This window comes from Ruegeria sp. BHSA162 (assembly GCF_059613385.1).
This window is the reverse complement of the sequence record NZ_JBXWSK010000022.1, coordinates 1-46,597: the sequence shown is the minus strand read 5'-3', so window position 1 is coordinate 46,597 and position 46,597 is coordinate 1. Positions and strand designations below refer to the sequence as shown.

Annotated in this window: 38 protein-coding genes; 29 read left to right on the top strand and 9 right to left on the bottom strand. The window is 61.0% G+C overall.

Annotated features, from left to right (window positions below; all coding sequences use genetic code 11):
- Window positions 1–271 precede the first annotated feature (271 nt).
- Window positions 272–655, top strand: coding sequence for a VOC family protein (locus tag AC2FM5_RS08885; protein ID WP_170357603.1), 384 nt, complete (start codon window positions 272–274; stop codon window positions 653–655).
- A gap of 50 nt (window positions 656–705) precedes the next feature.
- On the opposite strand, the gene AC2FM5_RS08880 is transcribed toward AC2FM5_RS08885, so the two are convergent.
- Both AC2FM5_RS08880 and pyrH read right to left on the bottom strand, forming a co-directional pair.
- Complete coding sequence (locus AC2FM5_RS08880) at window positions 706–2,292, bottom strand: BCCT family transporter (RefSeq protein ID WP_496735100.1); 1,587 nt, start codon at window positions 2,290–2,292, stop codon at window positions 706–708.
- A gap of 206 nt (window positions 2,293–2,498) precedes the next feature.
- Window positions 2,499–3,251: a UMP kinase gene (gene pyrH / locus AC2FM5_RS08875; RefSeq protein ID WP_170338945.1), complete on the bottom strand. Its 753-nt coding sequence runs from the start codon at window positions 3,249–3,251 to the stop codon at window positions 2,499–2,501.
- A 98-nt stretch (window positions 3,252–3,349) separates the two neighbouring features.
- Here pyrH and miaA point away from each other — a divergent pair, with 98 nt between their 5' ends.
- The 5 genes from miaA to AC2FM5_RS08850 all read left to right on the top strand — a co-directional run bounded on the left by miaA (window position 3,350) and on the right by AC2FM5_RS08850 (window position 11,100).
- Complete coding sequence (gene miaA / locus AC2FM5_RS08870) at window positions 3,350–4,246, top strand: tRNA (adenosine(37)-N6)-dimethylallyltransferase MiaA (RefSeq protein ID WP_496735097.1); 897 nt, start codon at window positions 3,350–3,352, stop codon at window positions 4,244–4,246.
- A 340-nt stretch (window positions 4,247–4,586) separates the two neighbouring features.
- Window positions 4,587–6,257 carry an ABC transporter substrate-binding protein gene (locus tag AC2FM5_RS08865; RefSeq protein WP_170419167.1) on the top strand — a complete coding sequence of 557 codons (1,671 nt, stop codon included), beginning with the start codon at window positions 4,587–4,589 and terminating at the stop codon, window positions 6,255–6,257.
- A 137-nt stretch (window positions 6,258–6,394) separates the two neighbouring features.
- Window positions 6,395–7,441: an ABC transporter permease gene (locus tag AC2FM5_RS08860; RefSeq protein ID WP_170339518.1), complete on the top strand. Its 1,047-nt coding sequence runs from the start codon at window positions 6,395–6,397 to the stop codon at window positions 7,439–7,441.
- Window positions 7,442–7,454: 13 nt separating this feature from the next.
- A complete protein-coding gene (locus tag AC2FM5_RS08855; RefSeq protein WP_170366979.1) occupies window positions 7,455–8,918 on the top strand; it encodes an ABC transporter permease in 1,464 nt (487 codons plus the stop codon).
- A gap of 94 nt (window positions 8,919–9,012) precedes the next feature.
- Window positions 9,013–11,100 (top strand): dipeptide ABC transporter ATP-binding protein, encoded by a 2,088-nt coding sequence (locus tag AC2FM5_RS08850; protein WP_496735094.1) that lies wholly within the window; start codon window positions 9,013–9,015, stop codon window positions 11,098–11,100.
- A 52-nt stretch (window positions 11,101–11,152) separates the two neighbouring features.
- On the opposite strand, the gene AC2FM5_RS08845 is transcribed toward AC2FM5_RS08850, so the two are convergent.
- Complete coding sequence (locus AC2FM5_RS08845) at window positions 11,153–11,731, bottom strand: lytic transglycosylase domain-containing protein (protein WP_093961864.1); 579 nt, start codon at window positions 11,729–11,731, stop codon at window positions 11,153–11,155.
- Window positions 11,732–11,935: 204 nt separating this feature from the next.
- On the opposite strand from AC2FM5_RS08845, the gene ssb reads away from it, so the two are divergent.
- Window positions 11,936–12,433 carry a single-stranded DNA-binding protein gene (ssb, locus tag AC2FM5_RS08840; RefSeq protein ID WP_170338954.1) on the top strand — a complete coding sequence of 166 codons (498 nt, stop codon included), beginning with the start codon at window positions 11,936–11,938 and terminating at the stop codon, window positions 12,431–12,433.
- A gap of 18 nt (window positions 12,434–12,451) precedes the next feature.
- Entirely contained in the window at window positions 12,452–13,522 is a 1,071-nt protein-coding gene (locus tag AC2FM5_RS08835) for a site-2 protease family protein (RefSeq protein WP_170433020.1), read from the top strand.
- Window positions 13,523–13,531: 9 nt separating this feature from the next.
- Here the strand turns inward: AC2FM5_RS08835 and aroB are convergent, their stop codons facing one another.
- Entirely contained in the window at window positions 13,532–14,644 is a 1,113-nt protein-coding gene (gene aroB, locus AC2FM5_RS08830; RefSeq protein WP_170461956.1) for a 3-dehydroquinate synthase, read from the bottom strand.
- The gene (locus tag AC2FM5_RS08825) at window positions 14,645–15,232 is read right to left on the bottom strand and encodes a shikimate kinase (protein ID WP_496735090.1); all 588 of its coding nucleotides are present in this window, start codon (window positions 15,230–15,232) and stop codon (window positions 14,645–14,647) included.
- Between the two features lie 79 nt (window positions 15,233–15,311).
- Between AC2FM5_RS08825 and AC2FM5_RS08820 the strand changes: the two genes are divergently transcribed.
- The 9 genes from AC2FM5_RS08820 to AC2FM5_RS08780 all read left to right on the top strand — a co-directional run bounded on the left by AC2FM5_RS08820 (window position 15,312) and on the right by AC2FM5_RS08780 (window position 26,847).
- Entirely contained in the window at window positions 15,312–15,461 is a 150-nt protein-coding gene (locus AC2FM5_RS08820; RefSeq protein WP_170338962.1) for a hypothetical protein, read from the top strand.
- A complete protein-coding gene (locus AC2FM5_RS08815; RefSeq protein WP_496735087.1) occupies window positions 15,451–16,977 on the top strand; it encodes a hypothetical protein in 1,527 nt (508 codons plus the stop codon). The genes AC2FM5_RS08820 and AC2FM5_RS08815 overlap by 11 nt, the downstream gene beginning before the upstream one ends.
- 2 nt (window positions 16,978–16,979) lie before the next feature.
- Window positions 16,980–17,930, top strand: a complete 951-nt coding sequence (locus AC2FM5_RS08810) for a site-specific tyrosine recombinase XerD (RefSeq protein WP_170442514.1) — start codon at window positions 16,980–16,982, stop codon at window positions 17,928–17,930.
- Between the two features lie 69 nt (window positions 17,931–17,999).
- Window positions 18,000–19,307, top strand: a complete 1,308-nt coding sequence (locus tag AC2FM5_RS08805; RefSeq protein WP_170339536.1) for an HlyC/CorC family transporter — start codon at window positions 18,000–18,002, stop codon at window positions 19,305–19,307.
- A 94-nt stretch (window positions 19,308–19,401) separates the two neighbouring features.
- A complete protein-coding gene (locus tag AC2FM5_RS08800; protein ID WP_496735084.1) occupies window positions 19,402–21,819 on the top strand; it encodes a GcvT family protein in 2,418 nt (805 codons plus the stop codon).
- Window positions 21,820–21,851: 32 nt separating this feature from the next.
- Window positions 21,852–22,457 (top strand): nucleotidyltransferase family protein, encoded by a 606-nt coding sequence (locus tag AC2FM5_RS08795; protein ID WP_170339538.1) that lies wholly within the window; start codon window positions 21,852–21,854, stop codon window positions 22,455–22,457.
- A gap of 744 nt (window positions 22,458–23,201) precedes the next feature.
- Window positions 23,202–24,638 carry a DegQ family serine endoprotease gene (locus AC2FM5_RS08790; protein WP_496735081.1) on the top strand — a complete coding sequence of 479 codons (1,437 nt, stop codon included), beginning with the start codon at window positions 23,202–23,204 and terminating at the stop codon, window positions 24,636–24,638.
- Window positions 24,639–24,803: 165 nt separating this feature from the next.
- A complete protein-coding gene (locus AC2FM5_RS08785) occupies window positions 24,804–25,484 on the top strand; it encodes a response regulator transcription factor (protein WP_496735079.1) in 681 nt (226 codons plus the stop codon).
- Window positions 25,477–26,847, top strand: coding sequence for a sensor histidine kinase (locus tag AC2FM5_RS08780; protein WP_170338977.1), 1,371 nt, complete (start codon window positions 25,477–25,479; stop codon window positions 26,845–26,847). Before AC2FM5_RS08785 ends, AC2FM5_RS08780 begins: the two co-directional genes overlap by 8 nt.
- Before the next feature lie 24 nt (window positions 26,848–26,871).
- Here the strand turns inward: AC2FM5_RS08780 and AC2FM5_RS08775 are convergent, their stop codons facing one another.
- The gene (locus AC2FM5_RS08775; protein WP_170442861.1) at window positions 26,872–28,050 is read right to left on the bottom strand and encodes a cytochrome P450; all 1,179 of its coding nucleotides are present in this window, start codon (window positions 28,048–28,050) and stop codon (window positions 26,872–26,874) included.
- A gap of 142 nt (window positions 28,051–28,192) precedes the next feature.
- Between AC2FM5_RS08775 and AC2FM5_RS08770 the strand changes: the two genes are divergently transcribed.
- Window positions 28,193–28,540: a TfoX/Sxy family protein gene (locus AC2FM5_RS08770; RefSeq protein WP_496735077.1), complete on the top strand. Its 348-nt coding sequence runs from the start codon at window positions 28,193–28,195 to the stop codon at window positions 28,538–28,540.
- A gap of 62 nt (window positions 28,541–28,602) precedes the next feature.
- Here the strand turns inward: AC2FM5_RS08770 and ndk are convergent, their stop codons facing one another.
- Entirely contained in the window at window positions 28,603–29,025 is a 423-nt protein-coding gene (gene ndk / locus AC2FM5_RS08765) for a nucleoside-diphosphate kinase (protein WP_027237357.1), read from the bottom strand.
- 119 nt (window positions 29,026–29,144) lie between these two features.
- Complete coding sequence (locus AC2FM5_RS08760) at window positions 29,145–30,347, bottom strand: multidrug effflux MFS transporter (RefSeq protein ID WP_496735072.1); 1,203 nt, start codon at window positions 30,345–30,347, stop codon at window positions 29,145–29,147.
- A 106-nt stretch (window positions 30,348–30,453) separates the two neighbouring features.
- On the opposite strand from AC2FM5_RS08760, the gene AC2FM5_RS08755 reads away from it, so the two are divergent.
- The 10 genes from AC2FM5_RS08755 to AC2FM5_RS08710 all read left to right on the top strand — a co-directional run bounded on the left by AC2FM5_RS08755 (window position 30,454) and on the right by AC2FM5_RS08710 (window position 43,744).
- Entirely contained in the window at window positions 30,454–32,307 is a 1,854-nt protein-coding gene (locus AC2FM5_RS08755) for an ABC-F family ATP-binding cassette domain-containing protein (protein ID WP_170461937.1), read from the top strand.
- Window positions 32,304–32,924, top strand: coding sequence for a MarC family protein (locus AC2FM5_RS08750; protein WP_093961850.1), 621 nt, complete (start codon window positions 32,304–32,306; stop codon window positions 32,922–32,924). The genes AC2FM5_RS08755 and AC2FM5_RS08750 overlap by 4 nt, the downstream gene beginning before the upstream one ends.
- Window positions 32,925–32,966: 42 nt before the next feature.
- Complete coding sequence (locus AC2FM5_RS08745; RefSeq protein ID WP_170338984.1) at window positions 32,967–33,548, top strand: retropepsin-like aspartic protease family protein; 582 nt, start codon at window positions 32,967–32,969, stop codon at window positions 33,546–33,548.
- A 51-nt stretch (window positions 33,549–33,599) separates the two neighbouring features.
- Entirely contained in the window at window positions 33,600–34,220 is a 621-nt protein-coding gene (locus AC2FM5_RS08740; protein ID WP_170338986.1) for an ImuA family protein, read from the top strand.
- Window positions 34,221–34,286: 66 nt separating this feature from the next.
- Window positions 34,287–35,501 (top strand): MFS transporter, encoded by a 1,215-nt coding sequence (locus AC2FM5_RS08735; protein WP_170339548.1) that lies wholly within the window; start codon window positions 34,287–34,289, stop codon window positions 35,499–35,501.
- Window positions 35,498–36,097 carry a YceI family protein gene (locus AC2FM5_RS08730; RefSeq protein WP_496735067.1) on the top strand — a complete coding sequence of 200 codons (600 nt, stop codon included), beginning with the start codon at window positions 35,498–35,500 and terminating at the stop codon, window positions 36,095–36,097. Before AC2FM5_RS08735 ends, AC2FM5_RS08730 begins: the two co-directional genes overlap by 4 nt.
- Before the next feature lie 76 nt (window positions 36,098–36,173).
- Window positions 36,174–37,397: an MFS transporter gene (locus AC2FM5_RS08725; protein WP_170363635.1), complete on the top strand. Its 1,224-nt coding sequence runs from the start codon at window positions 36,174–36,176 to the stop codon at window positions 37,395–37,397.
- 69 nt (window positions 37,398–37,466) lie between these two features.
- Complete coding sequence (gene metG, locus AC2FM5_RS08720) at window positions 37,467–39,185, top strand: methionine--tRNA ligase (RefSeq protein WP_496735065.1); 1,719 nt, start codon at window positions 37,467–37,469, stop codon at window positions 39,183–39,185.
- A 239-nt stretch (window positions 39,186–39,424) separates the two neighbouring features.
- A complete protein-coding gene (locus tag AC2FM5_RS08715) occupies window positions 39,425–40,603 on the top strand; it encodes an efflux RND transporter periplasmic adaptor subunit (RefSeq protein ID WP_170339557.1) in 1,179 nt (392 codons plus the stop codon).
- Window positions 40,604–40,606: 3 nt separating this feature from the next.
- Entirely contained in the window at window positions 40,607–43,744 is a 3,138-nt protein-coding gene (locus AC2FM5_RS08710; protein WP_170357584.1) for an efflux RND transporter permease subunit, read from the top strand.
- Between the two features lie 73 nt (window positions 43,745–43,817).
- On the opposite strand, the gene glpD is transcribed toward AC2FM5_RS08710, so the two are convergent.
- Entirely contained in the window at window positions 43,818–45,395 is a 1,578-nt protein-coding gene (gene glpD / locus AC2FM5_RS08705; RefSeq protein WP_496735062.1) for a glycerol-3-phosphate dehydrogenase, read from the bottom strand.
- A 218-nt stretch (window positions 45,396–45,613) separates the two neighbouring features.
- On the opposite strand from glpD, the gene AC2FM5_RS08700 reads away from it, so the two are divergent.
- Complete coding sequence (locus AC2FM5_RS08700; protein ID WP_170437266.1) at window positions 45,614–46,375, top strand: DeoR/GlpR family DNA-binding transcription regulator; 762 nt, start codon at window positions 45,614–45,616, stop codon at window positions 46,373–46,375.
- Window positions 46,376–46,597: the final 222 nt, after the last annotated feature.

Here is a 46,597-nt window from a genome sequence, read left to right as displayed (position 1 = left end):
TCCAGAGTGCCCATCGCACAATCCTTCTGTTGTCATGCCCAATGTTCCGAAGTTCCGCCCGCGCATGACACCGGACAACTCCGATACATGGCAGGTCTTCCAGCCAGCCACGGGTATCGCCGCGGCAGTTCGGCAGCCCGCACGAGGATGACGGGACCAAACGCCGTCAGTTAGCCCGGCCGACCCCGCGCGGTCAAGCCGGGCGTCTGATGCCAGCTTCTGTCATCAGCACATGCCAAACTCACGGCACTCAAGACAAGAGAGGTTTCAGATGAGTTATCTTCCAAAGGATTTTCTGGTGTGGGGCGAACTGCCCGTTTCCGACTTGGACAAGGCGGTAGAATTCTATGTCCACGCCACAGGGGCAGAACTTGCGGTCGACACATCCGGCCCGAACCCCATGGCCATGTTCCGCCCCGCTGACCCGGCAACGGGCGTTGCCTTGCATCTGTATCCGGGAAAGCCAGCAAAAGATGGTACCGGCCCGACCCTTCATCTGGCCGCAAAGGGCACGGCTGAAGAGATCATGGCCAGGGTCAAGGTTGCCGGAGGTCAGGTTGTCTCGGATCCGATCCAAATCCCGGCCGGTCGGTTCTTCTATGCGGTCGATCCCGATGGCAATTCGGTCGGCTTCTTCGAAGGCAGTCCGAAATAAATGAAAGGCCCCGGTGATGTAACCGGGGCCCTCTGTCAGTGGCGGTACGCTCAGTTGCGTCGGCGTTCGTTCACCAGACCGATGAAGATGGACACGCACATCAAGACCAGCACGATCGCAAAGGGAAAGCCGGTGGCAATGGCCGCGGCCTGCAATGCGCCGAGCCCACCGCCCAGCAGCAGTACGACCGCGATGGCCCCTTCCAGCACGCACCAAAATACGCGCTGAGCCGTCGGAGCATCGGTCTTGCCGCCTGCCGTGATGGTGTCGATCACCAGCGAACCCGAATCCGAGCTTGTGACGAAGAACACAACCACCAGAACGATACCGACGAACGACAGCAGTCCAGCCATCGGGAAAGCCTCGAACATCTTGAACATCTTCAGTTCCAGCGCCGCATCGGACAGAGCCTGCCCATTGCCGGACATGACCTGATCCAGAGCAGCTCCGCCGAAAACGCTCATCCATAGGGCGCCGACAAGCGTCGGGATAAGGATGACACAGGTCACGAACTCGCGGATCGTTCGGCCGCGCGAGATACGTGCGATGAACATGCCGACGAACGGTGACCAGGAGATCCACCAAGCCCAGTAGAAGGTGGTCCAGCCCTGCATGAAGTTCGTGTCTTCGCGACCGATCCAATTGGACAGGCCCGGCAGCGCAACGACATATTCGATCATGCTTTCGAAGAAACCGGTCAGGATCACCATGGTCGGCCCCACGATCAGGACCAGCAACAAAAGCAGCGCCGCCAGCACCATGTTGGCCTCGGACAGGCGTTTGACCCCCTTGTCCAGTCCGGCGATCACCGAAATCAGGGCGAAGACCGTGATCAAGCCGATCAGCAGCACTTTCATCCCGTCCGTCACCGGAACATCAAACAGATAATTCAAACCCGCCAGCGCCTGTGTCGCCCCCAGGCCGAGCGAGGTCGCCAGACCGAAGATGGTCGCAAAGACCGCAAGCACATCGATGACATGCCCCAGCGGACCCCAAGTGGCCTCGCCGAACAGCGGGTAAAAGACCGAGCGCATCGTCAGGGGCAGCCCGCGATTGAAGCTGAAAAATGCCAAGGCCAGCGCAACGACCGCATAGATCGCCCAAGGGTGCATGCCCCAATGAAAGATCGTGGCTGCCATCGCCAGCTTCCGCGATGCGTCGGGATCCTCCAGCCCGGCGCCCAACGGTGCCCAGTCGGTGCGCAGGCCGTCCTCTCCCACGGCGACACCGCCAAGTGATGCGCCATAGTGCGAGATCGGCTCGGCCACGCCCCAGAAAACAAGCCCGATCCCCATGCCAGCGGCGAACAGCATCGAGAACCAACCCGCATAGCTGTAGTCCGGTTTCGCATCGTCGCCGCCCAACCTGATCTTGCCCAGCGGCGTCACGATCAACAGCAACGAAAACACGACGAAGATATTGGCCGAAAGCATGAATACCCAGTCGAACTGGTTGGTCAGCGCGGGGCGCAACCAGCCGAAGAAGTCGGCAGCCTGCTCGCGGAAAACCAACGAAAAGAAGACGAAGGCGATGATGGTCAGGCCAGACACGGCAAATACCGGGTTATGAATATCCAGCCCCATGATCTGGATATTGTCCTGGCCGACCTCGTAGTCGGCATCTGAATTGTCGGACATTCTCTCTCCTCTCATTTTAATGCGCTTTTGATCGGGGAAAGATCGTTTTTTCGGTCAGCCGCCAGAGACTTTCCGGCGGGCAAAAGCGACACGCATACCGGTCACACCGAGCATTTTCAGCAGACCGGACGGCGTTGGGTTACCTAACGTCCGAACCGAGTCGGGCGCCAGGCAAACTGATGTGGGCTGTTGAGTCGGGTCTTTGGCTAGCCTTGAACCTTGGTATAGGTTCCCTCGCCTGCCAGGATTCCGCGGAACCCGCCGGGCTCGTCCAGTCCGAATACGATCAGCGGCAGATTGTTGTCGCGCGCCAGAGCGATAGCCGAAGCATCCATGACCTTCAAACGCTTGGCGAGAACGTCGTCATAGGTCACCGAGTCATAGCGGACAGCGTCCGAATGTGCCTTGGGGTCCTTGTCGTAGACGCCGTCGACCCCGTTCTTGCCCATGAAGATGGCCTCGCAGGTCATTTCGTTGGCACGCAACGTCGCTGCGGTATCTGTGGTGAAGTACGGGTTGCCGGTTCCAGCCGCAAAGATGCAAACCCGTTTCTTTTCCAAGTGGCGCACAGCGCGGCGGCGAATATAGGGCTCGCACACCTCGTCCATGCGGATGGCCGAGATCACCCGGGTGAAGACACCCAGGCCCTCAAGCGCGGATTGCATGGCCAGCGCGTTCATCACGGTCGCCAACATGCCCATGTAGTCGGCCGTGGTCCGTTCCATCCCTTGGGCCGAACCGGACAGGCCGCGAAAGATATTCCCTCCGCCGATGACCATGCAGATCTCGACCCCGAGATCATGCACCGACTTCACCTCCTGCGCGATGCGCTGGACAGTCGGCGGATGCAGCCCGAATCCCTGATCCCCCATCAGCGCCTCACCCGAGATTTTCAACATGACGCGTTTGTATGTCGTTTTTGGGGTTTCGGCGGTTGTGTTGGTGGAAGAAAGGCTCATGTTGCGCTCCGGGCTGGCACGGGTTTGTTTTCCGGCGCAAAATGAAGCAAAACCACCGCGGGTTCAATGCGGATGGTCAAGGAACAGGGCAAACACTCATGGCTGAAAACACAGCGCGCAATTTGCTGAACAGTCTGCCGCCCATTCCCGACGATCTGCCGGTCCTTATCATGGGGCCGACCGCATCGGGCAAATCAGCCCTTGCGCTGGAGATTGCCGAACACGCGGGCGGGATCATCGTCAATGCCGATGCCAGCCAGGTTTATGACTGCTGGCGCATCATTTCTGCCCGACCCTCGATCGACGAAGAAGCTCGGGCTCCACACGCTCTCTATGGCCATGTCGCTTTTGATCAAGACTATTCGGCCGGCCACTGGCTGCGCGAGGTGCGGGCTATTTTGTCAGGGCCGCCGCGTCCGATCATCGTGGGCGGAACAGGTCTCTACTTTTCGACGCTGACGGAAGGTATGGCAGACATCCCGGCAACGCCGCCCGAGTTGCGCAAGACTGCGGACGCGATCCCCCTGCCCGAGCTTCTGGCCGGGATTGATCCAAGGACACGGGACCGGATCGACACGCGCAACCGCGCCCGTTTGCAACGGGCCTGGGAGGTCGAGCAAGCCACGGGTCGGACCCTGGCGGATTGGCAGGACGACACGCCGCCACCGCTGCTGCCCCTGGATCAAGCGTTTCCGATCGTCGTGACGCCCGAGCGAGACTGGCTGATCACGCGCATCAATTCGCGCTTTGACCAGATGTTGCAGGCGGGTGCCCTGGACGAAGTTGCGGCGATGCGCGACAGATACGACCCGAACCTGCCCTCGTGCAAGGCCATCGGAGTACCTGAATTGATGGCCCATATCGAGGGGCGAATGACCTTGGCGGACGCCCGCGAAAGAGCAACGATTGCGACACGCCAGTACGCCAAACGCCAGCGCACGTGGTGCCGTGCCCGGATGAAGCAATGGCACAACGTCGATCCGAGCCAAGGCTGAGTGAATCACTGACATCGCACCAAAACTTCGTCCGAAGTCATTTATTTTCAGTCACATAAGGGGTTTTAAGCCAAAACCCGTCGGAAAAGGGAATCACAAGTTCCAGAATCAGACTTGCCGATAGCAGCCCCGGCGACCGCGGCTCAGGTTTCTCTGCAAATGTCGTTTTTGTGCACTTGATGACGATTTCGAACATTGACCTAAATTGGAATCTGGTGCCGAATGAACCCATGGGGATGCACAGAATTCAAAAAACTACATCCAAAATGACCTTGCTCGGCGCTGTCTGGCTTCGACGGGGACCAACAAATACCCATAATAATCTCACAGGGAGACATCCATGAAAACCAAGACATTGACCGGAGCCCCGATGCACTGGGCCGCCGAAATGCACGCCCAGGAATATCGGGACGGCAAGCTGAGCCGCCGCGAGTTTCTGACGCGCACGACCAGCCTTGGTGTCACTGCCGCGGCCGCATACGGCATGGTCGGCCTGACCGCACCCGCCAAGGCCGCGGGCGAAGACGCCAAGAAAGAAGGTGGCACCCTGCGCGTTCAGCAGGAAGTTCGCGCGCTGAAGGATCCGCGCACCTATGACTGGTCGCAGATCGCCAACGTCACTCGAGGCACGCTGGAATACCTGGTCGAGTACAACTCGGACGGCACATTCCGCGGCATGCTGCTGGAGGGCTGGGAAGTCAACGACGATGCGACCGTCTACACGCTGAAGGTGCGTCAGGGCGTCAAGTGGAACAACGGTGACGATTTCACCGCCGAAGACGTGGCACGCAACATCGCGCGCTGGTGCGACAAGAGCTCGGAAACGAACTCGATGGCAGGCCGTTTTGCCACGCTGGTCGACGCAGATACCGGCCAGGCAATAGAAGGCGCGATCGAGGTTGTGGACTCGCACACCGTCAAGCTGAACCTGCCGAACTCGGACATCTCGTTGATCCCGGGCATGGCAGACTATCCGGCCGCGATCATCCACAGCTCGTTCAGCGAAACGGACCTGACAAACAACGTGGGCACCGGCCCCTACCTGATCGAAGAGCTGGAAGTGGGTGTGAAAGCCGCGCTTGTACGCAACGAAAACCACACCTGGTGGGGCGAAGCCGTATTCGGTCGTCCGGCCCTGGATCGCATTGAGTACATCGACTACGGCACCGATCCGTCGGCATGGCTGGCGGCTCTGGAATCGGACGAAGTCGACATGCTGTATGAATCGGTTGGTGAATTCATCGACGTGATGGACAGCTTGGGCTACGTGAAGTCCGAGGTTGTCACGATGAACACCATCGTGATCCGCCCGAACCAGCTTGCGGAAGTGGACGGCAAGAAGGTCTATGCCGACAAACGTGTGCGTCAGGCGCTGCAGATGGCCGTGGACAACTCGGTCTGCCTCGAGCTTGGCTACGGTGGTCGCGGCTCGCCTGCGGAAAACCACCACGTCGGTCCGATCCACCCGGATTACTACGAACTGCCGCCGCAGAAAGTTGACCCGGAAGGCGCGCGCAAGCTGATGGAAGAGGCCGGTATGGCCGATTTCGAGCACGAGTTGATCTCGATCGACGACGACTGGCGCCGCAACACCACCGATGCCGTGGCAGCCCAGCTGCGCGACGCCGGCATCAAGGTCAAGCGGACTGTTCTGCCCGGCAACACCTTCTGGAACGACTGGGCGAAATACCCGTTCAGCTCGACCAACTGGAACCACCGTCCGCTTGGCGTTCAGATCTGGGCACTGGCCTACCGCACCGGCGAGGCCTGGAACGAGTTCGGCTGGTCCAATGCCGAGTTTGATGCCCTGCTGACCGAAGCTCTGGCCATTGCCGATGCCGACAAGCGCCGCGAAATCGTGGCCAAGGGCGAAGCAATGATCCAGGAAGAAGGCGTAACCATCCAACCCTATTGGCGGTCGCTGTACCGTCACATGAAGGACGGTCTGGTCGGAACCGACATGCATGTGTCGTTCGAACACCATCACTACAAATGGGGTTGGGCGGCCTGATCCCGACCTGAACCTTTCAAGGGGCGCCCGAATGCGGGCGCCCCTTTCCAGCCGCAGACACACCGACGCGGGGTCGGACGTCCGAGGCCAGAAAATGGTCCACTGATCTGCGGAGAACCCGAACAACAGGGGCCAACATGGGACTCTTCATCCTTCGACGATTGGGCGTGATGCTGTTGACGGCACTCTGCCTGACCTTCGTGGTCTTCTTCCTGACCAACCTCTATCCAAACCTGGAAAAACTGGCCAAGACGCAGGGCAACCAGCGTATGTCCGATGAGCAGGTCGTCACCTGGCTTGAGAACCGCGGATACATGCAGCCCACGCTGGTCAAATACGGTCAATGGCTGGGGGTGGTGCCCGGTTTCACCAACACGCTACCGGATGGTCAGTTCGTGGGAAGTTGCACTCGTCCCGGCTCTACTCCGGAAACGACACCGCGCTATTGCGGCATTCTTCAGGGCGACTGGGGCTATTCCACCGTCTTCAAGGACGAGGTCGGAACGATCGTCAGCAAGCGGCTGGGCAACACCGGCTACCTGATGTTCTGGGTGCTGGTGCTGATGATCCCGACCGCCCTATTGGTTGGCGTGCTGGCCGGCATGCGCGAGGGGTCTGCGTTGGACCGGTCCCTGTCCACGTTTTCGATCATCACGACGGCCACGCCGGAATACGTGTCGGGCGTGATCTTCATCGCTATCTTCACCTCGTCAACCGTGGGTCTGAAATGGTTCAAGGGCACGGCCACACAGGCCATGGAAAACCCGACTTTCGAGAATTTCTTCCTGCCGGTCCTGACAATTGCCCTTTACGGCATGGGCTACATTGCGCGGATGACCCGAGCCTCGATGACCGAGGTGATGACCGCGCAATACATTCGGACCGCGCGCCTGAAAGGTGTGTCCTTCGGGAATATCGTTCTGAAGCACGCCCTGCGCAACGCGCTGATCGCGCCCTTCACGGTCATCATGCTGCAGTTCCCTTGGTTGCTGAACGGCGTCGTGATCGTCGAGACCCTGTTCAACTACAAAGGTTTTGGCTGGGCGCTGGTGCAGGCCGCGGGGAACAACGACATCCAGCTTCTGCTGGCGATCTCGGTCGTGTCGGTCTTCGTGGTGCTCGTGACGCAGCTGATCTCGGATATCGGCTATGTCTACCTCAACCCGCGCATCCGAATTTCATAAGGGAGGATAGACCATGGAACCTCTGAGCTGGACTGGCTCTATCGCCTTTCTGAACCCGATCATGATGATCGCCCTGGCTGCGCTGGTCGTATCCGTCGTTGTCTGGATCCTGGCAAGCATTCTGCTGCCCGAGACGCAAGTCAGCGTGAATGCGGATGGCACCGTCAGTTCGGGCGGCGGCCTCAGGAACCTGACGCAATCCGCGCTGTGGTATTCTTTCCTGGCCAGCATCGCGACGGTGGTCGCCTACCTGCTGCTGGGAATATTCCTGGGCACTGGGGCCGGGATTATCGGCGCGATCTCGCAGCAATTTCTGCCGGTCTGGCTGTCGCTGATCATTCTTTTCGCGATGTCGGTTGCCTTCAAACGGCGCCTTGGCCTGTACGGCAAGCTTTTCGACAGCCCGATCGGCATGATCGGTTTTGGACTGGTCATGTTCTGGGTTTTCACCGGCATCTTCGGGGCTTTGGACCTTATCGTGACACATGATCCTTTGGTCCAGGTTTCCGGCATGAAGAACAAGGTGCCTGGCACCCCCCTGCCCAATGCCGAGGACGGTGAGTTCGCCTGGTATCTGCTGGGCGGCGACAACCTTGCCCGCGACGTATTCAGCCGCATGGTCAAGGGGGCGTGGATCGTCGTACAGATTGCTCCGCTGGCCACGATGTTTGCCTTCATGGTCGGGATCACGCTGGGCTTGCCCGCCGGGTATTATGGCGGGCGGCTGGACACGTTTCTGTCGTTCCTCGCCAATCTGATCCTGGCGTTCCCGGTCATCCTGCTGTTCTACCTGCTGGTCACACCGGAAATCGTCGCGACCGGCGTGCCGAACTATATGGCCGCAGTCCTGTTCGTGTTCCCGATCCTCTTCATCGGTGTCCTTCTGAATTCGCGCTACTACACCCGGCCGAAATTCCGTACGCCGCTGCTGATCGGCGTCTTGGGTATCGCGATCTGGCTGTACCTGTCGCTGATCTCGACCGGGGGATACGTCATCCGCACGGACGACTACAGCATCTGGGGTCTGCCGACCTATCTGGATCTGTTCGACATTCCTGGTGGCATCCTGGTCGTGTTCGTTTCGGTTGTCTTCGTCAACTCGCCCACGGTGTTCCGCATCGTGCGCGGCTTGGCCATGGACATCAAGACACGCGATTACGTGGCCGCGGCGCAGACGCGCGGCGAAGGCCCCTGGTACATCATGCTTTGGGAAATCCTGCCCAACGCCCGCGGGCCGCTGATCGTCGATTTCTGCCTGCGCATCGGCTACACGACCATCCTCTTGGGGACCTTGGGGTTCTTTGGACTGGGCCTGCCGCCGGAAAGCCCGGATTGGGGGTCCACGATCAACGAAGGACGCAAGCTGCTGTCGATCTACCTGCACCCTGCACTGCCGCCGGCACTGGCGCTGTTGTCACTGGTTCTGGGATTGAACCTGCTGGCGGATGGCCTGCGAGAAGAAAGCCTGAAGGACTGATGTGAAAGCGGCCGGGGGACTGCCCCCGGCCCCCACCAGGATATTTTTAGCCAGATGAAGGGGATCCCCCGAGTGCTGGCGAGGAGCAAGCAAGATGAACAAACTGGCGGATTACGACGGGCCGATCCTCGAAATCGACAAGCTCTCGATTTCGTTCTTTACCCGCTTGCGGGAAATACCGGCCGTGATGGATTTTTCGGTCAGTGTGCAGCCCGGCGAGGCTGTCGGGCTGGTCGGTGAATCCGGCTGCGGCAAGTCGACGGTCGCCTTGGGTGTCATGCAGGACCTTGGCAAGAATGGTCGGATCGTTGGCGGCTCGATCAAATTCAAGGGCCGTGACCTTAGCGAGATGAACAAGGAAGAACTTCGGGACATTCGCGGCAATGAGATCGCGATGATCTATCAAGAGCCGATGGCTTCTTTGAACCCCGCGATGAAGATCGGCAAACAGCTGATGGAAGTGCCGATGATCCACGAAGGGGTCAGCAAAGAAGAGGCCTATGCCCGCGCTCTGGAAGTGGTGACGGATGTGCGCCTGCCGGACCCCGAGCGGATGCTGAACAGCTTTCCGCATCAGCTGTCCGGTGGCCAGCAGCAGCGCATCGTGATCGCGATGGCCCTGATGTCCAAGCCGTCCCTTCTGATCCTGGACGAACCGACAACCGCGCTGGACGTGACGGTCGAGGCCGCCGTGGTGGAACTGGTCAAGGATCTGGGCAAGAAATACGGCACCTCGATGCTGTTCATTTCGCACAATCTGGGCCTGGTTCTAGAGACCTGTGACCGCTTGTGCGTGATGTATTCCGGCGAGGCGGTCGAACGTGGCTCGATCCACGATGTCTTTGATGAGATGCAGCATCCCTACACTCAGGCGCTGTTCCGCTCGATCCCCCTGCCCGGCGCGGACAAGAATTCGCGCCCGCTGGTTGCAATCCCCGGCAACTTCCCGTTGCCGCACGAACGCCCACCCGGCTGCAATTTCGGCCCGCGATGTGACTATTTCGAGGAAGGGCGCTGTGACGCGCAGGACATTCAGATGTTCCCGGTCCCCGGCAATGACCGCCACCATACGCGTTGCTTGAAGTTCCAGGAAATCGACTGGAATGCGCCCATCACGGTTGCAGAGCAAAAAGAAAAAGCGCCGATCGGCAAGACCGTTCTGAAGATGGATAACCTCAAGAAATACTACGAGGTGGCCGCAAACGCTCTGTTCGGTGGGGGCGAGAAGAAGGTGGTCAAGGCCAACGAAACCCTCAGCTTCGACGCACATGAATCGGAAACGCTGGCCATCGTTGGCGAGTCCGGCTGCGGCAAATCCACGTTTGCCAAGGTTCTCATGGGGTTGGAGACGGCGACCGACGGGCAGATCCTGCTGGACAACCGCAATATCGAGCATTTGCCGATCGAAGAACGGGATGCCAAGACCGTCGGCGAAGTTCAGATGGTCTTTCAAAATCCGTTCGATACGCTGAACCCGTCGATGACGGTCGGACGTCAGATCATCCGCGCGCTGGAAATCTTCGGCGTCGGAAACTCGGAGGCCGAACGCAAGCAACGGATGCTCGAGTTGCTGGACCTTGTGAAGCTGCCGCGCGCGTTTGCCGACCGTATGCCGCGCCAACTGTCAGGCGGCCAGAAACAGCGCGTCGGGATAGCCCGTGCCTTTGCAGGGGACGCCCGGATCGTCGTCGCGGACGAGCCGGTCTCGGCATTGGATGTGTCGGTGCAGGCAGCCGTGACCGATCTGTTGATGGAGATCCAGCGCGAACACAAGACGACACTGCTGTTCATCAGCCACGACCTGTCGATCGTGCGCTACCTCAGCGACCGCGTCATGGTGATGTATCTGGGCCACGTGGTCGAACTGGGCACGACCGATCAAGTCTTCTCGCCGCCCTATCACCCCTATACCGAGGCGCTGCTGAGCGCGGTTCCCATCGCCGATACCTCGGTCGAAAAGAAACACATCGTCCTTGAGGGCGACATTCCTTCGGCGATGAACCCGCCGCCCGGATGTCCGTTCCAAACCCGGTGCCGGTGGAAGTCCGAGGTTGCGGGCGGATTGTGCGAAAAAGAGGTTCCGCCGGTCCAGACGCTGGCTGACGGACACCAGGTCAAGTGTCATCTGTCCACCGAAACACTGGCGAAGATGGAGCCGGTTATCAAAATAGCGGCTGAGTGATCGCCCAAAGAAAAACCGGCCTTGGGCCGGTTTTTTTTGAGCAGCTATTGTATCAGCCGCCCCAGATGACTTTGACGTAATTCTGCGTCTCGGCATAGGGCGGCACGCCCCCATGCTTTTCCACCGCTTGCGGGCCGGCGTTGTAAGCTGCCAGCGCGAGGCGCCAGGACTTGAATTTGCGGTATTGCCACGAAAGATACCGCGCACCGCCTTCAAGGTTTTGCTTCGGGTCATGCGGGTTCACGTTCAGCAGCCTGGCGGTTTGGGGCATCAGCTGCGCGAGGCCCAAAGCGCCCTTGTGCGACTTGGCGTGAGGGTTCCAACCGCTTTCCTGTTGAACCAGACGCAGGAACAGTTCTTCCGGGACGTTGTGCTTGCGCGCTGCCTGGCGCGCCATGGCAAGGTATTCACCACGGTACTTGCCGGAATAGCGCTTTTTGAAACTGCCGTCCGGCGTTTTCGGTTTCAGCCGTTCAGAGTCGCGATACTGGCTGGCGGCCCGCGTGTCCAGAATCTTGGCCTGCTTCAAAAAGATATCTTTGCGATTCTTGGTCGACAGCACATCTGCGCTCAGCGGCGTCGACGCCAGAACGAGGCATGCAATTGAAAAACCACTTAACAGACAACGCATTCAAGCAATCCCGCTCGTTCAGCAATCATTCGGATTATAGGTATTTCAGGCAGAAATGAAAGCTTGGTTAAGGAAACACTGATTTTCCGGGTGGCATTCCGGGCATCAACCGTGTTCCAACCCGGGCGCAGGACGTATAGGGTTTCAGGTGAACTCAGCGTCAGATTCGGGCGCCATCAAGCTAGTCAAAAAACGGGGAAATCCATGGCAGGTTCAGTCAACAAAGTCATTCTGGTCGGCAATCTCGGGCGCGATCCCGAAGTGCGGTCGTTTCAGAACGGTGGCAAGGTCTGCAACCTACGGATCGCGACCTCGGAGAACTGGAAAGACCGCAATACCGGTGAACGCCGCGAACGGACCGAGTGGCACACAGTCGCTATTTTTTCCGAACCGCTCGTCCGCATCGCCGAGCAGTATTTGCGCAAAGGGTCAAAGGTCTACATCGAAGGCCAACTGGAAACGCGCAAGTGGCAGGATCAGTCCGGACAGGATCGCTATTCCACCGAAGTCGTTCTGCGCCCTTACCGCGGTGAACTGACCCTGTTGGACAGTCGCAATGAGGGCGGCGGATACGGTGGCGGCCAAAGCAGCGGTTACGGAGGAGGCCAGGACAGCGGCGGATACTCCGAGCCCTACGCCGCACAGTCCAGCGCACCGGCACCGGCATCAGGCGGCATCGACGACGACGAAATCCCGTTCTAATCTCCAGCGAGGCACGTCATGACATGGTCCTTCGCCGTCGGCCGATTGCTCGGATCGGAACTGAGGGTCCATGTCACCTTCTTCCTGCTGCTGGCCTGGGTCGGCTTTGCCGCCTACTCTGACGGTGGGTGGCCAGCAGCCATCGACAACATCGTTTTTGTTCTGGCGTTGTTTGCCTGCGTGGTTGCCCATGAGTTCGGTCATGCGCTGATGGCCCGCAGGTATGGCATTCGCACTCCTGACATCACTCTGCTGCCCATCGGCGGCTTGGCCCGCCTCGAGAGGATGCCGGAAAAGCCGATGCAAGAAGTTGCCGTCGCATTGGCTGGCCCAGCGGTCAACGTCGTCATCTGGGGCATACTTGTCCTTCTGGGTGCGGGAATGCAGGTTGAAACGCTGGCGCAAATCGACTCGACCCGCGTCGACCTGCTGAGCCGGCTGGCCTACGTCAATCTGTTCCTCGCGGTGTTCAACCTGATCCCCGCGTTTCCGATGGACGGCGGCCGCGTGTTCCGCGCCCTGCTCTGCCTGAAGATGGACAGGGTCAGGGCCACACGGGCCGCCGCCTTTGCTGGCCAGGCCGTGGCCGTCGGGTTCGGGTTTCTGGGGCTCAGCACCGGTAACCCGATCCTGGTTCTGATCGCGGTTTTCGTCTTCATCGCAGCAAATGCAGAAAGTCAGGATGTAGCAATACGCTCGGTGGCGCGCCGCGTGCTGGCTCGCGACGCGATGATTACCGAATTCCACGCGCTGACCCCCCAAGACACGTTGGCAACGGCGGCCCAGGCCGTGATCCAAACAACTCAGCACGAGTTCCCGGTTTTGGGCGCAGACGGGCAGCTGTTGGGCTTTGTGACCCGCAATCGGCTGTTTGCCGCGCTAGCCGGCGATCACCCCCGGTCGGAACCCGCGACCTCGGTCATGGAAGAGCAAATCCCCCGGGTGGCCCTGACCAGTGGGCTCGAAGCCGTTCTGGATGGTCTCCATGGTGGCGCACCGGCCGTGGCGGTCTGCACCAAGACCGGTCAGATGGTCGGATACATCACCCGCGAAAACATTGGCGAATTGATGGTGATACGGGGCCGCTGACTCCGCTTATCAGCACGTTGCCAATGCATCCTGCAGAACGGACAGAACGGCATCGCGTGGCACGTCCGACGTGACGAAGGCCTGCCCGATCCCACGCGCCAGGATGAAACGCAGCTGGCCGTCAACGACCTTCTTGTCCTGAGCCATAAGCTCGACCAGATCTTCGGCGCTCGGCAGATCACCCGGAATATCAGACAGATCGGTCTTCATGCCCATCGCCTTCAGGTGAGCGCGGACGCGGCTTGGGTCTTCCTGGGAACACAGACCCATGCGGGCCGACAGTTCGAACGCCAGGGCACAGCCAATGGCAACACCCTCGCCATGCAGCAGCCGGTCGGAATAGCCCGTCGCCGCCTCAAGCGCGTGGCAGAACGTATGCCCGAGGTTCAACAGCGCCCGGTCGCCTTGTTCGGTCTCGTCACGGGCCACGATGTCGGCCTTCATCTGAACCGAACGGGTGACGGCCTGAACCCGGGTCGCCATGTCCCCGGCCGACAGCGCGGGGCCGTTGCGCTCCAACCATTCGAAGAAATCAGCATCCCCCAAAAGGCCATATTTTACGACTTCACCGTATCCCGCCAGAAAATCACGCGCCGTCAGCGTGCCAAGCACTGAGGTGTCAGCCAGAACCAACGAAGGTTGATGAAACGCACCGATCAAGTTTTTGCCTTGCGGAGCATTAATACCGGTTTTTCCCCCCACGGAACTGTCGACCTGCGCCAGAAGCGAGGTTGGGATCTGCACAAAGCGCACACCGCGACGCAGCACTGCGGCGGCAAAGCCCCCCAGATCTCCGATCACTCCACCGCCGAAGGCTACGACGATATCGCGCCGTTCGATCTTTTCGGCCAGCAGCCATTCGACGGCGCGCTCGAAATGCGGCCAGCTTTTGGTCGCCTCACCTGCGGGCAGAGCCAATGCGGTCATTTCCACCCCGGCGGACGCCAGGCCGCTGCGCAAAGCATCCAAATGCAAACCGGCCACGGTTTCATCGGTCAGAACCGCTACACGCGGACGGTGCAGCATGGGTTTGATCCGCGCACCGGCCTGAGCCAACAGGTCCGGCCCGATTTCCACGTCATAGGACCGCTCGGCCAGATCAACGTTAACTGTCTGATGCATCTATTTGACTTCCAATACATCCGGGCGCGTCATCAGCTTTTCCAGAACCCGGTCAACCATATCCTCGATCGCGGTGTCGCCGTCCGAATTCACCACCAGATCAGCCTGTGCGTACAACGGCACGCGGGCCTCGTACAGGTCACGCAGCGTTGCATACGGATCAGGCGTACGCAGCAAGGGTCGCGTGTCTTTGTGGCGCACCCGGTTCCACAACACATCCAGATCCGCGCACAGCCATACGGAAACCCCACGGTCCGAGATCATCGTCCGGTTTTCTTCGCTCAGAAAAGCGCCACCGCCGGTCGACAGGATACCCTTTTTCTCGTCCAGCAGACGGCCGATTATCTGGCTTTCTTTGGCGCGAAAGAACGGCTCGCCGTCCCGTTCAAAGATCTCGGGGATGGTCATGTTGGCAGCCGATTCGATCTCGCTGTCACTGTCGAGGAATGGAACACCAAGGCGCGCGGCCAGAGCGCGCCCCACGGCCGTCTTGCCAGCGCCCATCATGCCGACCAAAACCACCGTTTTGTGCAGGTCAAAGACCTGCCGTTGTCCGGCCGGCGCCACGTTATGCTTAATTTCGCTCATTTCCCTGTGAATGACGTGATCTTGGGAAAAATGCCAGTTATAACTTGGCCAAAATCGAAAATTGAGGCAGCGTTGAGCCATGGGCCGTCTGATCAAATTCCTGTTGTACCTAATTTGCCTGCTTTTCATCGGCTTGGTGGCCTATGCGTATCTTGGCCCATTCTTCGGCGCCGACTTCTCGGCCCCGCAAAGCGAAATCAGCGAACCGGTAATTCTGGATGTCAACTAGGGCCGTTTTGCTGGCGCTTGCACTGACCGGCCAAGCCGCCGCACAAACCGAACAGCCGCTATCCGCGATCGACTGGCTGGAGACGGCCCCTGACCTGTTGCCGGGGACCGTATTGCTCGAGCCGCCGGTTACCGATACGGGCCTGCAGCCCGACATCCAGGTGTCTCCGCTCGAGGCGCTGTCGCCGCCGTTGGGATTGGTGGATGGGTCCGCGACCGGGCTGCCGGTTGATCTGTGGCTGCCCAGCGATCCGGCCCGGCTGGCCGAACTCATCGCGCGCGTGCCGGTCAAATCGAACCCGGCCATGCAGCGGCTGTTGTTCACACTTTTGCTGACCGAGGCCCGCGCGCCGGCAAATTCCAATGAGCCAGACGAGCTCCTTCTGGCGCGACTGGATCGCCTGATGCAGCTGGGTGCCGCCGATCCGACGCAATCCTTGGTGCAGCTAGCCGGCCCCACCGATACGCCTGAGCGGTTCAAACGATGGTTTGACGCAACTCTATTGACCGGCGACGAAGACCGCAGCTGCACTGCGCTGATCGCGCAACCGCATTTGTCGCGGGATTATTCCGCGCAGGTCTTCTGCAAGGCTCGCAGAGGTGACTGGGCTTCGGCCGCACTGACACTCGAAGCGGCGCATGCGCTCGAATTACTGCCGCCCGAGCAACTCGATCTGCTGGATCGCTTCCTAAGCCCAGAGATGTTCGAAGGCGCCGCCTATTTGCCGCAGCCCGAAGACCCTGACCCGCTGACGTTTCGCCTGTTCGAAGCGATCGGCGAGCGACTTCCGACCGCCTCGTTGCCGCGATCCTTTGCCAATGCCGACCTGCGCGATGTTGCCGGTTGGAAGGCCCAGATCGAAGCGGCCGAGCGTCTGACCCGCATCGGCGCGCTTACGCCGAACCATCTGCTGGGCCTCTATACCGAGCGCGCGCCTGCGGCTTCGGGCGCGGTCTGGGATCGCGTCTCGGCTGTTCAGCGTTTCGAAACGGCGCTGGAGACCGGAAGCCCCGAGGCAATATCCAAGACCCTGCCGAAAGTTTGGGCAGAAATGGGTTCGGTCGGGCTCGAAGTGCCCTTTGCCGAACTGTTCGCCGAGCGCCTGATGCCGATCAAGTTGCCCGACCCGACCACCGAGAATCTGCGCTGGCGCATCCTGCTGTTGTCCGAGTTGTACGAGGATGCCGCACGATCTGTCCCCGACGGACCCGAGGCCAATGCCTTTCTGGCTGCTTTGGCATCGGGCCAACCCGAGCGTTCGAACTCGCCCTCACCGATGGCTGACGCCATTGCCGAAGGGTTTGCATGGTCGGCACCGATCCCGTCCGATATCCGCGCGATGTTGGAAGCAAACCGTCTGGGTGAGGCAATTCTTGAGGCCATGCAGATGTTCGCGCATGGCGCGCGCGGCAATCTGGTTGACCTGACTGCGGCCATCGCGGTGTTCCGGCATGTCGGCCTGGAAGACACGGCGCGCCGTGCCGCCTTGCAGTTGCTTGTTCTGAAGGGGGCCTGACAGTGTCCGCTCCGGCGACACAAGACTTGTGGATTTCCGCGTTTCTCGAGGCGCAGGCCGCAGAACTTGGGGCGGCAACCAACACTTTGCTGGCCTATGGGCGAGACTTGAAGGACTTTGCCGCGTGGCTCGGTCGGCGAAATGCCGAGTTCGAAGCCGCCGACCAGGATATGATCGAGGCCTACCTGATTGACTGTGACGCACAAGGCCTTTCGCGCGCGACCCGCGCCCGCCGCCTCTCTGCCATCAAGCAATTGTACCGTTTCGCGTTTGAAGAAGGCTGGCGCTCGACCAATCCGGCCATCCAGATCAAAGGCCCGGGACGCCAGAAAAGACTGCCCAAGACGCTGGACGTGGCCGAAGTCGACCGCCTGCTTGAGGCCGCCAGGCAAACAGGGCGCAGTACGGCAGACAAGCTGCGCAACACCTGCCTGATGGAAATTCTGTATGCGACCGGGATGCGTGTGACCGAACTTGTTTCCCTGCCGGTATCATCCGCCCGGGGCGACCCACGCATGCTGCTGGTTCTCGGCAAAGGCGGAAAAGAGCGCATGGTGCCCTTGTCACCGCCTGCGCGCGATGCTTTGGCGGCATGGCTGACGATCCGGGACGAAGCCGAAGATGCAGCCGCCGCCAACGGAGGCCAGCGGTCCCGGTTCCTGTTTCCTTCGCGCGGAAAATCAGGGCACCTGACCCGACACCGGTTCTTTGCACTGATAAAGGAACTGGCCGTGCAAGGTGGTGTATCTCCTGACAAAGTCACGCCACACACGCTGCGCCATGCCTTTGCGACGCATCTTTTGGCCAATGGGGCCGATTTGCGTTCGATCCAGACCCTGCTTGGTCACGCCGACGTCGCGACGACAGAAATCTATACGCATGTCCTGGACGAGCGCCTGTCGGAACTGGTGTTGCAGCATCACCCGCTTGCCAAGGATGACGGTCGAGACTAGGGCCAAACCCTTGATCGCGCGCATCTGCGCCCCCATAACCATTGCATCAACAATACCTGAAACGGACCGATGGACTCTGACCCTTCTCTTCTCGATGGCGCCTTCTGGCTGACTACGGCCTCAATTCTGCTTCTGCTGGTACTCTCCGGCTTCTTCTCGGGGTCTGAAACAGCGCTGACGGCGTCTTCGCGGGGTAAACTGCGGGCGCAAGCCGACAAAGGATCGCGCGGCGCGCAAAAGGCGCTGGAGATCACTGATGACAACGAACGTCTGATCGGCTCGGTCCTGCTGGGGAACAACCTCGTCAACATCCTTGCAGCCTCGCTGGCCACGGCGTTGTTCACCCGACTTTTCGGAGAAAGCGGCGTGGCACTGGCCACCTTGGTCATGACCCTGCTTGTTCTGGTCTTTGCTGAGGTACTGCCCAAAACCTACGCGATTACCAATGCCGAAAAGGCCGCCGCGGCGGTCGCCCCGGTGATCGGTGTCGTCGTTACGGTGTTTTCGCCGGTGGTGGCTGCCGTTCGCCTGCTGGTGCGCGGTGTACTGCGCCTGTTCGGGGTTCAGATCGACCCCGACAGCAACATCCTTGCCGTACGCGAGGAGATCGCCGGTGCTCTGCAACTGGGCCATTCCGAGGGGGTCGTCGAAAAAGAGGACCGCGACCGCATCCTGGGCGCGCTTGACCTCGGCGACCGCACGGTAGAGGAAATCATGCTGCACCGCTCGAATATCGAGATGATCGACGCGGACGCAGACCCTGAATCGATCCTGAAACAATGCCTCGAAAGCCGTCACACGCGCCTGCCGGTGTTCCGTGGCCAGCCCGAAAACATCGTGGGCGTCGTGCACGCCAAGGATCTGTTCCGTGCCATGTACGCAAAGGCAGGCGGTAGCGATGGCGGGGCGGAAAGACTGAAGTCATTTGACATCCTCAAGGTAGCAAATGACCCCTATTTCGTACCGGAGACCACCACGCTGGACGATCAGATGCGGGAATTTCTGCGCATGCACAGCCATTTTGCGCTGGTGGTAGATGAATACGGCTCGCTGCGCGGGTTGATCACGCTCGAGGACATCCTCGAAGAAATCGTCGGCGAGATTGCCGACGAATTCGACGTGGACGAAGATGTGACGGTTACGCGAACCGAAGACGGTCAGTATCTGGTCGAAGGCTCGATGACCATCCGCGACCTGAACCGTGCGATGGACTGGTCCCTGCCCGATGACGAAGCCAACACCATTGCCGGGCTGGTCATCCACGAAGCGCAGATGATTCCGACCGTCGGTCAGGTGTTCTCGTTCCACGGATTCCGGTTCGAGGTCGTCGAACGCGAGGGCAACCGGATTACCTGGTTGAAGGTGCGGCCGCTCTGACGGACGGCCGGCGGAAACGACAAACTCGGTCGTTTTCGTGACAGATACCGGCGCGGCACCCCTGCACCTTCGGGCCAGACGCAAGGAGGTGCGGATGAAAACCACGTGTCAGGTTGCCGTGATCGGCGGTGGAGTTGTCGGGTGTTCGGTGCTGTATCACCTGACCAAGCTGGGCTGGTCGGATGTGATGCTGCTGGAACGGTCGGAACTGACCAGCGGATCGACCTGGCACGCGGCGGGCGGGTTCCACACGCTGAACGGCGACACCAACATGGCCGCGCTGCAGGGCTATACCATCAGGCTGTACAAGGAACTGGAAGAGATCACCGGCATGTCCTGTGGGCTGCACCATGTGGGCGGCATCACGCTGGCCGACAACCAGGACCGGTTCGACATGCTGCTGGCCGAACGCGCCAAGCATCGCTTCATGGGGTTGGAAACCGAAATCGTGGGCCCCGACGAGATCAAGAAGATCGCCCCCATCACCAACACCGACGGCATCATCGGCGCGCTCTATGATCCGCTGGACGGGCACCTTGATCCCTCGGGCACGACCCACGCCTATGCCAAGGCCGCACGGATGGGCGGGGCCACGATCGAGACCCACTGCATGGTGCGCGAGACCAACCAGCGCCCCGACGGCACTTGGGACGTGGTCACCGACAAGGGCACCATCCACGCCGAGCATATCGTCAACGCCGGCGGCCTCTGGGCGCGCGAGGTGGGCGCGATGGCGGGCATCTACTTCCCGCTGCACCCGATGGAGCATCAATACCTCGTCACCGACAACATCCCCGAAATCGAGGCGATCATCGACGCGGGCGGCGAGCATCCGCACGTCATGGACCCGGCCGGGGAAAGCTATCTGCGGCAAGAGGGGCGCGGGTTGTGCATCGGCTTCTACGAACAGCCTTGCAAGCCCTGGGCCGTGGATGGCACCCCGTGGGAGTTCGGGCACGAGCTGCTGCCCGACGATTTCGACAAGATCACCGACAGTATCGAATTTGCCTATCGTCGCTTCCCGGTTCTGGCCGAGGCCGGTGTGAAATCAGTGATCCACGGCCCTTTCACCTTTGCGCCCGACGGCAACCCGCTGGTCGGGCCGGTGCCGGGCGTGCGCAACTACTGGTCGGCCTGCGGCGTGATGGCCGGGTTCAGCCAGGGCGGCGGCGTCGGTCTGACGCTGGCGCAATGGATGATCGAGGGCGAGCCCGAGCGCGACGTCTTTGCCATGGACGTGGCCCGGTTCGGCGATTGGATCACCCCCGGCTATACCCGCCCCAAGGTGATCGAGAACTATCAGAAGCGTTTCTCAGTCGCCTACCCCAACGAGGAACTGCCCGCCGCGCGGCCCAACCGCACCACGCCGATGTATGACATCTTCAGCGATCTGGGTGCGGTCTGGGGCCAGCAATACGGGCTGGAAGTGCCGAACTATTTCGCGCAAGAGGGCGAGCCGGGTTATGAAACCCCGTCCTTCCGCCGCTCGGACGCCTTCGAGGCAACGGGCCGCGAGGTGCGCGCCGTGCGCGAGGGCGTCGGCATCAACGAGGTGCACAATTTCGGCAAATACCTTGCCACCGGTCCGCGCGCCCGCGACTGGCTGGACCGGATCATGGCCGGGCGCATCCCCAAGCCGGGCCGCCTGTCGCTGACCCCGATGCTGTCGCCCAAGGGCAAGCTGATCGGGGATTTCACCGTGTCCTGCCTGGGCGAGGAGGAGTTCCAGCTCACCGCCTCCTACGGCGCACAAAACTTCCACATGCGCTGGTTCCTGCAGCATCAACAAGACGGCGTAACCGTCGAGAATATCAGCGACAAACGCAACGGTTTCCAGATTGCAGGCCCCAAGGCCCGCGAGGTTCTGGCCGCCTGCACCCGCACCGATATCAGCGACATGCGCTTCATGGACGTACGCCGCATGGTCGTGGGCATGACCGACTGCATCGTGCAGCGGGTCAGCTATACCGGCGATCTGGGGTTCGAGATCTACTGCGATCCGATGGCGCAGCGCCAGCTGTGGTGGACCCTGTGGCAGGCCGGGCAACCGCACGGCATGGTGCCGTTCGGCATGCGCGCGATGATGAGCCTGCGGCTCGACAAGTTCTTCGGCTCGTGGATGCGCGAGTTCTCGCCCGACTACACAGCCGCTGAAACCGGGCTGAACCGCTTCATCTCGTTCTCCAAGAACGTCGATTTCATCGGGCGCGCCGTCGCCGAGGCCGAGCGGGCTGAAGGAACAGCCCGCAAGCTTGTGGCTTTTGAGGTCGAAGCCGAGGACGCGGATGTGAACGCCTACGAACCCATCTGGCATGACGGCGCAGTGGTTGGGTTTTGTACATCCGGCGGGTATTCGCATTTCGCGCAGAAATCAGTTGCCATGGGCTTCCTCCCAACGGGACTGGCGGCCGACAGCTTGGCGGTCGAAATTGAAATCCTGGGCCAGATGCGCAAAGCCCGTGTGCTGACCAGTCCACTATTTGACCCCGACGGTGCGCGTATGCGGGGGTGACAGCCGTTCCGGTTGGCGGCAAGGTGGCCGCCATGAAGGATATCCCTGTCATCTTGCTGGCCGCCGGAAGTTCTCGCCGTATGGGCGGAGTGGACAAACTGATGCAAATTGTCGACGGTCAACCGCTGATCCGACGCTCGGCTGAAACCGCACGAGCTGTCGGGCCGGTCATCGTCGCCCTGCCGCCGGCGCCTCACCCGCGATACACCGCCCTGAGCGGGATGGACTTGGAGGTCGTTTCAGTTCCCGATGCGGATGAAGGCATGAATGCCAGTTTGCGCAGGGCCGTCGCGCAGCTGCCGGTATCAGCCCGGGCAGCGATGATCCTGCTGACCGATCTGCCAGAGCTGACATCAGACGATCTGCGCGCGGTCCTCCGGTCGGTCACCGAACATCCTGACAAGCTGATCTGGCGCGGAGCGTCTTCGGACGGCGTACCAGGCCATCCTGTGATCTTCGACCGAAGTCTCCTTGCTGATCTGGCGCATTTGACCGGAGATGGCGGCGCACAAGCCATCGTACGCGCGCATCTGGACCAGGTGCACCTACAGCCTTTGCCGGGTCAGAACGCTATTCTGGATCTGGATACGCCCCAAGCGTGGGCCGAATGGCGCAAAAAGCAAAGATCCCAAAAGTAACGCGGCCCGGTCGAGAACGACCGGGCCGGTTGCCCAAAACAGGACTACCACTTTCACCAATCCCGAAAACGCGGCCCGGATGTCGTCAAGACATCGGACCAATGTGCTGCCGAACCGAAACAAGACCCCCTCGTTAACATGCCGCTCAGCGCTTCCGGTGACTGAGATCTGCCTTCAAGCACCCCCTTGATGCTGTCAGGCCCCCCTTTCACTTGGGCACGTTCATCGTCACCGATAAGTTCAGTGCAAACAACGTAAAATTGGTTGAATCGGTTAATTTTACCGGATTCGTAATGGTATTTCCGCAACAACGCGCGTCACGGAAATCTACCCAAGGTTGTACGTTCGCTTTGCCATTGCTGACCCACGACAAGAAATTTTTAGCGCTAAACGATCAATATGACATTTTTGCAAAGACCTATTAGACAAATACCGCCTTCTGAAAGGGCGGTGGCGCAACCTGTGAGTGTCCGTGAAAATTCGGTCAAAAACCGCCGCTGGACTGTTAACAAATTTGATTCAATTCAATGCTTTTGCGAATTTGACCCTCATTTCGGCAACAATCCACCGATTCGACCGGCAACTCCCACGGCCGATTCCCGGGATTGCGAGCGCTACCAGACGCCTGCAATGTGGCAAAATTAAGATTTATTAATTGATCAGTCAGAAAACGCAAAGACTGGCGGCTCATGTTCCCTGCAAAGCGCACATCAACAAGCGCCGAACCAAGGAGACCTAGTCAACATGAGCATCCGCAAATCCCCCCTTATTCTTCCTCGCACCTCAGGGCTGTTTGGCGCCACCGCGCTGAGCGCGGCGTTGCTGGCCGCGACCGCCATTCCGTCGCAGGCCGACGTAGCCCTGGCGGATCTGGTCGAAACCGTTTCACCGTCCGTGGTAACCGTCATTGCCTCGATCGACGCGGCCCCGTCGCCAGCGAGCGGCCAGGAGTTTGATTTCGAAGGCCAGCCTTTTGGTGAGTTCTTCAAGCGTTTCGGGATTCCCGAAGGCTTTGACGCCCCGCGCCGTGGTCCCAGTCAGGGCCTTGGGTCCGGGTTCGTACTGGATGAAGATGGCTATATCATCACAAACCACCACGTCGTCGACAAAGCCAGCAAGATCACCGTGCGCCTGAACGATGATCGCTCGTACGAGGCTGAAGTCGTGGGGACCGATCCCCTGACCGATATCGCGCTGCTCAAGATCGAGGCGGATGAGGCGCTTCAGCCGGTCCCGCTGGGGGATAGCGACGACATCCGCGTGGGCGAAGACGTGGTCGCCATCGGCAACCCCTTCGGCCTGAGCTCGACCGTCACGACCGGCATCGTTTCCGCCAAGGGACGCAATATCTCGGAAGGCCCCTACGCTGAATTCATTCAGACCGATGCGGCCATCAACAAAGGCAACTCGGGCGGTCCCCTGTTCAACATGGACGGCGAAGTCGTTGGGGTGAACTCGGCCATCTATTCGCCCAGTGGAGGTTCGGTCGGACTGGGCTTTGCCGTGACTTCGAACATCGTCGAGCACATCGCTGCGGACCTGCGTGACGATGGCCAAGTCAGCCGCGGGTGGCTGGGTGTCTCGATCCAGAACATCAGCCCCGAGCTGGCCGCAGCGATGGGTGTCGATGGCACTGTCGGCGCACTGGTGTCCGAGGTTCTGCCGGACAGCCCCGCTCAGGGCGTGCTGCAACAGGGCGACGTGATCATCGCCTTCAATGGCGAACAGGTCGACTCGAGCAGTGAACTGCCGGTGCTCGTTGGCACCACGGCCGTCGGAACCGACAGCAAGGTTACCGTCCTGCGCAATGGCAAGGAAGAGACCCTGAACGTCACGATCGGGCAGCATTCGGCCCAGATGGCGGCAAACGCGGAACCGACCGATGACGCGGTGGCGGGCAAGACGCTGGGTGTCACCGTAGCACCGCTGTCCGAAGCGACTCGTGCGCAGATCGGAGTTCCCGAGAACGTGCACGGCGTGGTCGTCACTTCGCTCAAGCCGGACAGCCCGGCGGCCAAGGCCGGTCTGCGGCAGGGCGACGTGATCGTGAAGCTGGGCAACCAGGATGTGGAAACACCCGAGGCGCTCAAATCCGCGCTCGAAGATCAGAAGACCGATCCGGCGCTGATGCTGATCAACCGCGGCGGCAATCAGATCTTCGTCGCCGTCGAGATCGCCTGACCTGCGTCCCGCGCGCACCGCATGATGGGGATATCCGGTGCGCGCATCTCCTGGCGGACACGATTTGTCCACGTGCTGTCGGGATTGCCGGGTGCGGATTTCGCACCCGGCAGTTTTTTTACCTGTCCATACGTGATTATATCCTGAGTGAAAGGAAATCCGACCATGAGCAGACGTCTGTTGATCGTTGAGGATGATGAAGACACGCGGGACTTCATCGCCAAGGGATTTGGCGAGGAAGGTTATGTCGTCGAATGCGCCGAGGACGGCCGCGAAGGTTTGTACCACGCGACCGACGGTGGATTTGACGCGGTCGTTCTGGACAGGATGCTGCCCGGGCTGGATGGTCTGGCCCTGATCAAGTCGATGCGCGCCGCCGGGGTCAAGACGCCGGTTCTGATGCTGACAGCCATGAGCGCCGTGGACGAGCGGGTGAAAGGGCTGCATGCAGGTGCCGACGACTATCTGGTCAAGCCCTTCTCATTTCAGGAACTTCATGCCCGGATCGAAGCCCTGTTGCGCCGACCTCAGGAATCCGAGGAAACCCCGACCCTCAAATGCCGCGACCTTGAAATGGATCTGCTGACCCGAAAGGTCATACGCAACGGTCGCGAGATCACTCTGACGCCCAGAGAGTTCCAGATTCTGGAATTCTTCCTTCGGCGGAAAAACCGGGTGGTGTCGAGGACGATGCTTCTCGAAGGTGTCTGGGACTATCATTTCGACCCGAACACAAACGTCGTCGACGTTCACATCTCCAAACTGCGTCGGCAATTGGATGAAGGTGGTAAACCACCACTGATCGAAACCGTGCGCGGGGCCGGTTACATGGTTTCTGATGGTTAAGTCGCCCTTGTCGTTCAAGGACTCCAGGACACGGTTGGTGCTGGCCAGCATGGTGCTCAGCACATTGCTGACCGCGGCCGTATTGTTGCTGGTCTATATCACCGCCAACCGCACGATCGAAGGCGAAACCCGATCTGTCGTATCCGCCGAACTGACCGGGCTGGCGGACGAGTACGAACGCCTGGGGCTAGTCGGCCTGATGGTGGCCATCGAACGCCGGCTTCCGACCGCGTCCGAGCGTGATGCGCTTTATCTGTTGGCTGACCGCTCGGGAAAAACCTTGGCCGGCAACCTCAAGCGATGGCCCGAAGGCATCGCCGCTGGCAGTGGGTGGGTGGATCTGGAACTGCGCAGAACCGAGACGGATCAGCTGGTCCCGATCTCCGCTGCATCGATCTTGCTGCCCGGCGGCGAACGGCTGTTGGTGGGCCGCGACGCCCTCGCCCGTCAGCAGTTCGACCGGGTGCTGTTTCATTCGGTGGCGCTGGCCCTGGGCGCGGCCCTTGCGCTGAGCATTCTGACCGGTTGGCTTTTGACCCGTCTGGTGTTTTCGCGGCTGAAGGATATCGCCGACACCGCAGAAACCATCGTGTCCGGCGACCTGTCCCAACGAATGCCACAGCGTGGCACCGGCGACGAGTTCGACCAGATGGCAGGCACATTGAACAACATGCTGGACCGGATCGAAGAGTTGGTCAGCAACTTGCGCACCACGTCAAATTCGATCGCGCATGATCTGCGGTCACCTCTGTCCCGGTTGAAGCAGCGGGTGGTCGCCTTGGCCGAGCCAGGCAAAAGCGACCTGGATCGTGAGGTCGACATCGCCCGGGCAACGGCCGAAATCGATCACGTGTTGCGGGTTCTCGGACAGCTGACCGAGATCTCACGCGCCGAGGCGGGGTTGGGGCGGGAGCAGTTTGAACCTGTGGACCTTGAGCGCTTGGTCAACGATGCCGTGGAGTTGTACGAACCGGTCGCGGCCGACAAGGATGTGCGCCTCGAGGTCACGGGTCGGGCGGCTCCGATCATGGGGCACCGCCCTTTGCTGTCGCAGGCCCTGTCGAACCTTCTGGAAAACGCCATGCGCTATGCCCCTCAAGGAACTGCAATTTCCATCGAACTGCGCGAAGACGGCCCGTTTGCCCTGCTGAGTGTCCGCGACCGCGGCCCGGGCGTGCCGGCCGAGATGCTGTCGCAGCTTCAACTGCCCTTCGTCACGCTCGATCCCGCGCGATCGGACCGAAACTCAGGCCTCGGACTGGCTTTGGTGGCGGCCATCACCCGCATGCATGGCGGGGGCTTCAGTGCCCAGAATGCGGATCCCGGGCTGAAGGCAGTTCTGAAGCTGGCGCAAAAACCCTAGGTTAACGCCCCACGTTTTTGCCGATCAAAGGTTCGCAGGCAAGGAAGCGTATCCGCGGAACCGCATACGCCCACCTCTGACACGTTCATCGGACAGTTGGAAATCTGGGAACCGTGTCACGAACCGCGACAGGGCGACCCGCCCTTCAAGGCGCGCAAGTGTAAGACCTGCGCAAACGTGCGGCCCACCGGCAAAGGCAAGGTGACGGTTCGGTTTGCGCGAAATGTCGAACCGGCCCGGGTCTGGGAACACAACCGGGTCCCTGTTTGCAGCGGCGATACACAGATGAAGGTTGGTGCCCTTGGCAATCGAACGCCCGTCAATCACGACGTCAGCCGTCGTTTCCCGGTTGCCGAACTGGTTGGGTGAACGGAACCGCAAAACCTCTTCGACCGCCGTATTGATCAGGCTTGGATCATCCATAAGCCGCTGACGCTGCTCCGGGTGGCCATGCAGCAGGGCCAACCCGTTTCCGATCAGGTTCGTCGTGGTTTCATGACCCGCATTCAGAATGAAGATGCAATTCTGAAGCAACTCGATTTCACTCAACTTTTCGTCGGCCCCTTCACCGCGGATCAACCGCGTCAGGACGTCGGTTTCGGGGTCGCCGGGCGCGGCCCTGCGCCGTGCCACCAGATCGGCCAGATACTCCTTGAAGTCCCGAACGGCCGCATGGCCGTCCTCGAGTTGCTTGGCGCTCAGTGCCGGTTCGAGCGCCCCAAGAATGGCCAGGGACCAGTCGCGCAGCGGTTCGCGCTCGTCCACCGGTACGTCCAGAAGGTTTCCGATGATCTGGATCGGGATTGTGGCGGCATAGTCTTCGATCAGATCCACTTGCCGCTTGTCTTCCAGGCGATCCAGCAAACGATCGACGGTCTGGATCAAACCGGGCTCCATCCGGGCGATGGCGCGCGGGGTCAGGGCCGAAGTCATGATTTTGCGAACCCGCGTGTGCAATGGCGGATCCGAGAACACCAGCGAGGTGGTGTGATGCTCGAACAATGGTGATCCCGGACCAAATTTTGGTCCGAACACGGCCTTTTTGTCGGACGAGTACAGGGTCGTGTCCCGATAGATCCGGTCCAGATCAGCGTGCCGCGACAATAGAACCGAGCCATCGGGCTGCGCCAGAACCGGCGCCGAAGACAGCAGCGCATCATAAAACGGGAAGGGATTGTCGATGAAGCCCTCGGGCGGGTTCATCAGGTCCAGATTGCTGATGTCGCTTGTCAATTCCTTCCCCCTCCTGCACGGACCCGTCGCTCAATGCCTAGCGCAACAGAATTCGTCGCACAACGTTCCGGCGGGCAGTGACAGCACGCCCTGGCAAAGCTAAGAAAGAAACATGCCCGAACCTGTGTCTTCCATCCGCAATCTTGGACCTGCTTTCGAGCAGGCCTGTGCCCGTGCGGGCATCCACTCGGCCGAAGAGCTAAGCGAACTTGGTGCCGATGCGGCTTATGCCCGGCTGATACAGGCCGGAACCCGGCCTCATTTCATCGGCTATTACGTGTTGGTCATGGGCTTGCAGGGCCGCCCCTGGAACGATTGCAAGGGCGAAGAAAAGAAAGCCCTGCGCGCAAGGTTCGATGCTTTGAAATCGTCAACGAACCAGGCTCCGGCGTCCCGGATCGTCGCGGATCTGGATGCCATCGGTGTACGTGTCGGCCCTGACGATCTGAAATCCGTCTGACCAACAAAAAAAACCGCGCCCGAAATCGGACGCGGCAATCTCGACAGGTATCGTGGTGCGGCTTAGCCGACCAGTTCGATGCCCGAGAAGAAATATGCGATCTCAACCGCTGCGGTTTCCGGCGCGTCCGAGCCGTGAACCGAGTTCTCACCGACGGACTCGGCGAATTCGGCGCGGATGGTGCCCGGTGCCGCATCGGCGGGGTTGGTTGCACCCATGACTTCACGGTTCTTGGCAATGGCATTTTCGCCTTCCAGAACCTGAACGACAACCGGTGCCGACGACATGAACTCGCACAGTTCGTCATAGAACGGACGCTCGGCATGAACTTCGTAGAACTTGCCGGCTTGTTCCTTGGTCATGTGGATGCGCTTCTGCGCGACGATGCGCAGGCCGGCTTCCTCGAACTTGGCGTTGATCTTGCCGGTCAGGTTGCGGCGGGTTGCATCGGGCTTGATGATCGAAAAAGTGCGTTCCAGTGCCATATCGGGCCTCTCCTTGGTCTGACGGCGCGGGCTGGGCCGCGCGAAATTCATCGCGCGCCGCCTAACACGGTATTTCGCCCGTGAAAAGTGGAATGATGGCGCGATCGCGCCTTTGGGCGTCAGATTGCGTCGGGAAGCGGGTCCCGTGCATCCACCCAACGGACATACAGAACGGCCAAAAGGCCCAGAAAGCTGCTGCCTGCCATCATCGACAGCACCAGATACGGGCCGTTTTCGGGGCTGACCGCAGCTCCGGTGATCGAAGTGATGACCGCACCGAGCGCGACGATCAGAGCGCCCGACAGGCCCGCTGCGCTGCCGGCCAGTTGCGGTCGAACCGACATGACGCCCGCAGACGCGTTGGCGTTCGTCAAACCGTTTCCAAAACCAACAAAGATCGCTGATCCAAAAAACACCCAGACCGACCCCATCCCCCCTAAAAACAGCAACAGCCCGCAGAACGGCCCGACCGAGGCGATGATGCGCCCGGCCAGAATCATCGTCGTCAGCCGAGTACGCGCGGCGATCCGACCGGTCACGAAATTGCCGACCATGAAACCGCCGGTGATGATGCCGATCCCCAGGCCCAGTGTCGCGGGGCTCAGATCGAACCAGGCGGCGGCCACCAGGGGCGCTCCGGTGATGAAACTGTAGAACCCCCCGATCGAGAATGCCGCGCACAACGCGTAGCCCCAGAACCGCCGGGCACGGAACAGGTGCGGGTATTCGCGCATCTGCGCGGCAAAAGTGTCGGACCGGTTGTGGTTGGTCTCGCCCATATCCGCCCAGAGCAGCGTCAGCAGCGCCGCCCCTGCAACCGTGTAAAAGACGAACCCGGCCCGCCACCCGAACAGCATGTCCAAAGTGCCACCCAGCATCGGGCCCAGCATCGGCGCCAAAGCCATTGCCATGGCGACATACCCCAGCTTGCTTGCGGCCTCGTTGGGCGGAAACTGGTCGCGGATCGACGCGGCAGACAGCACCGAGCCCCCGACCACGGCGGCCTGCATCAGACGGAACCCCAGAAAGGTCCAGATCGACTCCGCCAGAACACAGCCAAGTGACGCCGCCACAAAGACCGCCATGCAGGTCAAAAGAACCGGCCTGCGCCCGAACCGGTCGGACATTGGCCCAAGGATCAGTTGCAGTACGGCGGACACGGCCAGATAGGCTGCGATCGACAGGTTCACCAGCGCATAATCCGCCCGAAAATCGACCGCCATGTTCGCAAGGGACGGAAGGAACATGTTCAACGACAGCACGGACAGACCGGTCGCAAGGACAAGGGTCACCAAAGAGGGTGGAGTTTGTGCGGCCCGCATCTCAACATCCGAATTTCGTTCATCTGCAAAAGCGCTAGCACAGCGCATGTGGTTTGCACATGGCTTGCGTCTGGCGGTGCCAGTATCGCTCTGCTAAGAGCGGCCCATGCTACGGATCGAGAACATCACCTATTCGGTCGAAGGCCGCCCTCTGTTCGAGGGCGCCAGCGCCACCATTCCCGAAGGCCACAAGGTGGGTCTGGTCGGCCGCAACGGTACCGGCAAGACCACTCTGTTCCGCCTGATCCGGGGCGAGCTGGCACTGGAATCGGGCAGCATCACCCTGCCCCGACGCGCGCGGATCGGCGGTGTGTCACAAGAGGTGCCCTCGTCAAACGTGTCGCTGATCGACACGGTCCTGGCCGCCGACACCGAGCGCAGCGCCCTGATGGCCGAGGCGCAGCAGGCCACAGACCCCGACCGGATTGCCGAGATTCAGACCCGGCTGGCCGATATCGACGCCTGGTCGGCCGAAGCCCGAGCGGCTACGATCCTCAAGGGGCTGGGCTTTGACGATGCCGATCAGCAGCGGCCCTGCTCCGATTTCTCGGGCGGCTGGCGGATGCGGGTCGCTCTGGCGGCGGTTCTTTTCTCGCAGCCCGACCTGCTGCTTCTGGACGAACCGACCAACTATCTGGACCTTGAAGGCGCGCTGTGGCTGGAAAGCTATCTGGCGAAATATCCGCATACGGTCATCGTCATCAGCCACGACCGGGGCCTGCTGAACCGGGCGGTCGGCTCGATCCTGCATCTGGAAGACCGCCAGCTGACCTATTACGCGGTGCCCTACGACAAGTTCGCCGAACGCCGCGCCGAACGTCTGGCTCAGGCCGAGGCCGAAAACGCCAAGGCCAAGGCCCGCATCGCCCATCTGCAAAGCTTCGTTGACCGGTTCCGCTACAAGGCGTCCAAGGCCGTTCAGGCACAATCGCGGCTGAAGATGATCGAACGCATCCAGTTGATCTCGACCCCGCAGGAGGCCGCCTTGCGCGCCTTCTCGTTCCCCGAGCCCGAGGAACTGTCGCCCCCGATCATTCAGATTGAGGGCGGCGTCACCGGCTATGGCGACACCGAGGTGCTGCGCCGGCTGAACCTGCGCATTGATCAGGACGACCGGATCGCGCTGTTGGGGAAGAACGGTCAGGGAAAATCGACACTTTCCAAGCTGCTGTCGGACCGGTTGCCCCTGATGGCTGGCAAGATGACCCGCAGCAGCAAGCTGCGCATCGGGTATTTCGCCCAGCATCAAGTGGACGAGCTGTATGTGGACGAAACACCGCTGGATCACCTGCGGCGCCTGCGCCCGACCGAGACCCCGGCCCAGCTGCGCGCGCGTCTGGCCGGTTTCGGGTTGGGCGCGGATCAGGCCGAAACCGAGGTGGGCCGGCTTTCAGGCGGCCAGAAAGCGCGCCTGTCGCTGCTGATCGCGACGATCGACGCGCCGCACATGCTGATCCTCGACGAGCCGACCAATCATCTGGACATCGAAAGCCGCGAGGCCCTGGTCGAGGCGCTGACTGCCTATTCCGGTGCTGTGGTTCTGGTCAGCCACGACATGCACCTGCTGGGGCTGGTGGCCGATCGGCTGTGGTTGGTCTCGGACGGCACGGTCAAAACCTTTGACGGCGACCTGGAAGCCTATCGCCAGATGCTGCTGGCGCGCGACAAACCACCGGCCCGGGAAAAACCGGCCGCCAAACCCAAACGCGCCTCTCGCGATACCATTCTCGCGCTACGGGCCGACCTGCGGAAATGCGAGGAACGGCTGGAGAAATTGACGGACATGCACGAAAAGCTCTCGGCCAAATTGTCCGACCCGGCCTTGTACGAAGATGACCGGATCGCTGATCTGGAAACCTGGAACCGAAAATTCGCCGAGGTGGTCGAGGCCATGTCCCGCGCCGAGGCGCTGTGGGTCGCCGCCGCCGAGCGGCTGGAAAGCGCAGAGGCCGCCGCATGATCGAAATGGCATTCTTCATAACCGCGTTCACAACCCTGTTCGTTGTGATCGATCCCTTTGGCACCGCACCGATCTTCGTCGCGCTGACACAAGGAATGGACCCGGCCACCCGTCGCCGCGTCGCCTACCGCACGTGCCTGACCGCTTCGGGCATCCTTATCGCCTTCGCCGCTTTCGGAGAGGCGGTTCTCGGCTTTGTCGGCATCTCGATGGAGGCTTTCAAGGTCGCTGGCGGCGCATTGCTGTTTCTGACCGCGCTCGACATGCTGTTCGAGCGGCGCAACAAGCGGCGCGAGGACCGAGCGGAAGAAGAAGAGCACCCTGACCCCTCGGTCTTTCCGCTGGCCATTCCGCTGGTGGCCGGGCCCGGATCGATCGCAACGATCATCCTTCTGGCCGGTGAGCACCCCGGCATTCAGGGCATCGCTGCCGCTGTCGGCGTGATGCTTGCCGTGATGGCGGTTGTATTGCTGTTCTTCTTGTCCAGCGGCCTGATCGCGCGCATTCTGGGCAAGACCGGCCTGACCGTGCTGACCCGCCTTCTGGGCATGTTGCTGGCCGCGCTGTCGGTTCAGTTCATTCTTGACGGGCTCAAGGCCTTTGGGTTCGCGTCCTGAAACCCCATATTGACCTTATGAAAGAAGGTTTCGGGCGCCCGCATGGATGGTAACGATTTTGGACGGTTGGCCTATCTGGTTCTGCTGGGAGCCGCACTGCTGATGTGGTTCTTCACTCACAATCGGCAGTCGTTGGGGAAGACCCTGCAGATGGCTATGGCCTGGGTCTTCATCTTCATCGGGATCATTGCCGTTGTCGGCCTTTGGGGCGACATCCGCTCGACCGTTGGCGTATCTCCGCAGATGTCCGTGACCGGAGATGTGATCGAAGTACCCCGCTCGTTCGACGGGCACTACTACTTGCCGATGCTGGTGAATGGCAAACCGGTGACATTCCTGGTGGATACCGGGGCCAGCCAGATCGTGCTGAGCCCGCAGGACGCGGAGCGCGTCGGATTCGATACCGGTCAGCTGACCTTTCACGGGCGTGCCTCGACCGCAAATGGGGTGGTCCAGACTGCGCCTGTGCGCCTCGACAGCCTGGCGTTGGGGCCCATCACGGACCGAAATGTTGCGGCATGGATCAACGGAGGAGATCTGGACCAGTCCCTGCTGGGCATGGATTACCTGCACCGTTTTTCCAACATCCAGTTTTCTGACGGCCGGATGATCCTGTCGCGCTGAATGGCGGCTTTCGGGATTGAGAACAAAGTGCGAACATGCTAGCATTCGGCCATGTCCACGCATCTTCTTGGCCGCAAACCGGCGCGCGCGGCGCCGGGGCTGACCCTGCATGATGAGATTTCGCTGCAACTGGCCCGCGTGCACGAGGCCTGCGGCCCCGCGCGGCGCAGCTTTGCCATGTGGCTGGCCGGTCAGGCGCAGGGGCCGGTTCTGTGGATCTCGCCCGCGTGGGAGGCCGATCAGCTGAACCCCGACGGCATGATGCCCTTTGCCGATCCCGCCCGTTTCCTGTTCGTCCGCCCCACCCGGGCCGAGGACCTGCTGTGGTGCATCGAAGAGGCGCTGCGCAGCGGGGCGGTGCCGCTGGTGGTCGGCGATCTGCCGGGGGCACCGGGTCTGACGCCGGTGCGCCGGATGCATCTGGCCGCCGAACAGGGGGGCACGATGGGTCAGGCCCCGCTGGGGCTGCTGCTGACCCCGGGCGACGGCGGCGCGCAGGGCATCGAGACGCGCTGGCACATGGCCCCGGCGCACACGGGCCAGACCCGCCGCTGGACCCTGACCCGCCGCCGCGCCCGCGCCCTGCCCCCGGTCAGCTGGCACGCCACCCAGACCGCGCCGCGCACCGGGCTGCACCTGCAACGGATCGGCGTCGAGGAAACCTGCGCCTGACCGACCGGCCCCGGATCACGCAAGTTGTGACTGGTCAAACTGCATCCCGCCCCCTAGCGTGCCGAAATGACCCATCCGATCCACGACAGCCGCTATTCCTGGCTTCGCCTTCTGGTCACGCTGGCCATTGCGGCGGTGGCCAATGTGGGCATGTGGGCGGTGATCGTGGTGATGCCCGCGATCGAGACCCAGTTCGGCGCCAGCCGGGCCGAGGCCTCGATGCCCTACACGCTGGCCATGATCGGATTTGCGCTTGGCAACATGTGGCTGGGTCAGGTGGTGGACCGGCTGGGCGTGACCAAGGCGCTGATCGGTGCCGCAGGCCTCAGCGCGCTCAGCTATCTGCTGGCGACATGGGCGCCGACGATCACGATGCTGTCGGTGGCGCATCTGCTGCTGGGCCTGGGCACCGCCGTCGGGTTCGGCCCGCTGATCGCCGACATCTCGCACTGGTTCCTGCGCCGACGCGGGATCGCCGTGGCGCTGGTGGCCAGCGGAAACTATCTGTCCGGCGCGATCTGGCCCACGCTCCTGTCCGGTATCCTCGCCCGCGACGGGTGGCAGCAGGTCTATCTGACATTGGCGGTCATCACCCTGATCGTTGTCATCCCGCTGTCGCTGCTGCTGCGCCGGCAGGTCCCGGCCGAGGCGCATGGCACCGCCGCAGCCGCCGCGCAGATCAACGCGCGCAGCGTCGGCCTGTCGCCGCGGACCCTGCAATATGTTCTGGGCCTCGCCGGAATTGGCTGCTGCGTCGCAATGTCGATGCCGCAGGTCCACATCGTCTCGTACTGCGTGGGGCTGGGTTATGGCCCGGCGGTCGGGGCCGAGATGCTGTCGCTCATGCTGATGGGCGGTGTCGTCAGCCGGATCATCTCGGGGCTGGTGGCAGACAAGTTGGGCGGCGTTCACACGTTGCTGATCGGGTCGATCCTGCAATGCATCGCCCTGTTCCTGTTCCTGCCTTATGACGGGATGGTGTCGCTCTATGTCATCAGCCTGTTGTTCGGACTGGCGCAGGGCGGCATCGTGCCCAGCTATGCGCTGGTCGTCCGCGAATACATGCCCCCGCAAGAAGCCGGGGCACGGGTCGGTTTCGTGATGATGATGACGATCATGGGCATGGCGCTGGGTGGCTGGATGTCCGGCTGGATCTATGACGTGACCGGGCAGTATGAACTGGCCTTCGTGAACGGGATCCTGTGGAATGGGCTGAACATCGCCATTATTGCGACACTGCTGATGCGCTCGCGGCCGCGCCAGGGGCGGGTTCCGGCATGAGCCGCCTGACCCGCCGAACTCTGGTACTGGCGGGGCTGGCATCGCTGCCCTTGGTGCGGCACGCCGTGGCCGCCCCGGTTCCGTATATACTTGAAACACAAGGGACATTGATCGAATTCACATTCGGTCTGGCTGGCTCGGCCCAGACCGGCACCATGCCGATCCAGACCGCTGATGTTCTAGTGGACACGAAAAACCTGCGCAACAGCATGGTCGACGTCGTCCTGAACGTCGCCGAGGCACGCACGAAACTGCCGTTTGCACGCGGCCCGATGCTAAGCCGATCCGTGTTGGATGCCGCGCGGTTTCCATCTATCCACTTCGTCTCGACGGCCGTCAGCCTTGGCCCCGGCGGACGCATTTCCGACGGAGCGACCGTCACCGGCGATTTGACGGTGCGCGACGTGACTCGTCCGATCACTCTCGATGCCGCGCTTTATCGCCCGCCGGGTTCCGCAAAGGACGATCTGGACCGGCTGTTCATCCATTTGACCGGCGCGTTGAACCGGAACGATTTCGACGCCACCGGCTATGCGGACCTGGTCGACGAAACTGTGGGATTGAACATACGAACCGAAATTCGCAGAAAACCCTGAAACTGGCGGAAAACGACACCACAAAGTCGAATAGCCGCGCGCATCGTCATGCGCCATTCGGACATCTACTGGACCCATGCGTACCATCATCTCATTCGCCGCCCTTTTTCTTTCGGTCATTCTATTGCAGCTTTCCACGGGCGGCGTGGGTCCGCTGGACGCGATATCCGGCCTGACGCTGGGGTTTTCGACCGAACAGATCGGCCTTTTGGGCTCGGCTCACTTCTTGGGCTTTTTCGCGGGATGCTGGTGGGCGCCAAGGTTGATGGGATCCATCGGGCACTCGCGCGCCTTTGCGGTCTGCACGGCTCTGGGCGCGATGGGTCTGATTGGCCACACGCTGACCGAAAACCCCTATGCATGGGCCGCGCTGCGCATTGCCTCGGGCACCTGCGTGGCGGGTTGTTATACGGTTATCGAGGCCTGGCTGAACGCCAAAGTCACCAACGAAACCCGCGGCCGCGCCATGGGCACATATCGGTTGGCCGATATGGGAGCCTCTCTCAGCGCGCAGTTGATCATCGCCGTTCTGCCACCTGCCTCATATGTCTCTTACAACCTGCTGGCCATCCTGTGCTGTGCCTCGTTGCTGCCGCTGACCCTGACGCGCGCCAGCCAGCCCGAAACCCCGGACGCACCGCGTTTGCGGCCCAAGCTGGCCTGGCATTGCTCGCCCTTGGCGGTGGCTGGAGTGATCGTCTCGGCCATCAGCTCTGCTTCGTTTCGGATGGTTGGTCCCGTCTACGGACAAGAGGTTGGGCTGGGCGTCGATCAGATCGCATTCTTTCTGGCCGCCTTTGTACTGGGCGGCGCGCTGGCGCAGTATCCGGTCGGGTGGCTGGCCGACAAGTACGACCGCCGCTGGGTGCTGATCTGGATGTCGATTGCCGCCGTTGTCAGTTGCAGCATCACCATGGCCGCCAGCGGCACGGGCACCGTCGGCGTCATGCTGGCCGCCGGATTGTTCGGCATAACGACCTTTCCGATCTTCTCGATCTCTTCTGCCCATGCCAACGACTTCGCCACCACCGAGCAGCGGGTGGAACTGTCGGCGGCGCTGATGTTCTGGTATGCGCTGGGGGCTATCGCCTCGCCCTATGTTTCCTCGACGCTGATCGAGCAATTCGGCCCCGGCGCGCTATTTGCCTTCGTGGCATTGGGCCACGCAGTCCTGATCGTCTTTGGACTGGCCCGGATGCGCTCGCGCCCGACGCCCGAAGAACGCACCAACTACGTCTACGCGCCGCGCACGTCCTTCACCATCGGCCGCCTGCTGAAACGCTCGCGCGAAGGGCGATAGCATTCTGGGGCTGGGATTTCCCGATCCGGTTTGATAGAGCGCGCGCAGACAGTTAGGCGGAAACCAAACATGGCTCGGATTCTCATTACCTCGGCAATTCCCTACATCAACGGAATCAAGCACCTTGGCAACCTGATCGGCTCGCAGCTGCCGGCGGATCTGTTCGCGCGCTACCAGCGCGGCCGCGGCAACGAGGTCATGTTCCTGTGCGCCACCGACGAACACGGCACCCCGGCTGAACTGGCCGCGGCCAAGGCGGGCAAACCGGTGGCCGAATACTGCGCCGAGATGCACGAGGTGCAGGCCGACATCGCCAAGCGTTTTGGCCTGAGCTTCGATCATTTCGGCCGCTCGTCCAGCCCGCAGAACCACAAGCTGACCCAGCATTTCGCCGGCAAGCTGGCCGAGGCCGGACTGATCCGCGAAGTGACTGAAAATCAGGTCTATTCCAACGCCGACGGCCGGTTCCTGCCCGACCGCTATATCGAGGGCACCTGCCCCAACTGCGGCTACGAAAAGGCGCGCGGCGACCAGTGCGAAAACTGCACCAAGCAGCTGGATCCGACCGACCTGATCGACCCGCGCAGCGCGATTTCCGGCTCGACCGACCTTGAGGTGCGCGAGACCAAGCACCTGTATCTGCGCCAGTCGGCGATGAAGGATCAGCTGGACGCCTGGATCGACAGCAAGACCGACTGGCCGGTGCTGACCACCTCGATCGCCAAGAAATGGCTGCATGACGGCGACGGCCTGCAGGACCGCGGCATCACCCGTGACCTGGACTGGGGCATCCCGGTCAAGAAGGGCGACGAGGACTGGCCCGGCATGGAGGGCAAGGTCTTCTACGTCTGGTTCGACGCGCCGGTCGAATACATCGCCTGCGCCAAGGAATGGGCCGACGCCCACGGCAAGCCCGATACCGAGTGGGAACGCTGGTGGCGCACCGACAAGGGCGCCGACGACGTGCGTTACGTGCAGTTCATGGGCAAAGACAACGTGCCGTTCCACACCCTGTCCTTCCCGGCCACCATCCTCGGCTCGGGCGAGCCGTGGAAGCTGGTCGATTACATCAAGTCGTTCAACTACCTCAACTATGACGGCGGCCAGTTCTCGACCAGCCAGGGCCGCGGCGTCTTCATGGACCAGGCGCTGGACATCCTGCCTGCCGACTACTGGCGCTGGTGGCTGCTGAGCCACGCGCCCGAAAGCAGCGACAGCGAATTCACCTGGGAGAACTTCCAGCAATCGGTCAACAAGGACCTGGCGGACGTGTTGGGCAATTTCGTCAGCCGGATCACCAAGTTCTGCCGCTCGAAATTCGGTGAAGAGGTTCCGTCCGGTGGCGAATACGGTGAACGCGAACAGGCGCTGATCGAGGAACTGACCAAGCGCATTCGCGCCTACGAGGCGCACATGGAGGCGATGGAGGTCCGCAAATCGGCGCAGGAACTGCGTGCGATCTGGGTTGCGGGCAACGAATACCTGCAGGCCGCTGCGCCTTGGTCCACCTTCAAAGAAGACCCGGAACAGGCCGCCGCGCAGGTGCGGCTGGGCCTGAACCTGATCCGGCTTTATGCAGTACTCAGCGCGCCGTTCATCCCTGAAACTTCGGCCAGAATGCTGAGCGCGATGAACACGCTCGATACCAGCTGGCCCGAGGACGTGGAGGCCGCGCTGAACGCCCTGCCCGCCGGACACGCATTCACGGTGCCGGACGTTCTGTTCGCCAAGATCACCGACGAACAGCGCGAAGATTGGCAAACACACTTTGCCGGAGTGCGGAGCTGAATACAGCAAGGGGGCCGGCGGCCCCCTTTTTTTCAGCCAACTGACCCGACCGATCCGATGAAATCGTCGGACGAAATTGGTTCGACGGCCGAGACATCCCCGGACAGGGTTCGAGCGTTTAAAATTCAAATACTTGAGAATTTTCAACAATGCCTCCATCCTGACTTGGAGTTTAGTCGACTCGGGCTTCAGGAACGGTCCGGCTCGACCCAAATCCCGGTTTGAATGAGGCACTCGCAATGACCGTTGAAAAGACGCTTACCCACACGACCAGCAATCGAACGCTCTCGCGTCTCGGCCTTTGCGCGACACTGCTGGCATGCCTTGCGTTTACACCGGTCGCATTTGCCCAGGATCAGTCGGATGCACCGCCGCCCAAGGTTTCGATTGCGGCCGCATATACACAGGAAATCACCGAGGAGGCTGTTTTTATCGGGCGGGCCGAAGCCACGGACAACGTGGACATCATCGCACGAGTCAGCGGCTTCCTGGAAAGCCGGAATGTCGAAGAAGGCTCTTTGGTCAACGAGGGTGATCTGCTGTTTACCATTGAGCCCGACCTGTACCAGGCCACGCTGGACGCCCGAAAAGCGGATCTTGATCGGGCCGAAGCCAATCTGGAACTGGCCAAGGTCGACCTGGCCCGCAAGGAAGAACTGTACAGGCGCGACGCAACGCCGGAATCCGAGCGCGACATTGCCCGCGCGAACGAGCTGGTTGCCGAAGCCGAAGTCAAAGCGGCCAACGCAGCCATTCAACAGGCGCAGCTTGACCTGGACTACACGCAGATCCACGCGCCGTTTTCCGGCCGGATCGGTCGGATCAGCACCAGCGTCGGCGACGTGGTCGGCCCCAACACGGAACCGCTGGTCAACCTGATCAGCGAAGCGCCGATCTACGTGAATTTCTCGTTGAATGAAAAGCAGTTCACCTCCGTTCTTCAGACCGTTGGTGAGACCGCCTCCACCCTTGCTGAAAGCAACAAGAGCCCGGTTGTCCGGCTTACGCTGCCCAATGGTACCGAGCTGGAAGAAACCGGCAAGATCGTGTTCGTGGACAACCGGATCGACCCGTTGACCGGCGCGATCACCCTGCGCGCCGAGTTTGCAAACGACAAACGTCTGATCGTGGATGGCGCCTTTCTGAACGTTCACATCGAAGCGCTTGAACCCACGCTTGAAGTGCTGATCCCTCAAGCTGCCCTGCAGCGAGATCAACGCGGAGAGTTTGTGCTGGTCGTCAACGACAAGCAGATGGTCGAACAGCGCTACATCACGACCGGCGACACGGTCGGTTCTGCCGTGATCGTCAAGGAAGGTCTGCGCGAGGGCGAAAGCGTCATCGTGGAAGGGCTGCAAAGGGTGCGCCCGGGTGTTGCCGTTGACGCCGTTGTCGCCTCTGAACAGCCGGGAGAATAACTGATGTTTTCCGCCCTGTTCATCAGCCGGCCCAAGCTGGCACTTGTGATCTCGCTTGTGCTGACAATCATGGGGGCGATCGGCTACATGGTCCTGCCGGTTGCCCAATTCCCGGACATTACCCCGCCGGTGGTCAGCGTCACGACGACGTACACTGGCGCTAACGCCGAAACCGTTGAAAACACGGTTGCCGCGCCGATCGAAGCGCAGGTCAACGGCGTGGATGACATGATCTACATGACGTCCACATCCTCGGACAACGGCTCGTATTCGCTGAACATCACGTTCGAGGTGGGCACCGACCCCGACATCGCATCGGTCAATGTGCAGAACCGTGTGGCGCAGGCCATGTCCTCGCTGCCGACCGAAGTTACCTCGTCGGGGGTGGTGACGCAGAAAGCGTCGACCAACATGCTGTTGCTGGTCACCCTGACCTCGCCCAACGGCACCTATGACAGCGTGTTCCTGTCGAACTACGCGTCGATCAACCTCAAGGATGCGCTGGCACGGGTGCAGGGCGTGGGCAAGGCCGACGTTCTGACCAACCTGGAATACGCGATGCGGATCTGGATGGATCCCGACAAGATGGCCGCCCTTTCCATCACGCCGGGTGACGTGATCTCGGCCATTCGCGAACAGAACATCGAGGTTTCCGCTGGCTCGATCGGCGCCCCGCCGGTGCCTGAAGGCCAGACCTTTCAGTACACGATCAAGACCAAAGGCCGCCTGACATCGGCCAAGGAGTTTGGCGATATCGTCATTCGGACCGGCGACGCCGGCTCGATCGTGCGGGTCCGTGACATTGCGCGCGTCGAACTGGGGGCGGAATATTATGCCGCATCAGGCTATTTTCAGGCCGTTCCGGCGACGGTAATCGGCATCTACCAAGCGCCGGGCGCCAACGCGCTTGCCGTGTCCGACCGCGTCGAAGCCGAACTGGAGCGTCTTTCACGGTCCTTCCCGACCGATGTGGAGTATGCGGTTCCGTTCAATACTACGGACTTCGTCGAACAGTCGCTGAACGACGTGGTGTCGACGCTGATCCTGACCTTCATTCTGGTGATCTCGGTCGTGTTCATCTTCTTGGGCAGTTGGCGGGCGACCATCATTCCGGCCGTGGCGATTCCGGTCTCATTGATCGGGACATTTGCGTTCCTGCTGCTGTTCGGGATGTCGCTGAACACAATCTCGCTTTTTGCACTCGTGCTGGCCATCGGGATCGTGGTTGACGACGCGATTGTGGTCGTCGAGAACGTGGAACGGATCATCGCCGAGGAAGGCCTGCCGCCGGCTGAGGCGACCCGCAAGGCCATGGGGCAGATTACTGGCCCCGTCATTGCGACAACTCTGGTTCTGCTGGCCGTCTTCGTCCCCGTGACCTTCATGCCCGGTATCTCGGGGCGGCTGTATTCACAGTTCGCGGTTACGATCTCGACCGCCGTCGTCATCTCGTCCATCAATGCGCTGACCTTGTCGCCAGCGCTGTGCGGTTTGGTCCTTCAGGCGCGTTCAGGCCCGCCCAAGGGTCTGCTGGCGGTGTTCGAGAAATTCATCGGGACGATGCGCGCAGGTTATGTGTCCATCGTGCGCAAGCTGCTGATCGTCCCCGTGGTCTCGCTCGGGATCATCGCGGGCTTTGCCTTTGGCGGCGTGACTATCATGTCGAACACCTCCAGCGGGTTCCTGCCGCTTGAAGACAACGGCTATCTTTTCGTGGACATCCAATTGCCCGACGCGGCCACACTGGAGAGAACCGAGGCGGTATCCAAACGCGTGGATGACCAGATCCGCGAGATCCCGGGCGTGGCGAATACCGTTCTGATCAACGGTTTCTCACTGCTGAACGGAACCATCACCAACGGTGCGGCAGTGTTCGTCAACCTCGACAACTGGGACGAACGGCAAGACGAGGATCTGACGGCGGACGCCATCCTGCAGAAGGTACTGGCCATCGCCAACGGCGAATCCGCCGCCTCGATCGTCGCATTCAACCCGCCGCCGATCCAAGGTCTTGGCATGTCGGCGGGCGTCGAAATGGAGGTTCAGCAAACCGGAGGCGGCTCGCCGCAGGATCTGGCCTCGGCCGTGGGATCCTTTGTCTACGCGGCCAACCAGCGGCCTGAAATCGGCCAAGCCTACACGACTTTCCGGGCCAACGTCCCGCAGCTGTTCGTGGATCTGGATCGGGAAAAGGCAAAAACTCTGAACGTATCGGTCGCCGAAATCTTCCAGACCATGCAGGCTCAGCTTGGCTCGTACTATGTGAACGACTTCAATCTGTTCGGCCGCGTCTATCGCGTGATGATCCAAGCCGAAGGGTCGTATCGTGACAATGTCGAGGACATCTCGAACCTGTACGTCCGCTCGAACACCGGTGAGATGGTCCCGCTGGGAACGCTCATCGACGTCGAAAACGTGCTTGGCCCGGTTCTGTTGAAACGCCACAACCTGTTCCGTTCCGCGACGGTGACGGCGGTTCCGGCAGAAGGTCTGTCGACCGGTGACGCAATCACCGTGATGACAGAAGAGTCGGCGACCGCCCTGCCCCCGGGATATGCCTTTGAATGGACCGGAACCGCCCAACAACAGCTGGCATCCGGCGGGCTGGTCGTGGTGATCCTGGGGCTGGCGATCCTATTCGGGTATTTGTTCCTGGTCGGACAATACGAAAGCTGGACGATGCCGGTCTCGATCCTGCTGTCGGTGATCGTGGCCCTGTTCGGCGCGGTTGCGGCGGTGGCGATCGTGGGCAGTGACATCAACCTGTACACGCAGATCGGGATGATCATGCTGGTGGGGCTTGCGTCAAAGAACGGTATCCTGATCGTGGAATTCGCGATGGAGCAGCGAGCCAAGGGGCTGTCTGTCAAGGACGCTGCCGCCGAGGCCGCGCATCAGCGTTTCCGGGCTGTCATGATGACCGCGCTGTCCTTCCTGCTGGGCGTTGTGCCCCTGCTGGCAGCCAGCGGTGCTGGTGCCGCCAGCCAGAAGGCGATTGGTGTGGCCGTATTTGGCGGGATGCTCGCCGCGACACTGTTCGGGGTGATCCTGGTGCCGGTCCTCTATGCGGTGATGCAGAGCATGCGAGAGTGGATCAAGGGCACGAACAAGGATCCCGATCCTTCTGAAAAGGCGGCCTGACCGACAGAAAAAAGAAACGCCCCGCGACATCCGCGGGGCGTTTTTCTTTGGTGGGTTACTGAGCGGTTTTCAGTTATTGCCGACGACGCTTCTGCATCCAGGCCTCGATCTGCTCAACCTCCTCGGGTTTCAGGCGCAGTCCCAGTTTGTTTCGACGCCAGATCACATCCTGCGCTGTACGGGCATATTCCTTGTCCATCAGCCATTCGAGCTCACGCTCGGTCAGGGTCGCGCCAAAATCGACGCCCAGATCATCGGCCTGGACCGCGTTCCCGAGGATGATGCGTGCTTCGGTGCCGTACGCATGTACCAGACGGTGCGCCCATTTGTCGGTGAGGAATCCGTAGTTGGCCTTCAATCCGGCAACCAGTGCCTCGACCCCGTCGACCGGGAAATCCCCGCCCGGCAGAGCAACTCCCGCAGTCCAAGGGCCAGAGAGGTCTGGGAAGTGCTCGGCCACCTTCTCCATCGCGCTTTCGGCAAGGCGGCGATAGGTTGTGATCTTGCCACCAAACACGTTGAGGACCGGCGCGCCGCCCTCGGCGTCCACTTTCAATGTGTAGTCCCGCGTAGCTGCCGTGGCGCTTTGGGCGCCATCATCATACAGCGGGCGCACGCCGGAGTAGGTCCAGACAATGTCGTCACGCGAGACCGGCTTCTTGAAGTATTTGGACGCGAAGGCACACAGATAATCCTGCTCGGCCTCGGTGCAGACGGGCGGCTCGGACGGATCGGGGTGGTCCTGATCAGTGGTCCCGATCAGAGTGAAGTCCTGCTCATAGGGAATGGCGAAGATGATGCGCCCGTCCTCACCTTGGAAGAAGTAACACTTGTCATGGTCGTAGAGACGCGGCGTCACAATATGGCTGCCGCGCACCAGCCGCACGCCCTCACGTGAGTTCGAACGGATCTTGGTCCGAATGATGTCTCCAACCCACGGCCCGCCCGCATTGATCAGCATCCGCGCGCGCAGTTCACGGGTTTCACCGCTTTCGCAATCCTGCACGGTGATCTGCCAAACATCTTCGCTGCGTTCGGCCGACAGAACCTTGGTGCCCACCAAGATCCGCGCGCCGCGTGCCTCTGCATCGCGTGCGTTCAAGATCACCAGCCTTGAATCCTCGACCCAGCAATCGGAATACTCATACGCGGTTTCGAACTTGTCCTGCAGCGGCGCACCCTCGGGCGTCGTGCGCAGGTTCAATGAACTTGTTCCCGGCAGGATCTTGCGGCCGCCCAGGTTGTCATACATGAACAGCCCCAAACGGATCAGCCAGGTAGGCCGCCGCCCCTTCATCCACGGCATGACCGTCCCCAACAACCGCGACGTGGGCGTTTCAGAGTCAAACCGCATGTCCGGGTGATACGGCAGAACGAACCGCATCGGCCAACTGATATGCGGCATGGCACGCAAAAGCGTTTCACGTTCGATCAGGGCCTCGCGGACCAGACGGAACTCGAAATACTCCAGATAGCGCAGCCCTCCGTGAAACAGCTTGGTCGAAGCAGACGAAGTGGCCGAGGCCAGATCGTTCATCTCGGCGAGCGTGACGCTCAACCCGCGCCCTGCGGCGTCGCGCGCGATGCCACAGCCATTGATGCCGCCACCGATGATGAAAAGATCGGTGATCTGAGTGTCCGACTGTTCCATGTCTGATGATTCCATTTGCAATAGGGTCGCGCGCATTAACGCGACCGACACTCGTTTAGTCAATTTTGATTTTCGTTTTTATTCGCTTTGTCGCATCTCGTGCAGCTTGATCTTCGTTCGCTTCTTTCTCCTTCGGAACCCAGTCAAGAAAACATCAGGCTTGCGCTAGATGCCCAAAAAGAACAAAAACGAACAGAGCCACACCCGCGGAGCCGAATATGTCCCTGTCCTTTCGCCAATCCGACATCCTGAGCCTTGCCAAGCAAAACGGACGTGTCGCGGTCGAGGATCTGGCCGAGCAGTTCAATGTCACCGTCCAGACCATTCGTCGGGACCTGTCGGAACTGTCCGATGCCGGGATGCTGGACCGCGTTCACGGCGGCGCGGTTCTGAGGTCGGGCGTTTCGAATATCGGTTACGAAGACCGCCGCGGATTGAACGACGAAGCCAAGACACGCATTGCCAAACGGTGTGCCGCCGACATACCCGACGGAGCATCGGTGTTCATGAATATCGGCACCTCGACCGAGGCCGTAGCGCGGCAACTTCTGACCCACAAGAACCTGATGGTCGTGACCAACAATATGAACGTGGCCAACATTCTGGTCGAAAACCCTGAATGCGAGATCGTGGTCGCTGGTGGTGTTCTGCGCCGCTCCGATGGAGGCCTGATCGGAAATCTGACCGTCTCGACCATTCGCCAGTTCAAGTTTGACTACGCGGTCATAGGGTGTTCTGCGTTGGATAGCGAAGGCGATCTGCTGGATTTCGATTTTCAGGAAGTGAACGTCAGCCAGACAATCATCGCGCAGGCGCGGCATACCAGCCTTGTTGCCGACCACTCGAAATTCCAGCGGTCGGCCCCGGCCCGCATCACGTCATTGTCCGAAATCGATACGTTCTATACAGACGCACCCGTCACATCCGAACTGGCTGCGCGCTGCCGCGAATGGCAGACCCAATTGGTGGTGTGCCGCTAGGGTTCGCTCGCACTTAAGGCGAACGGACGATCCCAAAACTTGCCAGATGGCAGCGGGCCTGACAGTATCACCACCATTGCAATCGTTGCACGGGAGGGGAGGACCGAGCCATGATCGCGCTTTTATTTGCGTTACTTACAGCCGTTATGGCGCTGAATTACTTTGGACGGACAAAAGCCGGAAACGTGGTTTTCTTTCTCACGCTGGCGTTGAGCGTCTATT

What these genes read in the sequence shown, in the direction of transcription:
- AC2FM5_RS08885 (WP_170357603.1), top strand. Translation starts at nt 272, where the DNA reads ATGAGTTATCTTCCAAAGGATTTTCTGGTGTGGGGCGAACTGCCCGTT.
- AC2FM5_RS08880 (WP_496735100.1), bottom strand. Translation starts at nt 2,292, where the DNA reads ATGTCCGACAATTCAGATGCCGACTACGAGGTCGGCCAGGACAATATC.
- pyrH (WP_170338945.1), bottom strand. Translation starts at nt 3,251, where the DNA reads ATGAGCCTTTCTTCCACCAACACAACCGCCGAAACCCCAAAAACGACA.
- miaA (WP_496735097.1), top strand. Translation starts at nt 3,350, where the DNA reads ATGGCTGAAAACACAGCGCGCAATTTGCTGAACAGTCTGCCGCCCATT.
- AC2FM5_RS08865 (WP_170419167.1), top strand. Translation starts at nt 4,587, where the DNA reads ATGAAAACCAAGACATTGACCGGAGCCCCGATGCACTGGGCCGCCGAA.
- AC2FM5_RS08860 (WP_170339518.1), top strand. Translation starts at nt 6,395, where the DNA reads ATGGGACTCTTCATCCTTCGACGATTGGGCGTGATGCTGTTGACGGCA.
- AC2FM5_RS08855 (WP_170366979.1), top strand. Translation starts at nt 7,455, where the DNA reads ATGGAACCTCTGAGCTGGACTGGCTCTATCGCCTTTCTGAACCCGATC.
- AC2FM5_RS08850 (WP_496735094.1), top strand. Translation starts at nt 9,013, where the DNA reads ATGAACAAACTGGCGGATTACGACGGGCCGATCCTCGAAATCGACAAG.
- AC2FM5_RS08845 (WP_093961864.1), bottom strand. Translation starts at nt 11,731, where the DNA reads ATGCGTTGTCTGTTAAGTGGTTTTTCAATTGCATGCCTCGTTCTGGCG.
- ssb (WP_170338954.1), top strand. Translation starts at nt 11,936, where the DNA reads ATGGCAGGTTCAGTCAACAAAGTCATTCTGGTCGGCAATCTCGGGCGC.
- AC2FM5_RS08835 (WP_170433020.1), top strand. Translation starts at nt 12,452, where the DNA reads ATGACATGGTCCTTCGCCGTCGGCCGATTGCTCGGATCGGAACTGAGG.
- aroB (WP_170461956.1), bottom strand. Translation starts at nt 14,644, where the DNA reads ATGCATCAGACAGTTAACGTTGATCTGGCCGAGCGGTCCTATGACGTG.
- AC2FM5_RS08825 (WP_496735090.1), bottom strand. Translation starts at nt 15,232, where the DNA reads ATGAGCGAAATTAAGCATAACGTGGCGCCGGCCGGACAACGGCAGGTC.
- AC2FM5_RS08820 (WP_170338962.1), top strand. Translation starts at nt 15,312, where the DNA reads ATGGGCCGTCTGATCAAATTCCTGTTGTACCTAATTTGCCTGCTTTTC.
- AC2FM5_RS08815 (WP_496735087.1), top strand. Translation starts at nt 15,451, where the DNA reads ATGTCAACTAGGGCCGTTTTGCTGGCGCTTGCACTGACCGGCCAAGCC.
- AC2FM5_RS08805 (WP_170339536.1), top strand. Translation starts at nt 18,000, where the DNA reads ATGGACTCTGACCCTTCTCTTCTCGATGGCGCCTTCTGGCTGACTACG.
- AC2FM5_RS08800 (WP_496735084.1), top strand. Translation starts at nt 19,402, where the DNA reads ATGAAAACCACGTGTCAGGTTGCCGTGATCGGCGGTGGAGTTGTCGGG.
- AC2FM5_RS08795 (WP_170339538.1), top strand. Translation starts at nt 21,852, where the DNA reads ATGAAGGATATCCCTGTCATCTTGCTGGCCGCCGGAAGTTCTCGCCGT.
- AC2FM5_RS08790 (WP_496735081.1), top strand. Translation starts at nt 23,202, where the DNA reads ATGAGCATCCGCAAATCCCCCCTTATTCTTCCTCGCACCTCAGGGCTG.
- AC2FM5_RS08785 (WP_496735079.1), top strand. Translation starts at nt 24,804, where the DNA reads ATGAGCAGACGTCTGTTGATCGTTGAGGATGATGAAGACACGCGGGAC.
- AC2FM5_RS08780 (WP_170338977.1), top strand. Translation starts at nt 25,477, where the DNA reads ATGGTTAAGTCGCCCTTGTCGTTCAAGGACTCCAGGACACGGTTGGTG.
- AC2FM5_RS08775 (WP_170442861.1), bottom strand. Translation starts at nt 28,050, where the DNA reads ATGAACCCGCCCGAGGGCTTCATCGACAATCCCTTCCCGTTTTATGAT.
- AC2FM5_RS08770 (WP_496735077.1), top strand. Translation starts at nt 28,193, where the DNA reads ATGCCCGAACCTGTGTCTTCCATCCGCAATCTTGGACCTGCTTTCGAG.
- ndk (WP_027237357.1), bottom strand. Translation starts at nt 29,025, where the DNA reads ATGGCACTGGAACGCACTTTTTCGATCATCAAGCCCGATGCAACCCGC.
- AC2FM5_RS08760 (WP_496735072.1), bottom strand. Translation starts at nt 30,347, where the DNA reads ATGCGGGCCGCACAAACTCCACCCTCTTTGGTGACCCTTGTCCTTGCG.
- AC2FM5_RS08755 (WP_170461937.1), top strand. Translation starts at nt 30,454, where the DNA reads ATGCTACGGATCGAGAACATCACCTATTCGGTCGAAGGCCGCCCTCTG.
- AC2FM5_RS08750 (WP_093961850.1), top strand. Translation starts at nt 32,304, where the DNA reads ATGATCGAAATGGCATTCTTCATAACCGCGTTCACAACCCTGTTCGTT.
- AC2FM5_RS08745 (WP_170338984.1), top strand. Translation starts at nt 32,967, where the DNA reads ATGGATGGTAACGATTTTGGACGGTTGGCCTATCTGGTTCTGCTGGGA.
- AC2FM5_RS08740 (WP_170338986.1), top strand. Translation starts at nt 33,600, where the DNA reads ATGTCCACGCATCTTCTTGGCCGCAAACCGGCGCGCGCGGCGCCGGGG.
- AC2FM5_RS08735 (WP_170339548.1), top strand. Translation starts at nt 34,287, where the DNA reads ATGACCCATCCGATCCACGACAGCCGCTATTCCTGGCTTCGCCTTCTG.
- AC2FM5_RS08730 (WP_496735067.1), top strand. Translation starts at nt 35,498, where the DNA reads ATGAGCCGCCTGACCCGCCGAACTCTGGTACTGGCGGGGCTGGCATCG.
- AC2FM5_RS08725 (WP_170363635.1), top strand. Translation starts at nt 36,174, where the DNA reads ATGCGTACCATCATCTCATTCGCCGCCCTTTTTCTTTCGGTCATTCTA.
- metG (WP_496735065.1), top strand. Translation starts at nt 37,467, where the DNA reads ATGGCTCGGATTCTCATTACCTCGGCAATTCCCTACATCAACGGAATC.
- AC2FM5_RS08715 (WP_170339557.1), top strand. Translation starts at nt 39,425, where the DNA reads ATGACCGTTGAAAAGACGCTTACCCACACGACCAGCAATCGAACGCTC.
- AC2FM5_RS08710 (WP_170357584.1), top strand. Translation starts at nt 40,607, where the DNA reads ATGTTTTCCGCCCTGTTCATCAGCCGGCCCAAGCTGGCACTTGTGATC.
- glpD (WP_496735062.1), bottom strand. Translation starts at nt 45,395, where the DNA reads ATGGAACAGTCGGACACTCAGATCACCGATCTTTTCATCATCGGTGGC.
- AC2FM5_RS08700 (WP_170437266.1), top strand. Translation starts at nt 45,614, where the DNA reads ATGTCCCTGTCCTTTCGCCAATCCGACATCCTGAGCCTTGCCAAGCAA.